The following is a 57,671-nucleotide window of genomic DNA, read 5'->3' on the forward strand; positions in this document are numbered from 1 at the left end:
TTTATCCGGTGATTATAGCAAAGAGGACACACCCGTTCCCATCCCGAACACGGAAGTTAAGCTCTTTAGCGCTGATGATACTTGGCGGGAAACTGCCTGGGAAAGTAGGACGTCGCCGGGTGATAAGTACAGTTAACAGCTGTACTTTTTATTTTGATAGATAACAGTTCTGCAGGACTGGAAGGCTCTGCCTTTAGTAGTTAAGAATGAAGAATTAAGAATTAAAAGAAGAAATTTGTTCAATGAACAAATTTCAACCAAAATTATTAATTATTCACTAATAATTCTTAATTGAAATTATCCGGTGATTACAGCAAAGAGGACACACCCGTTCCCATCCCGAACACGGAAGTTAAGCTCTTTAGCGCTGATGATACTTGGCGGGAAACTGCCTGGAAAAGCAGGTCGTCGCCGGGTAAAAAAACAGCTGAGTTATCAGCTGTTTTTTTATTGCGCAAAAACGAGGATTGCAAAGCCGGACGCCCCTTGTCATTAGCGGAAGTGTAAAGTAAAAAATAAGTAGCGTTTAACGCGGCCAAGGGACACAGATATCTATGGCGGGTAGAGGAGCAACTTTATTGACTGAGACTTGGTCAAAGTTGATATTTATTATTTTAAAGCAGAAAAGACGAGTATTTGTAACATTGCAAATGTATATACTTGTCATAAATGCATAAAAATAAATCAAATTCATAATTATAAGAAAATCTTGACAACATACATAAAAATTAATATAATGAATGTGCATACAATAATAATCGTTAAATTTGTCGGATAGCCAAAAAACATTTAATTTGTAAATTAATGTATTTGCTTAAGTGCGAAGGACAATCGGATTCTCTTTTTATGGGAAATCGATTGTGAGGCAAGGCATAAATGCGGTTGCAGCTGTAATGTGAACCTTTTCTTCGCAGACACAGTCTTGAAGAAAACAGGTATACTAAAATGGTGGTGATTATTTTGAATGATACAGCAATTAACGTTTATTCAGAAATCGGGAAGCTGAAGAAGGTTTTGCTTCACAGGCCCGGTAAGGAACTTGAAAACTTAATGCCGGAATATCTTGAAAGACTTCTATTTGACGATATTCCATATTTGGAAGTTGCACAGCAGGAGCATGATGCTTTTGCAGACATTTTCAAAGGTTTGGGGATTGAAGTGGTTTATTTGGAAGACCTGGTTGTAGATTCGCTAGTAAATGATGATATAAAACTTCAGTTTATCAATGAGTATATTGAAGAAGCAGGTATCAAGGAAAGCAGAGAGTCAGGGATTCTTAAGGATTATTTCCAGTCTTTTGAGAACACCAGGGAAATGGTTCTTAAAATGATGGAGGGCATAAGAAAGTCCGAGATAAATGATTACAGGGGACCCAGGCTGGCTGATTACCTGAGCAACCAGTATCCTTTTATAATCGATCCCATGCCTAACCTTTATTTTACGAGAGACCCTTTTGCCACAATAGGCGAAGGAGTATCCATTCACAAGATGCATACTGTAACAAGAAACAGAGAGACACTGTTTGCCAAGTATATTTTCAACTGCAACCCGAAGTACAAGGGAACAAATTTACTGTATGACAGGACAGAACGGTATTCTCTGGAGGGCGGGGATATACTTGTGCTGAATGAAGAAACGGTTGCCGTAGGAATTTCCCAAAGGACAAATCCAAACGCCATTGAAAAGTTTGCAGCTTCTCTTCTTACACAAGACAGCACATTCAAAAGAGTCCTGGCAATCGATATACCAAAGACAAGGGCTTTCATGCACCTTGATACCGTATTTACCATGGTGGATTTTGACAAGTTTACAATCCACCCGAACATCAAGTCAGACATGGCTGTGTATGTCCTTGAAAGGGGAAGTGACGGTAAAATCGGGATAACAGAAGGTAAGGGAACACTGGAGAACATCCTGAAGAAGGCTCTGAATCTTGACAGCATCAAGCTGATCAAGTGCGGAGGCAACAGCATAATAGATGCTGCCAGGGAACAATGGAATGACGGTTCCAATACGCTTTGCATAGCTCCCGGTGAAGTGATAGTTTATTCAAGAAACTATGTTACTAATCATATATTGCAGGAGGAGGGCATCAAGACATATATTATGCCGAGCTCCGAATTGTCAAGGGGAAGAGGCGGCCCAAGATGCATGAGCATGCCTCTCATAAGGGAAAGAATTTAAAAAAAACATTGCATTTGCAATAAATTTTTGGTAGTATATAAAAATACAATTAATATTATAATTAATCATGGAGGATTAAAAATGGCAGTAAACTTAAAAGGAAGAAGTTTTTTAACACTTATGGATTTTACGCCGGAAGAAATCAGATACATGCTGGACTTGTCACATGATCTGAAGTCTAAGAAGAGAGCAGGCGAAAGCAACTACCTGCTCAAGGGAAAGAATATAGTCCTGCTGTTTGAAAAAACATCAACAAGAACAAGGTGTGCATTTGAGGTTGCAGCTCTTGATGAAGGAGCACACGTGACATTCCTTGATTCAGGAAGTTCGCAGATGGGCAAAAAAGAATCACTGGAAGATACAGCGAAGGTTCTCGGAAGATTTTATGACGGAATCGAATACAGAGGATATAAACAGGAAGTGGTTGAAGAGCTTGCCAAGTATGCCGGAGTGCCTGTATGGAACGGTCTTACCGATGTTGACCATCCGACTCAGATATTGGCTGACCTGCTCACCATAGAAGAACATGTTGCAAAACCGCTTAACAAGGTAAAGGTAGTGTTTGCAGGAGACATAAGAAACAATATGTCCTATGCATGGATGTATGGATGCGCTAAGATGGGTATGCATTTTGTGGCTTTCGGACCTAAGGAGCTTCAGGACCAGCTGGATAAAGAAACGTTGAGAAGGGTTCAGGAAGTTGCCGATTATACAGGAGCTAAAATAGAAGTATCCGACAGCATCGAATCAGTAAAAGGAGCAGATGTTATCTACACAGACATCTGGGCTTCAATGGGCGAAGAAGCACAGATACCTGAAAGAGTAAAACTTCTGACACCGTACAAAGTTACCATGGACCTTATGAAGGCTACAGGAAACGATGATGCAATATTCATGCACTGCCTGCCTTCATTCCATGATTTTGAGACAAAAATGGCGAAGGAACAGAAGGAACTTGGTTACGACATAAGAGAAGTTACCGACGATGTTTTCAGAAGCAGACATTCAGTAGTGTTTGACGAAGCAGAAAACAGGCTTCACACCATAAAGGCAGTAATAGTGGCAACCATAGGCTAGAAAAGTCTGAATTTAGAGAGGTATTGCAATGGATAAAATAATAAAGGTTGTTATAGCGCTGGGAGGAAATGCCCTTGAAGATAAGAGCATGCCTTCAACAGCTGAAGCTCAGCTGGAAATAGTGAAAAGAACATGTGAGTATCTTGCTGAAATAAGCTGTGCAGGGTATGAAATAGCAATCGTGCACGGAAACGGACCGCAGGTGGGAAGGCTTCTGCTGGCTACAGAAACCGCAAAAAATGTTACACCGGCCATGCCGTTTGACGTATGTGGTGCAATGACACAGGGATATATAGGATATCACATTCAGCAGGGGCTTAAATATGCGCTTGCAAAAAGAAACAGGATTCTCCCGGTGGTGACCGTAGTTACTCAGGTCGTTGTGAACAAAAACGATCCTGCATTCATGAATCCTACAAAACCAATCGGAGTATTCTACACCGAAGAAGAAGCAAAGAAACTTGCTGCAGAAAAGGGCTACACAGTCAAGGAAGATGCAGGCAGGGGCTGGAGAAGGGTTGTACCATCACCGATGCCTGAGAGGATAATAGAAGTTGACACCATCAAAAGACTTTGGGATTCAACAATAGCAGTTGCCTGTGGCGGCGGAGGAGTTCCAGTCATAGAAAATGAGGATGGTTCAGTTGAAGGTATAGCAGCCGTTATAGACAAGGACCTGGCTGCTGAAAAGCTTGCAGAGGACATAGATGCTGATATACTGATGATACTTACCGAAGTGGAAAAGGTATCAATCAACTTCAAGAAACCGAACCAGGAAGACCTGGGACACATGACTGTTGCTGAAGCTGAAAAGTACATGGAAGAAGGACATTTCGCACCAGGCAGCATGCTTCCGAAAGTAATGGCATCAGTTAAGTTTGCAAAGTCAAAACCCGGAAAGAAATCCATAATAACTTCTTTGTACAAGTCCATGGATGCACTGAACGGACTGACTGGAACAGTAATAGAATAATAAATGAATTGTTTTAGAGAGCAACGGTTGTTGTATGTCTTCTCTCAATCCTCGGGATACAGATGAAGAATACGGATGAGTCTCCGGGAAACAGCGTAATATTTCCCGGACGCTCATTTAGTAAAGGCAGCAATCAAGGTTGCTCTTTTTTGTCTTTGATTGGATGTCAAATTGAGCGTTTTGATGTCGAAATGCAACTTTAATTGATAGAATTGCAATACAGAGAAAAATGATTGATTAATAATAATAAAGGTTTTGCAAAAATAAACATTTGAAAATATAAACAGTATGGTCTTTTAAAAGCTTAATTTTTTTTCGCGTTATTGAAAATTTAAATAAATGAAAGATGTTTTCAATAGTTTCGTATGTTTCATAAAATATATATATCTTGACTTTCATAGTAGAATGATGTATCCTTAAAGACATAAGTTTGAAAATCGAATACATTATAGTAGCTGCGCATAAAAAAGGAGGACTACTGATATGCAATCATCAAGAGAAATCATGCAAAAAACCGAAAAATATGGAGCCCACAATTACCACCCGAAGGAAGTTGTGTTTGAAAAGGCAGAAGGTGCAGTTGTTACAAATCCGGAAGGCGAGAAGTTTTATGATATGCTGAGCGCATATTCCGCACTGAATTTTGGGCATAGGCATCCCGAGCTGATACAGGCAGCAAAAGATCAGTTGGATAAGGTGACGCTGACGTCCAGAGCATTTCACAATAGCGTGCTTGGTGACTGGATGCAGAAGGTCTGCGAAGTTACAGGCAAGGATATGGTACTGCCTATGAATACCGGTGCGGAAGCTGTGGAGACTGCACTTAAGACTGCCAGAAGATGGGGCAGCTTTGTGAAGGGCGTTGAGGATGGAAAACAGGAAATACTAGTGTGTGCAAACAACTTCCATGGAAGAACCATAACCATAATAACAATGAGCACGGATCCGGATGCAAGAAGAGGGTACGGCCCGTTTACTCCGGGATTCAAGGTTATAGAATACGGCAGCATAGATCAGCTTAAAGCTGGCATTAATGAGAATACGGTTGCGTTTCTGGTTGAACCAATACAGGGAGAAGCCGGTATAATTGTTCCGCCGGCAGGTTTTCTAAAGGAAGCATACGAAGTGTGCAAAGCCAGCAACGTGCTTTTCATAGCTGATGAGGTGCAGACGGGATTTGCCCGTACCGGCAGAATGTTTGCCTGCGAGCACGAGGATGTCGTTCCGGACATATATGTTCTGGGGAAGGCCTTGGGCGGTGGAATCATAGCTGTTTCTGCCATAGCGGGAAACAAGGATATTCTTGGGGTGTTTGAGCCGGGGTCTCACGGTTCCACATTCGGAGGGAATCCTCTAGGAGCGGCTGTATCCTTAAAGGCGCTGGAGATAATCCAAAGAGATAATTATCCGGAAATGGCTGAGGAAAAAGGCAGGTATTTCATGGATAAGCTGAAGGAAATAAAAAACGACGACATAGTTGAAATAAGAGGAAGAGGCCTCCTCATAGGAGTGGAGTTTAGCGTAAATGCCGCCCCCTATGTCAAGAAGCTCATAGAGAACGGAGTTCTGGCAAAGGAAACTCATGAAAAGACCATAAGGTTTGCTCCTCCCATACCGATTACCTATGAACAGCTGGATGACGCCTGTGAAAAGATCAAAATGGCTCTTGCAAAATAATAATAAGTTAAAACCGGCTAAGCCGGTTTTTTATGAAAAAAAGCATCCCTTTCGGGATGCTTATATGTTTTGCTCCTGCAGATGTTTCAGTATCTGTCTTGTGGTGTGACCCTCAATGGACTTTACCGTAAGAGGAGCATTTCCGCTGTGTGACTTTAAATTCCTGAATGCGCTGGCGAGCATGAGCTTGATTCTGTTAATCTGATTTACTTCGCTGATGCCCGCGTCATAATCAATAGGCACGATGTTCGACATTGGATATGCACACTTAAGTTTTTTTATCATACCTTTGCCGGTGATGTGGTTGGGCAGGCACGCAAATGGCTGCAGGCAAAGTATGTTGTCAACTCCGCTGTCCAAAAGCTCAATCATTTCTCCCGTCAAGAACCATCCTTCTCCTGACTGATTAGCCAGGGACAGGAAATTCTGGGCTTTGTGTGCCAGTTCCCTTATGTTTGCCGGAGTTGAAAACCGCTTGGAGTTTCTGAAGGCTTCAACGCTGGGTTTTTTGTACAGGTCGATGGCCTTTACAGCTATTTTGTTCACTGCCCTTGATTTTTTGCTTCCTGCCAGCAGCTCGTCATACTTGACGATTCCGTTGAACGCACTGTATGAGAAGAAATCCAGCAAGTCCGGCACAACCACCTCAGCGCCTTCTTCCTCCAGCAGGGAGAACACGTCGTTGTTGGCATTGGGATGGAATTTCACAAGTATTTCTCCCACTATTCCGACTTTTGGCTTTTTAAGTTTCTCATCCAGTTCTATACGGTCAAAGTCGCTGACTATATCATTAATTGTCTTGATGTATTCTTTTATGCTGCCGCTCTCTATTACCTTGTGGCACTTTGAAACCCAGCTGTTGTAAAGCTCATTGACTGACCCCTTCACCTTTTCGTAAGGCCTTGTTCTGTAAGTTGCCCTCATCAGTGTGTCTCCAATTACCACAGCCATTACCAGCCTGTTTACGAATCCGGCCGTAAAATTGAAGCCGGGCTGTTTTTCAAGACCAACGACGTTGAAGGATATGACTGGTATGTTTCCGAAACCCGAGTCTTTAAGCGCCTTTTTGATGAAGCCGATGTAATTTGTTGCCCGGCATCCCCCTCCTGTCTGGGAAATCATGAGGGATGTGTTGTTAAGGTCGTACTTTCCTGATTCCAAAGCGTTTATGAGCTGGCCCACAACTATTATGGAAGGGTAGCAGGCATCGTTGTTTACAACCTTAAGCCCCACGTCCACCGCCTTCTTATCCACAGCAGGGAGAACAACACAGTTGTAGCCTGCCATTCTTGAAGCTGTTTCTATAAACTGGAAGTGAATGGGAGACATCTGCGGAATAAGGATGGTGTGTCTTTTCTTCATTTCCTTTGTAAACACAGGATGTGTGTCTTTTGCATCTGTATGCATGTGGTGAATTCCGGTATTGTCCCTCTCATCAATGGATGCCAGGAGTGAACGGATTCGGATTCTCACTGCTCCAAGGTTTGTTATTTCATCTATCTTAATAAGTGTGTATATCTTGTTGTTTTTCTGAAGTATTTCATTAACCTGATCCGTTGTTACCGCATCAAGGCCGCACCCAAAGGAGTTAAGCTGAATGAGCTCCATGTTATCCGTGTTTGAAACGTAGGTGGCGGCTCTGTAAAGTCTGGTGTGGTATGCCCACTGATCTATTACCCTCAAAGGCCTTTCAATGGGGTACTTTTCCTCCAGCGAATCCTCCGAAAGAACAATCAGACCATATCCTTCAATCATTTCAGGTATGCCGTGGTTAATTTCCGGGTCCGTATGGTAAGGTCTGCCTGCCAGGACTATGCCCTTTTTGCCTGTCTTGTTGATATAGTCGATGGCTTTTGCGCCTTCCGCCCTTACGTCTGCCTTGTATGCATAGAGCTCCTTGTATGCCTTATTCGCGGCTTCTTCTATCTCCTCCAATGTAAGCTCTTCCACCTGGCCTATTTCCCTGTAAAGTTTGCTTATAAGCCTATCCCTGTCATTGAAGTTTAGGAATGGCTTGTAGAACTTCACGTTTTTAAGATCAATGTTGGCTTCGATGGATTCCGGATAGGATACTACCACCGGACAGTTGAAATGGTTACCTGCATTTTCATCTTCCTTAATGTTGTATGAGATGCACGGATAGAATATTTTCGAAACCTTCTTATTAACCAGGTCTGTAATGTGTCCGTGGGTTATCTTGCCCGGATAGCACACCGATTCAGACGGTATTGTTCCCATGCCCAGCTCGTAAATTTTCTTGCTTGAAACTCCCGATAAAACAACCCTGTATCCCAGCTCCGTGAAGAATGTGAACCAGAATGGGTAGTCTTCGTACATGTTAAGAACCCGCGGTATTCCAATCATACCTCTTTTTGCTTCTGCAACCGGAAGAGGCTTGTAGTCGAACACGCGCTTATACTTGTACCTGTACAGATTGGGCAGCGGCTCTTTCTTTTCCGTATGAATGTATTTCTCAGCTCCGCGTTCGCAGCGGTTGCCGGAGACGAAGTATCTTCCGTCCGAAAATTTATTTATTGTCAAAAGGCAGTTGTTGGTGCACAGACCGCATCGTTCCATGGAAGTGTCAAAGGAGAATTTCTCCAGGTCTTCAGCCTTGACAAATTTGCTTTCCTTTGTTGGAACATACTTGTTTCTTGCTATAATTGCTGCTCCGAACGCTCCCATTATGCCGGCAATGTCCGGCCTTACAACTTCACGGCCTGTAATCTGCTCGAATGCCCTGAGTACAGAGTTGTTGTAGAATGTTCCTCCCTGAACAACAACCTTGTCGCCTATGGAGTCCAGGTTTTTAAGCCTTATGACCTTGAACAAGGCGTTCTTGATTACAGAGAAGGAAATTCCGGCTGAAATATCGCTTAAGGTAGCTCCTTCCCTCTGGGCCTGCTTAACTTTTGAATTCATAAAAACAGTGCATCTTGTCCCTAGATCCACCGGGTTTTTGGACTTTATGGCGGACTCTGCAAATTCATGGACCGTCATGTCCAGTGACTTTGCGAAGGTTTCAATGAATGAACCGCAGCCTGAGGAGCATGCCTCGTTCAGCATTATTGAATCGATGACTCCGTTTTTTATTACCATGCTCTTCATGTCCTGTCCGCCGATGTCAATGATAAAATCAACACCGTTCAGGAAGGAATCAGCTGCCTTGTAGTGGGCAACAGTTTCGATTTCACCTTCATCAACGTTAAGTGCTGCCTTGATGAGGTGCTCGCCGTAACCTGTAACGGCGGTGTTTTTAATCTGTATACCCGGATGCATTCCGGCGTACAGTTCCCGTACTGCCTTTACTGCAGAGTTAAGCGGGTTCCCTGCGTTGCTCGCGTAGTACGAATGCAGGATTTCACCGTCCTCTGTTATCAGAACCAGTTTGGTGGTGGTGCTTCCTGCGTCTATTCCCAAAAATGCAGACCCTGAATATTCCTCCATGTTTTTTCTTCTTGCTTTGTGCTTTTCATGGCGGGCAAGAAATTCCTCATATTCCTGTGGACTTTCAAAAAGTGGATTTAGGTCTTTTTTTCTGTATTCTATGGTGGAATGTTCCATCTTGTCTTTGATCTTGTCGTAAAGTTCGTTGAAACTCATGGCTTCATTGTCAACAGACATGAGAGCTGCTCCTATGGCCACATAAAAATTAGCATCATCAGGGCAGACAGAATTTTCATCCGTCAGCTCCAAGGTTTCCTTGAATCTGGTTCTAAGCTCTGAAAGAAAGAACAACGGGCCTCCCAAAAACGCAATATTGCCTTTAATGGGTCTTCCCTGGGCAAGTCCGCTTATGGTCTGATTGACAACAGCCTGAAAAATGGATGCTGCAATATCCTCCTGCCTTGCGCCCTCGTTTAAAAGAGGCTGCACGTCGGATTTGGCAAATACTCCGCATCTTGATGCTATTGGGTATATCGTTTTATGTTTTTTGGAAAGCTCGTTTAGTCCGGCAGCGTCCGTCTTCATGAGCACAGCCATCTGGTCTATGAATGCTCCAGTGCCGCCGGCGCATGAACCGTTCATACGCTGCTCCAAATTACCGGATAAATATGTTATCTTGGCATCTTCTCCGCCAAGTTCTATAACCACGTCTGTTGAAGGTATGAATTTTTCAATTGCCCTTGTGGATGCTGCAACTTCCTGCACAAATGGAATTTCCAGATATTTCGATACGTCAATGGCACCTGAACCTGTGATGCTTATTTTGACCATGCTGTCCTTCAGGCTTTCCGATGAATTTCTTATGACTTCGCTTACAGTGCTTCTTATGTCGGAATAATGCCTTTCGTATTCCTTGTAAACAATATTATCCTTGCTATCTATTACAGCTATTTTTACTGTAGTAGACCCAATGTCAAGCCCTACCAAGTAATTTTTCATTTATTTCCTCCAAAGCCAACGGCTTTATATTTATACTTCAATACATTATAATGTAAAATATATTATATCATGTTAAATATTAAAATCAACTTAAATAAATCTTACGATTGTCCTACTATAGCATGTATACAGCCGAAATGAAAATATTAAAATCGACAACGCTTCAAGAAAAAAATGTAGAATAAGAGGACAAATAAAAATACATACCTGTTGCATTTTTTTAAGTTAAAGTTTATAATATAATAGGCAAAACGTTTACACGCCAACTAACATTTCGTACTATCAGGAGGGTTTTATGAGAAGAAAAGTTTTATCTTTAGTAAGCTTATTATTGATTTTGACAATGCTTCTTTCTGCATGCGGCGGGACTGCGTCCGCTCCTGCCAAAGAAACCATTAAAATCGGATGGATCGGATCGTTGACAGGAGACCAGGCAGTTTGGGGAACATGTGAAAGCAACACAGTAAAAATGCTTATTGAAGAAGTAAACGCAAACGGAGGCATCCTCGGCAAACAGGTTGAAGGCATTTACTATGACACAAAGGGTGATGCTGCGGAAGCTGTAAACGCTACCAAGAGACTTATAACACAGGACGGAGTTGTGGCAATTATAGGACCTAACGCCAGCGGACAGGCAATATCCATTTCTGCTGTTCTGGAACAGTACAAGGTTCCCGATATAGCAACGGTTGCTACCAACCCGAAGGTTACAGTGGGCGAAGACGGAAAGGTAAAGGAATACAACTTCAGAGTTTGTTTCATAGATCCTTACCAGGGTGCGGTAGCCGCAGGATATGCTTATGACAGGCTGGGATTCAAGAACGCTGCAATATTGTACGATGTGGCAAGCGACTATTCACAGGGATTCACTGAATACTTTGAAAAGACATTTACTGAAAAAGGCGGAAAGATTGTTGCCAAGGAAGGATTCAAGGAAGGCGACGTGGATTTCAGACCACAGTTGAGCAAAATCAAGGATGCTAACCCAGATGTTATTCTGATGCCGTACTACTACAAGGAAGTTGCATTGAGTGCAAACCAGGCCAGAGATCTGGGAATCAAAGCCACGCTGATGGGCGGGGACGGATGGCCTTCAGATCAGCTTATGACAATGGCTAAGGACGCCATAGAGGGAAGCTACATAGTAAACCACCTGGATTTCAACGATCCTGAGGTTAAGCCGCTGCAGGATTCCTACAAGGCAAAATACAACCTGTCTATGGAACTGAACGGATACATGGCTCATGATGCATTTTTGCTTCTTAAGGCTGCAATCGAAGATGCAAACAGCACGGATCCTGCGAAGATAACCCAGTCAATGACTAAAGTTTCGGTTGAAGGAGTAACAGGAACCATAAAAATCAGCGAGGAAGATCACAACCCGGTAGGAAAACAGGCGGCTATCGTAAAAATTGAGAACGGCGGCTATGTGTTCCAGGAAAAATACGGAGTTCAATAATTATTAAGGCGGGCATGTCCCGCCTTCCTTTCAAAATCAGCAGGAGGTTTGTATGAGCAATACTTTATTCTTGCAGCAGGTAGTCAACGGGCTGTCCATAGGAAGCGTATACGCCCTTATGGCTGTAGGCTATTCACTGGTTTACAGCATAATGAACTTTTCAAACTTCGCCCACGGCGGCGTCATTATGATTGGTGCGTATATCGGTTATTTTAGTCTTACAAAGTTGAATGTTCCTTTTTTTATAGCATTTATTGTGTCTGCTTTAGGTGCCGGACTTTTGGCTGTTTCCATGGAAAGAGTTGTGTACAGGCCCCTCAGGAAAAGAAATGCGCCATTTTTGTACTTCATAATTTCAGCCATGGGTGCGTCCATATTTCTTGAAAACATAGTGATAGCATCTCCCATAGGTCCGACGTTTCGGACTTATCCGGCCATATTTTCTTCGACTCCCATAATGCTGGGAGACATAGCGCTGGGAAGGATAGACCTTCTTATGTTCGTTATTTCAGCAGTGAGTCTGGCTGCTTTGATATACATAATCGAAAAGACAAAGATTGGGCTTTCCATCAGGGCAACTTCATACAGCATCAAGGGAAGCACACTGATGGGAGTCAATGTGGACATGGTCATATTCATAATATTTGCAATGGGAGGGATTCTTGCAGGGCTTGCAGGGATGCTTTTCGGCATGAAGTACACCGTGTATCCGCAGATAGGCAACATAACAACAAAATCATTCATAGCAGCAGTGTTCGGAGGGCTGGGAAGCCTGCCGGGAGCGGTTGTGGGTTCGGTTTTGCTGGGGCTTATCGAAACAATGACTTCCGGATATTTGTCCTCCCAATACAGAGATCTGATTGCATTCGCTCTTTTGATTCTGGTGCTTGTTTTCAAGCCTACGGGACTCATGGGCAAATCAACGGAAGACAAGGCGTAGGAGGTGGCGTATGAGTTGGGGTTATATATCAGGTATACTGATTTTATCAGGAATTAACTTAATGACAGTATTGGGTCTGTCACTGCTGACAGGCTTTACGGGAATGTTCTCCTTCGGTCATGCAGGATTCATGGCCATAGGTGCGTACACTGCTGCAATAATGACCACAAAGTTTGCCTTTCCTTACATACTTGCACTTTTAATGGGAGGATGTGCTGCTCTGGTGGCCAGCCTTCTCATAGGAAAGCTCACACTTAACCTTAAGGGAGACTACTTCTGCATTGCAACGCTGGGATTCGGTGAGGCAACAAGGCTCATTCTGGACAACGTGCAGTATTTTGGCGGCGCAAGAGGATTGTCGGGAATAGAAACCAAGGGAACCACCACGCTGTTTGCTGTAGTTATAATAGATATAGTTGCAATCACCGTCCTTGCACTCATAATCAGATCGAGGCACGGAAGAAACATGGTTGCTATCAGGGAAGAGGAGATGGCTGCACAGGTAATAGGTGTCGATGTGTTCAGGTACAAGATGACAGCTCTTGCCATAAGCGCATTGTACGCAGGGATAGCTGGAGGAATGTTTGCCCACTACATGGGATACATTCAGCCTACCATGTTCAAACTGGTAAAATCCACAGAGATGACCATTATAGTAATATTCGGTGGTCTCGGAAGCATATCCGGAAGCGTAATAGGAACCGTGCTTCTCACATTCCTTCCTGAAATACTGAGGAGTTTCTACGACTGGAGGCTTGTAATTTACGGTGTGGCCGTAATCCTGATCATGATCACAAGGCCGCAGGGTCTTATGGGAGGAAAGGAAATCAGCTACAAAGGAATTGTTAAGCTTATAGAAAAGGTTAAAAACAAAAAAGGGGAGGTAAAATCATGAATGTGCTTTCTCTTAAGGATGTTACCAAAAGGTTCGGGGGACTTACGGCTGTGGACACCGTGAACTTCGACATAGACGAAGGCGAGATATTCGGTCTCATAGGTCCCAACGGAGCCGGAAAAACAACCATATTCAATTTAATAACAGCAATCTATTCAACAACCGAAGGTGAAATAATATTTTGCGGCAAAAATCTGAAGGGAATGAAACCCTTTGAAATAGCCAATATGGGTATAACAAGGACCTTTCAGAACATAAGGCTTTTTAAGAAACTCACTGTATATGACAACGTGCTTACGGCATGTCACAAGCTGGCAGACTACAGCCTGCTTGATTCAATTATAAGGATAGGAAAATACAAAAAACAGGAAAAGGAACTTAACATCAAGGCTGCAGAGCTTCTGAAGCTCATGGGACTTTGGGACTACAGGGATGTTGTAGCGTCAAACCTTCCATACGGTCTTCAGAGAAAGCTTGAAATAGCCAGGGCCCTGGCGCTGGAGCCAAAGCTTTTGCTGCTGGATGAACCTGCAGCAGGCATGAACCCGGAGGAAACTATGCAGCTCATGGAACTCATAAAGGAAATCCGCAAAAGATTCAGCCTTACGGTTCTCATCATAGAGCACCACATGGATCTTATAATGGGTGTATGCGACAGGATATTCGTCCTTAATTTTGGCATTCCTCTTGCCCTTGGAACACCAAAGGAGATACAGGAAAACAAAAATGTCATCGAAGCTTATCTGGGAAAAGAGGAGGGTAATTATGCTGAAGGTTGATAATTTGAACGTTTTTTACGGAGGAATTCATGCGCTCAAGGGAGTGTCCATAAACGTGGAGCAGGGTCAGATAGTGTCCATAATAGGGTCCAACGGCGCAGGAAAGTCAACGCTCATCAATTCCATAAGCGGCATAGTGAGGTACAAAGAAGGCGATATCACCTACAAGGGCAGCAAGCTTCCCAGGCAGGCACACAAGATAGTGAAGGCCGGTATATGCCAGGTGCCTGAAGGAAGAATCATTTTTGCAAACCTTACAGTAATGGAAAATCTGAACATGGGAGCCTTTTTACGAAGCGATAAAGAGGTCATAGAAAAGGACAAGAAAAGGATATTTGAACTGTTCCCAATATTGAAGCAAAGGGAAAACCAGCTGGCAGGAACGCTTTCGGGAGGAGAACAGCAGATGCTTGCCATGGGCAGAGGTCTCATGTCAAACCCGGAGCTGATACTCCTTGACGAACCGTCTTTGGGGCTTGCACCGCTTTTAATAAACACCATATTTGATATAATAACGGAAATAAGAAACATGGGTAAGACAATACTTCTGGTGGAACAAAACGCCTTTAAGGCGCTGTCCATTGCCGACAGGGCATATGTGCTTGAACAGGGCGTGGTGACATTGGAAGGTGACGCTAAGGCCCTTATAAAGGATGACAAGGTGCAGGAAGCGTACCTTGGAAAGAAAAAGGAAATTGCTCAGCCATAGTGCCAAAATCCCGATCAGTCGGGATTTTTTTGTGAGACATAGTTTCCTGGTTATGCTTCCAGGCAACTTTTTGTTGATTATATTTTTATATGAGTGTATTATGTAATTAATAAATTGTAAAGGACGGTGACTCATTTGAAAATCACATATTTGGGACATTCTGCTCTCGTGGTTGAGGAAGGTTCGTTCAAGGGAATCATAGACCCGTTTATTTCAGGAAACCCGTCAAGCATTGCCAGCGTTGAAGGCTTGAAAAATATTACCCATGTATTTGTAACTCACGGACACGGGGACCATTTGGGAGATGCCGTTGAAATTGCACGTAACAACAATTCCCTCATTATAGCCAACGCTGAAATCTGTGCATACCTGAACCGATTCAAGGTAAGAACTCACTCCATGCACATCGGAGGAAGGTACAGGTTTGACTTCGGTACTGTTAAGATGACTACCGCGCTTCACGGCTCAGGAATAACCGACGGCGGCAACATCATATGCGGAGGCAACCCCTGCGGTTTTGTAATCGAAGTGGCAGGCAGGAAAATATATCACGCAGGAGATACGGGCCTTACTCTTGACATGAATCTATTGGAAGATGAAAACATTGATGCGGCGTTTCTTCCCATAGGCGGAAACTATACCATGGACATTGACGACGCGGTGAAGGCTGCCCGGTTTGTAAAGGCAAAGGTAACCGTGCCCATCCACTACAACACCTTCGGAGTGATTGCTGCTGATCCAGCAGATTTTTTGAATAAAGCTAAGGGCCTGGACGTAGTAATTCTTGGCATTAACGAGAGCATGAACCTTTAGGAAATATTTGATATGCATGTATTGAATACTAAAAATGCATATGGTATAATACAAAAGCAGCATGAAAAACATGGGAGGTTCAGATGTTTGCTTTAATATTGATTTTAAACGACATTTACAAGCTTGATGACATACATGAGGTATTTTACGAAGAGGAAATTGGTGCAACAACAATCGACAGCCAGGGAATGGGCAAAGTGTTGCTGGACCATAACATAAATGTACCTATGCTTGCAAGCATGAGAAAGCTTATTGACGGAAGAAAGCCTTACAGCAAGATAGTTTTCAGCATCATAAAGGATAAGGAAAAGCTTGATAAGGTTGCTGAAAAAATACAAAAGGAACTGGATTATTTCAGGGAGCCGGGCGTAGGTTTCATGTTTGTAATGCCGGTGCTGGAAGTATACGGCTCCAATGCTGACGACTTAAAGTAAATATATTGATGATAAAGGTATGGTATTCATGCCTTTTTTTATTTGGCAGATTAGGCAGGAAAAGCGCAGTATTGTTAACCGGATTTAACATGTAAATAAAAAAGTATTGTGTCAAAAATTTATAAAATTTATTGAATAAAGCAGTTGACATTTTATTAGAGGAGGAATATAATTATTTTAGAGTAAATGATAATGATTATCAATATCGAAATCATGAAGGAGAAAACTATGACACTGGACAATATTAAGCCTGGTCAAGGCGGAATAATTGCATCAATAGGCGGACAGGGCGTGCTGAGAAGAAGACTTCTTGACATGGGACTCACACCAAACACGAAGGTGAAGGTTAGAAAAGTCGCTCCCATGGGAGACCCTATAGAATTGTCTTTAAGGAGCTACATACTGACAATAAGGAAAGAAGAAGCTTCTAAAATTGAATTGAAAGAGGTTTTCGGCGTATGAAGCATGTCTTTGCCCTGGCAGGAAATCAAAATTCGGGAAAAACCACGCTGTACAACGAGCTTACAGGAAGCAACCAGCATGTGGGGAACTTTCCCGGCGTCACCATAGAAAAAAAGGAAGGTCAGATAAAAAAGCACAAGGATGCTTACCTGGTGGATCTTCCCGGAATATATTCCCTGTCACCGTACACCATGGAAGAAGTGGTAACCAGGGACTTCTTGCTGAAAGAAAATCCAGATCTGATCTTGAACATAGTTGACGCCACCAATATAGAAAGAAACCTGTACCTGACTCTTCAGCTAATGGAGCTTTCCATTCCCATGGTCATCGCCCTGAACATGATGGATGAGGTGAGAGCCAGCGGAAACTCCATCGACGTAAAAAGGCTTTCCGAACAGCTGGGCGTTCCTGTAGTGCCCATATCAGCCAGCAAGAACGAAGGAATCTCGGAGCTGGTTGATGTGGCCATGAAGACGGCACAGGAAAAAAGGGCTCCCAAAAAGCTCGACTTCTGTACCGGAGAAGTTCACAAGGCAATACACGCCATAACCCATCTGGTGGCTGACCAGGCTGAAATAGCAGGCTATCCGCCCCGCTTTGCAGCTACAAAGCTTGTGGAAGGGGACGAGCCTACCATAAAGGTTTTGAACATAACAGAAAATCAGCTTCACATAATCGATCATGTGGTTGATGATATGGAAAAGGCTCTGAACACCGACAGAGAAGCCGCACTGGCTGACATGAGGTACACGTACATTGAACAGATATGCTCTGAATCAGTAATAAAAAAGCAGGAAACAAAGGAGCAGATCCGTTCGGAAAAAATTGACAGAATCCTAACCCACAAGTATTTAGGTATACCCATATTCTTCGGCATTATGTTTATGGTGTTCTGGCTGACCTTTGGAGCCATAGGAGCTCCGCTGCAGGGATTTCTTGAAGAAATCATAGCTGTTGCAACAGAATTGGCTTCAGCTACGCTTGTGTCTCTGGAAGTGAGCGGATGGGTACATTCTCTTGTAATAGACGGTATATTTGCAGGCGTCGGAAGCGTCCTATCGTTTCTTCCTTTGATAGTGATACTGTTTTTCTTCCTTTCATTGCTTGAAGACAGCGGATATATGGCAAGGGTGGCTTTCCTGATGGATAAGCTGCTCAGGAAAATAGGTCTTTCAGGAAGGTCTTTTGTGCCTATGCTCATTGGATTCGGCTGCAGCGTTCCTGCAATAATGTCCACAAGGACGCTGTCAAGCGAACGAGACCGCAAAATGACCATTGTGCTGACACCGTTCATGTCATGCAGTGCTAAGCTTCCCATATATGGAATGATAACCATGACATTTTTCCCTGACAATGCGGCTATTGTCATGATAGCTCTTTACTTCATGGGTATTCTGGCAGCCGTGCTTTCGGGCTTCTTGCTGAAGAGCACCGTGTTCAAGGGTGAACCCGTGCCGTTTGTAATGGAACTTCCGGCGTACAGGATTCCTTCAAGGAAAAGCGTAATTCTGCACATGTGGGAAAAAGGAAAAGACTTTATACAGAGAGCATTCACCGTAATTTTCCTGGGCACAATAATAATCTGGTTTTTGCAAAGCTTCGACTGGTCCTTCAACATGGTTGATGACAGTACAAAGAGCATACTGGCTGCCATGGGCTCATTGATTGCACCGTTGTTCATACCGTTGGGCTTCAATGACTGGAGAGCTTCAACCGCTCTTATTACAGGACTCACCGCAAAGGAAGCAGTTGTGAGTACACTGACGGTTCTAACGGGAGCTGTTACCGATGCTGATCTTTCTGCAGTTCTCAGCACAATATTCACTCCTGCCAGTGCATTTGCATTTTTAACGTTCAGCCTTTTGTACATGCCTTGCATAGCAGCCTTTGCAGCAACCAAGAGAGAGCTTGGATCCTTTAAGTATGCTGTAATGACAGCCGTCTACCAGACACTGACGGCGTTTGTGGCAGGAATGCTGGTTTATCAGATTGGAAGTCTGTTCATATAGGAGGTATTATGAATACGGCAGATATAGTAATAGTAGTCACTATTGCAGCAATTGCTGCATTGGTCGTGAGATACATGAGAAAAAGAAAGAAAGAAGGCGCAGGCTGTTCCGGGTGCTCCGGATGCAGCAGCAGTAGCTGTGCCTCCAGACAATAACCGCTGAGATATCAGCGGTTTTTTATATAATAAGAAAGTTCTCTTTCTTATTATATAAAAAACGAGGATTGCAAAGGACGGGACGTCCTTGCCGTCAAGGAGGGTTCTCAGCAAAAATGCGGAAGCAGTTTTGCGCCGAAGGGGGACATAGGTCCCCCAAGCGGAGTTGCGGAGCAGCATTTTTATATAATTGGATAACTCTTTCCGTTGACGGGAGGAGTCAGTATATTCAGAAATATTGCTGCTAAAACAACACACAAGTGTCCTGCTTGAATAAAATGGCTGTATATTGATTGAGAGGAGTATCATATGGATGATTTTTCTTTAAACAGCCGGCAATTTCGGCCTGTGCAGAACAATGTCATACGAGTGCAGAACGCCGTTATAGAAAATATAGACAGGAACAACAGGACAGGACTTGTAACCATCTCATATAGACCCATGGGAGATTTTTTCATGTGTCCTGAGGAGGTTGTGGCTTTGAATGTTAGTACGGATACGTTTATTTCCGATAATTCCGGAAACAGGCTTTGGCTGAGGGATTTGCAGGAAGGAATGGTTGTGGATGCTGAATTTTCAAGTGTCATGACCAGAAGCATGCCTCCCCAGGCCAGAGCTTACAGAATTACCGTTATGGAAGGCAGCTTAAGCAATCAGGTCACTGAAGGGATGGTCCTTGATGTGGACCTCAATAACAGGTTTCTTTACACGGGCAATCCAGATGACATATACAGCCAGATAAGGTTTGTCATCACTGATTCCACAGCAATAAGAAACAGGAGGGGAAGGCGCATAAGATTAGAGGACCTGAGAGTTGGAGATTTCGTAAGGGTTGTGCATGCTTCGTTTATGACCATGAGCATCCCGCCACAGACAACGGCCTACGAAGTGCAGGTTCTGTAATTGTGCCACGGTTTTTAACAAGCAAAGGCCGCAACTGCGGCCTTTGCTGTAATATTATATGAAAAGATTTACGTTTGATTCTTCAGCATCTCCAAGGTAAGTTCCAACCCCTGCGAATTCGATTCCGTCTATCAGTTCTTCCCTTGTGATACCCATTACGTCCATGGACATGGTGCAGGCAATCATCTTGACACCGTTGGACATTGCCTTTTTTACCAGGTCTTCAAGGGAGTCGATGTTTTTGTCCTTCATTACCTTGCGCATCATAGCTGTTCCAAGACCACCCATGTGCATTTTTGAAAGCTTCAGCTTGCTTATACCCTGAGGCATCATCATGCCGAACATGGAGTCAACAAGCGGTTTCTTTACATTAACTTTTTCTGTTTTTCTCAATACGTTCAGTCCCCAGAAGGTGTAGAACATCGTAACAGGTCTTCCCATGGCAGCTGCACCATTGGCGATTACAAATGATGCCAGAACCTTATCCATGTCTCCGCTGAAAACCACTATTGTCTTTCCGTCGTTGGAATCAACGGGAACCTGAGCTGCTCCCGATGCTACGGCAGATGCATACAAAGTGTTTCCCATACCCTTCTGAAGGGTTACGACGTTGAGTTTTCCTTTCTTCTCAACGCCCAGAAGGGTGTTGCCTGTTCTTCTGCACCATGTTTCCACATCTCTTGCGAATCCGGAATCAGTTGCTGAAACCTCTATGATGTCTCCGTCGTCAACCTTCTTAATTGTCTCGTAGACCTTCATGATAGGTCCCGGGCACTGAAGGCCGCTGCAGTCAACCTGTATAGTTGCCTTAGGAGCTGTATCGCTGTTGAAACTGATCTTTACCTCTTCCTGTGCTGCAGGCGGTGCTGACATTCTGTTGTTTATGTTGTTGAAGAAGCTGTAGTACACCTGCTTGTAGAAATTGGTTCCTGCAGGGTATACGGAAACATTTTTAAATCCGTTTTCCATGAGCGTTCTTGCTGCATTGTAGGAGCGCACTCCAACTGCACAAAACACGATTATCTTCTGTTCCTTGTTAAGCTCGTTCAGTCTTTTTCTAAGCTGTCCCAGAGGGATGTTTACGGAATTTGGAATTTCCAGTACCATGAGTTCAGCTTCCTCGCGGACGTCAAGGATTGTAACGTCATTTTTTATTTCAGGATTTATATCGTTCCATTTTGAAAACTTAACTTTGCTGGTTATGATATTTTCTGCAACGAAGCCAAGCATGTTAACGGGATCCTTTGCTGATGAATACGGCGGAGCATATGCAAGCTCAAGTTCCTTCAGGTCGTAGATGCTGCCTCCCATACGAATAACGGTTGCAATGGTATCTATTCTCTTGTCAACTCCGTCTTCTCCTACAATCTGAGCTCCGTAGATTTTTCTTCCGTCAGCTGAAAACACCAGCTTCAGTATCATTTCCGAAGCATCGGGATAGTAGCCTGCATGTGATTTTTGTGAAATAATTGCTGTCAGGTAGTCCTTGCCTTCTGCCATTCCCATTCTGATCAGCGTCTTTTCGTTTGCTCCGGTTGATGCAACCGTAACGTCAAACACCTTTGCAACTGAGGTTCCCTGAGTTCCCTTGTATTCTTCATTTGCACCGTATATGTTGTTGGCGCATATTCTTCCCTGCTTGTTTGCGGGTCCTGCCAGAGCGATCATAGCCTTGCCTTTGTTGATGTATTCGTCAACCTCTATTACGTCTCCCAGAGCGTAGATGTCCGGGTCTGAGGTTTTCAGGTACCTGTCAACTACAATTCCGCCTCTTTGGTTAGTTTCAAGACCTGCATCTTTGGCAAGCTGTCCGTTTGGCCGAACGCCTATGGACAGAATGACCATATCGGCAGACAATGTTTTTCCGCTTGCCAGAGTTATTGTTACGACTTTGCTTTCACTCTTGAATTTTGAAACTCCGTCTCCTAAAATCAGGTCGACGCCGTTTGTTGTCATGTTGTTTTGAACCAGCTGAGCCATTTCGTAGTCAACGGGAGCCATAACTTGGTCCATAGCTTCGGCTACGGTTACATGCAGTCCTGCAGCATGAAGATTTTCAGCTACTTCAAGTCCGATGAAGCCTCCTCCTATAACAACCGCATTTTTCGGATTTCTTTCCTTTATGAATTTCTTTATTTCGTCTGTGTCAGGAACAGTCCACAGAGTGAAGATTCCCGGAGAGTTTATTCCTTCGATCGGCGGCTTCAATGGAGACGAACCGGTTGAAATAACCAGTGTGTCGTAGCTTTCCTCATAAATCTCACCAGTCTTAACCTTCTTTACAGTAACTTTTTTGTTTTCCTTGTCTATGGCAGTCACTTCGGAATCAATGCGCACGTCCACATTGTACTTCTTTGACATGGCTTCCGGTGTAGTAACAAGCAATGAATCTCTTTCCTTTATCACATCACCTATATGGTAAGGGAGTCCGCAGTTTGCATATGAAATGTAAGAACCTCTTTCGAACATTATGATTTGTGAAGTTTCGTCAAGTCTTCTAAGTCTGGCTGCTGTTGAGGCACCGCCTGCAACACCGCCGATGATCAATATTTTTTTACTCATTTACTTCCTCCTATTAATTTGATTGCAGAATTTCTTCCACAATATGTTTCACTTCTTGATTTTTAATTTTGTAAATTATTTCTGTACCATTTCTTTCTGCAGAAACTATTCCTGCAGACTTGAGCTTAGCCAAGTGCTGTGACACTGTGGGCTGGGAAACGTCTATGCAGCAATGAATGTCTGTAACATTGCTTTGTTCTTCCTTAATGAGCATAGCCAGTATGCAGAGCCGTACAGGATGAGCTATGGTCTTGAACATTTCTGCCTTTTCAGCCAGAAGATGCTTTGTTTTTTCTTTGTCATTAAAGTCTATCATAATTTACCTCGTTATATTCTTATATTAATATATTAGCATATTTGAATATAATGTCAAGAGGAAATGTAAAAAAATAAACAATATTTGTGTGGTGGCAAGTAATCGAATTTTATGCTAAAATAAGTTAACAATAACCATATTATGAATGGAGCTGATATTATGAAGGAAATATATCTTGCCGGTGGATGCTTCTGGGGGTTGCAGGCATACATGGATTTAAGGAACGGAATCAAGGAAACAGTGGTTGGATATGCCAATGGAAACACTGAAAATCCAACCTATAAGCAGGTGTGCACCAACACAACCGGATATGCCGAAACCGTGCACATAAAATATGATGAAAATGAAATAAGTTTGGAAAAGATTCTAGCCGACTTCTGGAAAGTAATAGACCCCACGCTGTTGAACCGTCAGGGAGGGGATGTGGGAACACAGTACAGAACAGGAATATACTACACAAATGATGAAGATTTAACAGCCATAAGCGCTTCTTTGGCCAGAGAGGCTGAAAAATACAGTAAACCCATTGTTACCGAAGTGGAAAGGCTGAAAAACTTCTACCCTGGGGAAGAGTACCACCAGAAATATCTTCAAAAAAACCCCGATGGATACTGTCACATAGATTTGTCGCTGTAGAGGTAATGATATGTACACAATGGACGAATTGAAAAGGTTCTGTCAAAGATGCCGCAAATGCAGACTGGCTCAAACCCGCACAAACGTCGTCTTTGGCGAGGGTAACGAACAGGCGCAGCTGATGTTTGTGGGTGAAGGTCCCGGCTACAATGAGGACATGCAGGGAAGGCCTTTTGTCGGTAAGGCAGGGCAGCTTCTGGACAAGATGATCGGTGCCATAAACATGGACAGAAAAGATGTCTACATAGCAAATATAGTCAAGTGCAGGCCTCCGGAAAACCGTAACCCAACGGAAGACGAATCAGGTGCGTGCATAGACTACCTAAGATGGCAGGTGAGGCTCATACAGCCAAAGATAATTGTGTGCCTGGGTTCGGTTTCTGCAAAAAAACTCATAGACCCTGAACTGAGCATCAGCAGGCAAAGAGGCAGTTTTGTGAAGAAAGGCGACATCTACTTCATGCCCACGTTTCATCCCTCATATCTTTTGAGAAATGAATCCGCGAAAAAAGAAGCATGGGAAGACTTTAAAAATGTGGCGGCAAAATTAAAAGAGCTCAATAGCCTGGATAAAGAGGCCAATAAAGCGTGGTAGTTTAAAAAAGTACTTATTTTATCTGACGGCGCGGCTCAACAAACTTATTGCAGAAATCTCAAGCAGATTATCCATGCTTCTTCCGTTTAGGTAGTCTTTTGCACCGCTGCTGTCGAATATGAGCGGCATGCGGTTGTGTATGAAAGATACTGACGGGGAGGCATCCCTGGTTATGATGGTGTAGCATATGTCGGTGTCTCTCTGCTCAAAAATGCTCATTTGTCTGTGTTCGTGCTGAACAGCCGTGTACAGTCCCGCCATGTATAAGATTGAATTGTCCCGGTGGATTATGTACTTTGTTTTTGACGCCTCTTCCTTTTTCCATTCGAAGTAGGCAGAGGCGGGGACAATGCACCTGCCGGAGGAAACAAGATTTTTAAACATCTGCTTTTCTTCTGCGGACTCCAGCCTTGCATTGATTATAATGCCTTTGCCGTCCCACTTGGGAAATCCCCACTTGGCCAGTATGGGGCGTGGGCCCTGTTGGCCGCTGACCAGAATGGGAGCCACGTCTGACGGGAAAATCTCTCCTGTGCTGTAATCTTGGTATATGTTTTTTTCAGCTTCATCAGCAATTTTTTTGATTTCCTTGTCATCTATATCCATGTAATATCTTCCGCACATAAAATCACCTCAACAATATTATTGCATCTATTTGTCCCAATATCAATATCATTGAACAAACAAATAATTTTTTCGTCTAACAAAATAAAAGGAGGACATCATGAAAAAATTATTGTGTGTAGTATTGATATTGATTGTTTCTTTATCAGCCGGCTGCAGCAGGACAGAACCTCCGGATGCCATAGGTGCATATGAGGCGGCAATAGACAGGCTTTACATGGAAGATGAAGCCCTCAACACCGGCATAAAGTATCTGGCCATCGATACATCCGAAATGGTAAACCTTACGGAGGAAAACAAAAAAACACTTCTTAAGAATTTGGAGAAGTACGGACTTACGGTGCTTGATGCAACCATGGAGCAGCTTAAGGAACAGGGTTACATCAAAGACACAAACTTTGAGGAAGGAATACTGTTCAAAATCAGGGATGAAAAGATGAAAAACAGCTCTGTTGCAATGGATGTTTCAAAATTCCGCTCCGGACTTGGAGCCATTGGCTACGACGGTATGGTCATCAAGTACCGTGACGGCAGGTGGGAAATTACAAAAAGCGGCAGTCCGTGGATAAGCTGACAAAGTATTATTATCTGTGTCTCTTTAAGGTCGAAAAAGGGGGACAGAGTCCCCCTGTGGAAACAATCAACACTACGCTTCTTCCGCTGCAAGGTTATAAACCTTTTCAGCAATGTGCATCATGTCAAGCTCCTGATATTTTTCCAGCGTTGGCACAGCTTTTTCCATGTCGTAGGAGCATGCTTCGTAATACTTGTCAAGGGCTGATTCCATGTCCACAACCCTTCCCTGGGGAAGACCGCCTGTAGCAGGCATAGTCATGAATCGTTCCGGAAGCTTATCATCCTTTCTCCTGAAGCCTCTTAGGTAGTTGATTGCCCTTTCAAGGGCTATGGTTCTTTCAGCCGTCCTTAAAAGCTCTTTCTTGTCAATTGCGATCCCAGTAATGGCAGTGTACAGCTCTGCCATGGTGGATGGCTTCATTTCCGCATTTATTACGTTAAAGTCACAAATTCCTGCAAGATTTGTAACAACAAAGCATTCTTTAAGTGATTTAAGCCATGTTTTGTCTTCGGTGTCGCTGAAGGGATCCTTGGGATCATTTATGTCAAGGTCAGGATACAGGTATCCGAAAGCATCTATGGTTGCCCCATAAGGTCTCATGTGGCATGCTCCACGCTCACTGGTACCGAAGGAAATTGTCATGGAAGAGGACCCTCTGGGGTCTGTTGCTGATATTTCCATTCCCTTTACAGCCATTACATAATCCATGGCCTGACCGCCTATTTTTTTTGCTGCAGCGTAGGAACCGTCAGCGAACAAGTCGCCGCATCCTTCACGCAGTCCCATCTTTCTCAGCATCTCAGCCATTGCTGGGCCGTTTCCGAAATTCATTTCAAGGCCGTCTGTCTGTTCCATGGTTATGATGCCTTTCTCGTACCATTCCATAATGGCGCTAACGGTTGAACCGCCTGAGATGGAGTCTATGCCGTAAATGGTTGTGTAGTAGCCTGCCATGCATATGCTTTCGTAGTCATCAACGCCGCATCGGGGTCCGAAGGCTGCCAGGGACTCATATTCCATTTCGCCCACTTCCACATCGCCCATTACCACATACTTGTGGCAGCCCAGCTGGCACGCATAACAGGTGCGCCTGGTTATCTTGTACTTGTCGGTGTCGTTCCAAAGCCTGTATGGCAGCACATTTTCGATGCCGTCAAACCTGTTCTGCAGGAAGTTTCTTGTGGGGAGAATGCCGCAGTCGTCAGCACCGCCAACCCACGCCGGAGTACCGTAGCCGTGTACCGGTCCCCAGGTGTATGCTTCTTCTCTAACCTGTCTGTATGCATCCTTGAACGCTGTCATGAACGAATCCTTGTCTGCAATTTCAACCTTGCCTGTTCCGCGGACCGCAACTGCCTTAAGATTCTTGCTTCCCATTACAGCGCCGGCGCCTCCTCTACCTGCAAAACAGTCGTCGCTGAATATGTTGGCTAGGCTTGAAAGTTTTTCGCCTGCCTGGCCGATGCAGCATACCTTGAAGTCCTTGCCTTCGGCTTCCTTGATGGCTTCTGTCGTCTCACGGGTGTTCATTCCCCAGTACATGGAGGCATCCTTAACTTCAACCCTGTCATTGTCTACGACCAGGTATACGGGGTTTGGCGCTTTTCCGGCAAATGCCACTGTGTCGTATCCTGCAAATTTAAGCTCTGCACCAAAGTGGCTGCCCACGTTGGAGGCGCCTATGGTGTTGGTCAGGGGAGACATGAAGCACACGCTGGTCCTTGATGCGGAAGGAACCGGTGTTCCTGTCATGGGTCCTGTGTTGAAGCTTAAGATGTTTTCCGGAGACAGGGGATCTGCATCAGGAGGCATGTGATTCCACAGAAGAGCCATGCCATAACCTTCTCCTCCCAGGTACCGCCGGATGTAGTCTGTGTTAAGGTGTTCTTTTTTAATGTTGCCGGTTGTCAAATCAACCTTGATTATGCAGTTTTTATATCCCTTCATGTTGACCTCCTACCATGACAGCGCTTGTCTTGGGCAGGCCGGAACGCACTGAGGCAGGCCGCCGCACAAGTCGCACTTATATGGTTTTACATCCCCTTCTAAATCAGCCATCATAATTGCGCCGAAAGGACAGGCAGAAGCACATGCTCCGCATCCTGTGCAACCTTCACCGATTTCAACAGCACCGGAATATGCATTGCGGGCTATTATGCTTACGGGACAGGCTTCGGCACAGGGCATGTCGAAGCATTGCTGGCAGACAGTGATTTTAAATTTTCCAAGCTGATTTTGTTCAGCTATTCGTATGCCTACGGTCACAGGCGATACGGCATCCGTATGGACCAGAGAACACACAGCTTCGCATGACCGGCATCCCTGGCACACATCCTTGTTGGTCCTGATTTTAATTACTCCTGGTTTCATTGCAACACCTCCTGATTTTAACCCCCTCCGCCAATGGGGAAAAGAAATAGCTCGTCGCCGTCCTGAAGGACATAAGTCTTTTGCTTAAGGCTGCCGTTGACGCTGCTTCTTGTCCATGAGCCGCTGACCGGAACCTTTATGTATTCCATAGCATCGGCTATTGTGAAATCGTTTGGAAAGTCGAAGCGCTTTTCCCGGAAGCCGCAGGAGGCAGCCAGCAGTCCTGTAAGCTTAATATTAACCACCACATCCATCAGCTCCTTTTGCGGAATTCAGAATACAAAAATACCGCAGCAAATAAAGCTGCGGCTCCTTTTCAATTAGGGGGGCGAACAGATTGCTCCATTCACCTGGCGTTCTCAAAGGCCCGGGGGGTCTTTGAGAATCGGAGCTCAATATTCTGTTACATACAGTATAAAGGTTATAGCTGCTATAAGGTCAAGAAATTTTTAAAAAGTATTTAAATCCTGACAGGTATCTGAAGCTTAAAGAACATTCCTCTCTCGTTTTCTATGAAATCCGGCAAATCAATGATAACTTCGCATATGTAGTCTCCTGTTATGGTGTAATTCAGACGCTTTACCTCGTCCAGAAGATTGTTTGCATAGGGAATTTCCTGTTCGAACTTGTTGCAGTAGATGCAAAGATACAGGTTAGGAGGTATGGAGGTAATAAGGTTACCCGGCACGTGCTCGCAATCCACAAACACAAAAAGGTCATCGGAAATGTAGTTTCTGTTGATTATGTTTTTGTAGGAAACGGTGCTGCCTGCATTGCAGAAATATTGCTGACGGAGTCCTTTTATTCCCATGTCTTCCTTCAGCTTTCTCAGCTGTTCCTCGTAAACCTCTATGCCGAAGTCGTAGAAGTTTGTATCTGTGTTGTAGCTGTAAATCCATCTCCTGTCAATGAATTCCAGTGTGATAGTACCGTCTGGGGGAGAGGATTCATACCGTTCATAGTTCATGATTGCCCTTTGCAGGGCTACTTTCTGAAACTTCAGGGCTTCTATTTCGCTGTCGAGCTGTTCGCTTTTTTTCTCCAGGATGGTTCTAATCAATTTTATGTCGCAGTTTTTAAGCTGGGTTGAAATGTCCTTCAGTGACATGCCCAGCGACTTCATGTATTGAATCATGTCGAGGCGGGCGCTTTGTTTTATGGAATAAAGGCGGTACCCGTTTACTTCGTCAATCTCAACAGGCTTCAGCAGACCTATTTTGTCATAGTAGCGAAGCGTTTGCTCGGAAACATGATTCTTTTGTGCCATCTGACCGATTGTAAGCTTATCCATAACTCCTCCAATAAACATAATCCGGGAAATTCATGTCAATAATATGTACTGATAAAATCATACCAGAGTTTAAAAAACACAACAATAATTTTTTAGTAAATATTTACAAAATAATTGGAATGTGTTATAATGACTAAAAAATCAAAATCAGTCAAATAGTTTGGAGGAACCATGCCTAAAACATATTCGGAAAAGGAAAGGGAATATATACGAAAAGCGCTGAAGAAAGCTGCTGCGGAGTGCCTTTATATATACGGCGTCAAAAAGACAACGGTTGATGAGCTGGTGCAGAGGGCCAATATTCCCAAGGGAACATTTTATTTGTTTTATGAATCAAAGGAACTTCTTCTTTTTGATGTGGTAAATGACTTCCATGATGAAATTCAAAAAACATTGCTAAAGGAGCTTGAGTCTTTCGGAGGGAACATACAAACACAGCAGCTCTCTGACCTGTTGTTCAGGATATACAAAAAAGCTGAAGACAGCTTCCTTATAAGCCTCATGAAGAACAACGACATGGAGCTTTTAATGAGGAAGCTTCCCGATGAGGCTGTGGCAGAACACATGGTCAGTGACAACAAAGCCATGGAAATTCTGCAAAGACACATTCCGAAGGCTGAGGGAAGAGACATGGAAGTTTTCAGCGCTGCCATGAGGGGAATATTCCTACTGATGATGAACAGGCGTGAAATTGGAGAACATGTATTTGATGATGCGCTGAAGCTGCTCATAAACGGCTTGGCAGCGCAATTGATGGAGGGTTAGTATGATCAAGGTTTCTGATTTGTCATTCAGCTATACGGACAGGAAATTTATTGAAAAAATGAACTTTGAAGTAACAAAGGGAGAAATATTCGGGTTCCTGGGACCATCCGGAGCAGGAAAAAGCACGCTGCAAAAAATTCTTACAGGCCTCATAAAAAATTACGAAGGAAGTTCTGCGGTGAACGGCTGTGAGAGCAATAACTACTCAAACAGCTTCTATGAAGACATAGGTGTTGATTTTGAATTTCCCACATTGTATGAAAAGCTTACAGGCAGGGAAAACCTTCAGTACTTCGGTTCTTTATATTCAAAGGAATTGCGAAGCATAGACAGTCTTCTGGAAATGGTGGGCCTTTACAACGACGGGAACAAGAAGGTATCAGAGTATTCCAAGGGAATGAAGTCCAGACTGAACTTCATAAAGTCTCTTTTGCACAATCCCGGCATTCTGTTTCTTGATGAGCCAACCAGCGGACTGGATCCCAACAACAGCAGAAACATGAAAAACATTATCCTTGAAGAAAAGAAAAAAGGAACCACTATAATCATCACCACACACAACATGGCCGATGCAACGGAGCTGTGCGACAGGGTGGCTTTCATCGTGGACGGTAAAATACGGGCTCTGGATTCGCCTCACAATCTCATCATGTCCAAGGGAGCAGCAAAAATAAGATACACATACATGGAAGATAAAGAAATGTCAGGGGAGTGTCTTCTTGACAGAACCGCATCGGATGAAAAACTTCTTGGACTGATCAGGGAAAACAGGATATTGTCAATTCACAGCAGCGAACCAACCTTAAACGACATATTCATGGAGGTTACGGGGAGGGTGCTGCAATGAGAGTAAAAAGTCTGATTTCAGGCGACATCAGGTTTCAGTTCAAGTATGGGTTTTACCTGGTCTACGCCTTTTTCACTGCCGTATATGTTTCGCTTATTTATATTTTCCCGCAATCATGGAGAGGAAAGGCTGCCGCAATAATGATATTGTCGGATCCGGCTGCCATTGGTCTGTTTTTTATGGGAGCCATCGTTCTGTTTGAAAAAAGCGAAAGGGTCTTAAACGCCATAGCGGTTTCACCGGTAAAGACAGGAGAGTACATAGTTTCCAAGGTTGTTTCGCTGGGAATTATATCTGCAGCGGTGGGGCTTGTCATAGCCATGTCTGCAGGGGTTGAAAATCTGGGGGCAGTTTTGGCGGGAATACTGCTTGGTTCTGCGTTTTTCACTTTGGTGGGACTCACTGTTGCATCAAGAATCTCAAGTTTGAACCAGTTCCTGGCAGTGACGATTCCCTTGGAAATAATAGCGTTCGTCCCTCCATTGCTGTACATTTTCGGTTACGGAGGAAAACTCATGCTCCTGCACCCGGGCTGCGAAATAATCAGTCTCATAAGCGCAGAGCCGGGGTTTATGGTTTTGAAGGTCGTGCTGTTAAGCGCATGGATTGCTGCAGCATACTTTATGATGCTTAGGTCTGTGGGCAGGATGTTTGAAGAATAGGAGCAGCGATGAATATTAATTATAAGGTTATATACAATTCTTTCGGACAGTTTTTAAGCCAGGTTAAGAAGGATGCCATGCTTTTCGTTGCATGTGCGGCACCGATACTTCTGGGGTTATTTATAAAATTCGGAGTGCCGGCGGTGGATACCCTGCTAATCGGTTATTTCAACACTAGGGTTCTGGATAAATACTATCTTCTGTTTGATTTGCTTCTGGCTGTAATGACACCGGCCATGTTCGCATTTGTTTCGGCCATGGTAGTGCTGGGGGAAATAGATGACGGCATTACAAAATACATGGCAGTCACTCCTCTTGGAAAAGGAGGATACATTGCATCCAGGACGGTTGTGCCGTCAGCAGCATCATTTGTCATGACAGTGATTGTGCTGGAGCTGTTTTCCCTCACCCGCATTTCTGCTGTGATTTCGGCAGAACTTTCGGTTATGGCTTCAATAATGGGTTTTATAATGTCAATGCTTGTGGTCTCTCTGTCGCGCAACAAGGTGGAAGGAATGGCAATCATGAAAATGACGGGACTCATAATGGCTGGAATCCTGCTGCCGTTTTTTGTATCTCAAAGGGTGCAATACATGTTTTTTATGCTTCCTTCCCTGTGGATTGCAAAGTTTGCCGTGGAGGGGAAATACTTGTTTGTCTTGATTTTTCTTTTGGTTTCAACATGCTGGATTTCAGCCCTGGTTAACAGATTCATGAAAAAAATATTCTGATTGTCGTTGAAAGAATATATTCAGAAAAAGAAATATTATTCAGGAACTATTGACTTTTCTCTATGGCGGTTATATATTGAAAATGTTACCAACAATAAAATGTAATGGGGCTGTTAATATGAAAAAAGCAATTAAAGTAGTGCTAGTAGTTGCAGTTGTTATTATTATTGCCGGATTTGCTGCCGTATCGTATCTTGAAAAGAATCTTGAAGCATTGTCAGCCATGGAAATTACCGATGTGGATTTAACGAAAATAAAGGACGGAACCTATACGGGATACTACCAGTCCATGCCGGTGGATGCAAAGGTGAAAGTGACTGTTGAAAACCATGCAATCAAGGAAATAAAGCTGTTGGAACATGGCAACGGTCAGGGAAAGGCTGCTGAAGTAATACCTCAGAAGGTAGTTGAGGCCCAGAGTCTGAAGGTGGATTCTATATCAGGGGCCACATACAGCAGCAGGGTAATACTTAAGGCAATAGAAGTTGCGCTTATGAGCGGACTTAACTAGCAGGAGGAGAATATGGGTAAGGTAGCAGTAATTTATAAGTCAAAATATGGTCATACAAAAAAGTATGCCCAGTGGATTTCGGAGGAATTGAATTGTGATTTGTATGAAAACTCCGAGATAAAGGTTGATAAGATGCTTGAATACGACACGATTATTTACGGAGGCGGGCTGTATGCCAGCGGAATTTTAGGAATTGAGCTGATTACAAGAAATTTTGACAGCTTAAAAAACAAAAACATTGCTGTTTATACCGTGGGCCTGGCAGACCCTGAAATAAAGTCACAATTTGAACCCATAATCAAGAAAAATTTCACTGAAGAAATGCAAAATACCATAAAAGTATTCCATCTGAGGGGCGGAATAAACTACAAGGAGCTTGGCATCGTTCACAAGGCTATGATGGCAGCCCTAAAGTCCATGGTAAAAAAGAAAAGCCAAGAGGAAATGACAGACGAGGACAGAATGATGCTCGATACCTACGGCGAGGTTGTGGAATTTACGGACAAAACTACCATTGAGCCGGTGGTGTCATTTGTTAAGTCATTATAAGATAGAAAGTACAACTTCAAAATCTGCCGAAGGGCAGATTTTTACTTTTCGTGGAATGAGCAAATTGTTGGGAATACCGTCAATTAGAATGGATTAAAATTAGCATTTTGGTAACAATTATGGAAGGGAAAGGAGAATAATATGACCTGGAATGATTTTATAAACATTGACCTGCATTGGTTTTGGGACACAATAATAATTTTCATGGTAGGAAAATTTATCTTGAGACTGGGCGGCAGAAAGTCCATTTCGCAGATGACCATAACTCAGACCATAGTGATGGTTGGAATAGGTTCATTATTAATTCAGCCGGTCTCCGGAAATACCTTAATAAATACACTACTTATATCCCTGCTGTTTACGATTCTGATGATTGTAACTGAGTATGCAGAAGTAAAAGTAGACCTGTGGGAAACTTTTTTTACCGGTAAGTCTTTGCTGGTTATAGAAAATGGTGTGCCGGTAATAAAAAATCTTAAAAAAATCAGGATGTCCATGGACAGATTGGAAACAAGATTAAGGCAATCAGGTATTTCCTCAATTGAAGATGTTAAATACGGTACCATTGAAGTAAGCGGCCAATTGGGGTATGAGCTTAAGGACAGCAAGAAACCCATGACAAGGGAGGATTACAAAATTTTGATGCAAGAAATTTCCCAAATCAAGGATGCTTTGGGACTAAAGCCTTCGTCCATACCAACTGATAAACAACAAAACAACATATTTGAAGAGCTGATTAATAAAAAATTCGAGGGCAACAAGAAAGAACCATAGCAATAGACTGCTTATATTTTATTGAACAAATCCATAATTTACCGTGAAACTTATGAGCGTGATGTGCGTCTAAATAAGTGTATCAATTAAACCTTATGGCCATGAGGAATAAAATCTATTAAAAAGAGGTAAATTGTATGTTCAATAAAAATATATTTAAGTCAGTATCAGTAGGCGCATGCCTTGCCGTAGCATCAATGGGAACTGCTTTTGCACAAAGCCTTCCGCCGGATGCAGCAGTGGTGAAAATAGCTGTGGATGAGGCGATGTACGAAGTCCAGGCCGGTTTTGACAAGGTGCTGTTTGAGGAAAAGGCAAAGGAAATTGAAGAAAAGGGTATAACAGTAACACATACGTCCCCCATAGACGGATATGTGGAAGTGGGTATAACTCCTTTCAGCCAGGAAAACAAAGAGTTCATTGAAAATCTGCTGGGAGGGGAACAGGTAACAGTTGTTGAAGGAAACCAGGCTGTACTGTACACAGATCCGCTCATGTATACAACTTCCGTTGTGGATGCAGAACCCTCAGCAGCTCCGGAAGCAGCAACAAGCGGCCCTGCAGAAGAAGCACCTATAGAGGTTCAGATCGTCAGCACAACGTCAGCAGACGACATAAAGACAGTGAGCGCCCAGGAGGAATCAAAGGATGCAACAAAGACTGTTTCGCCATTGGTCATAGGAGCCGGAGCAGCATTGCTTCTGGGTATTGGAACATTGATTTTCAAAAAGAGGACAGCATAATAAGCAGCAGGGAAACCTGCTGTTTTTTATATGCAAAAATTATTCTGGACTGCAGAGAAGTGACAAACATTAAAAAACTACCCTAAATCAAAGATTTAAGGTAGTTTTCTGGTGAAGTCTGTATAGGTGCTTATTTATTTAAGTATCTTGCGGCATCTTGTGCTGCAAAACGTCCGAAATTTACTGCAAAAGCCTGCTGAGCTCCTGGTACAACACTAACTTCATATGTTTCGCCGTTTAGTCCGCCTGCATCACTGCCTCCCGCATAGAGTCCGGGAATAATATTTCCATCTTTATCAAGAACTTGAGCATTCGGTGTAACTTCTAGTCCATCAGTTGTTGCAAAAATACCTACTTCAAATTTAAAAGCATAATAAGGGCCTTCTTCAACGGGGTATAAGAATTCTGCATCCTTGCCATAATCCAAATCTACACCTGTTTCTCCATAACTATTGTATTTATCTATAGTAGAATGTAATTGTGTTTTATCAATATTAATTTTTTGAGCTAATTCATCAATTGAATCAGCAACAAACACATAATCTGGATGTTCTTTCAAAGCTTCATCAATTTCATCATACAGGTTTGGTATTTCCGGCCAATAACCAGGAAATCCATTTTCAATAAAATTATCAAAGTTCTTCTTGGTAATTATATGATATACAATTCCTTGTTGTCTTTGAGCGTTCCCATTAGTTCCCCAATCCTTTATAATCATGGATTCATCAACAAATCTATTCCCTTCTTGATTGACTTTTAAAACTGGCAGCCATCCCAGTATGTTTATGGGTTCATACACACCATAAACTCTCATAGATGCCCCAAAATTCATAAGCGAACCTTTTAATCTCTTATCTGATGCTCCCGCTGTCAAAGCCATTTTAATTCCATCACCCGTTCTGCCAGCTACACCTGTGTCATAAATAGCATCAGCATCAACTTTCGCATATTCTTCAATCATTTCCGGATTTCCGGCATATCCGCCTGTAGCCAATATAACAACTGGTGCATTGATTACTAATGTACTGCCATCTTTTTTTATTGCTTTAATACCGGCAACTTTGCCGTCTTTCATAACTAATTCTTTTCCTCTGGTTTCCAGTAATATTTCTACTCCCAGCTCCTTAGCTTTATCAGTCATGGTTTTTACAAATTGTGTTCCTGTACCTTTGTATAGATGCCAAGTGTCAAATTTGTTGTTTCCGTTTGGAACAATTCCTTCAAATTCAACGCCTAATGATTCTAACCAGTTTGCTCCTTCTCCTGAGTTTTCATATAACTTCATAATAATGTCCTGGTCTGTTGTCCAATGATGAAAGTTTTGTGCAGCAAAGAAAACTTCTCTGATGTCGTAGTTAATTCCTTGGCTTTCACCATAATTTGAATTTAATCCGCCGTATCCTTCAGCTGAATTAGTTGTTCCTCCTGTAAAACCATTTTTTTCAAGCAATATTACATTTAAACCCTGCTGCCTGGCTTCAATAGATGCTGATAGTCCTGCAGCACCGGAACCAACAACTACTACTTCTGTATCAATGGTTTCGCTTTTATCAGCTACAGATGGTTGTTCATTCTTTGTTATTGCATCCTTGCTGCCTGCAGTTGCTTCTTCTGCAGACTTAGTGCATCCCGGTAATAATAATGCTGCCGCTAATAACAGTGCTGACAGCATTGACATTGTTAAAAATTTCTTGAATCGTTTCATGTGATGTGCTCCTTTTAAAAAGATATGATCATATAAATATTATATAAATATAAAGAAAAATATTAAATACCACTAATTTATGCTATTTTAATAAAATACTACTAAAGTAGTATTTTGATTGGACACAAGAGATTTGCTTTGTTATAATGTTGTCATAAATTATGTTTATAGGAGTCATTATATGTCTATACTTACAGATGACGAGTGGTTTTTAATTTCAGACATTATGTTTGATTTATATAATTCAAATGCAAGTAATTATAGGATCTCTTTTTTTGAACAGATAAAAAAAATTATTCCGTTTGATGTTGGGACCTTTTTTTTAGGAAACAACATAGGAAATCAAAAACTGCTTACAGACCCCATAGCCTATAATCATCCTTGTGATAAGGTGAAGGATAGTGATGAACTTTTTAAAATTTATGAGAAGTTGAATAACTCTGATTACGGTTTATGGCTGCATTACCAGCAAGAATCAATAGTCGTAAGGGACACTGATATTTTATCTGATTCAATACGTGAGGAAAGTGAAATCTATAAAAAGATTTTTGTACCTGTTGGAATGCATTATTGTTGCAGCATGTACATTATATACAATGGCATTTTACTTGGAACTGTTAACCTGTTTAGAAAAAAAGAAAACCAAGACTTTACGGAAAAAGATATATTTATATTAAACTATATTAAACGTCATTTAACTCATCGAATGTATCAAATACACCCACAAGGTAAAAATCAAGAAAATATCAAAAATATAATGATAAAAGACTTTAATTTGACGGAAAGAGAATATCAAATTGTCATTGATATATGTAAAGGTTTTACAAACAGAGAAATTGGTGATGAACTGTTTGTTTCAGAAAATACAATAAAAAAGCACACTCTGCATATATTTGAGAAAACGGGCATTAATAACCGTGCAATGCTTATAAAAATGTTTTATGAAAGATATTACGGGAAGGTATTCCTATGAATTGTCTATATGAATTGCAACTATAAGAACAGTAAATAACAGAACATGCTTTGGATTGCACTAAGCTCAGAGAATTAAAGCAAGTACAGTAACATTTTCTTGTTGACATTTTTGTGTTTTTGAAATACTATATATTTAGTAAATTACTAAATTAGTAAGTTAGTAAACTGGAGAGATGAAAATGAAAATACCTACAACTTTAAAACATAAACCTGTAATAGTATCAGAAAACTATGAAAATGTAGACGGAAGATATGCATACGATTCTGATGCCAAGGGACTTTCCCTGGGTCTTGCCCAGTGGAACGACAGAGGGAAGGTTGATATATCGGCCAAGGTTTGGAGATACACCGGAGAAAAATGGTCCAGACAGTCTGAAGAACTTCCCTTGCACAGGGTGTTGGATCTTGCTATACTTGTATGCAGGACACAGCTCCATTTCAGGGAAGCTTACCGATATGAGAAGTTTTATGATCCTGAGAAAACGGTCATAGACAGGGTCGGTCTTCAGGGAGACGCCATGACTGTGGAGGTTTGCACGGACAACGAAAAGATAGACAAGGACATAAAGCTGTTCAGCCAGGCCTTGAGTGACGACGGAGAAATAATCGGCGAAAGGCTCAGGACGTTGTCTGCAATATTAAAGGAAATGGGATATTAAAATGGACAGGAAAAAAGAACTTAAGGAGCTGTACAAACAGACGAAAAGTGAAATGGGAATTTTTGCTGTCCAGGCGAAAGACGGCGGATACTGCTTCTTGGAAACAACCAAGAATCTGAAGGGGAAGATCAACAGCACCAGATTTCAGCTGCAGCTTGGATCACATCCCAACAAGGATCTTCAGCAAAAGTGGAATGAACTGGGAGAGGAAGCTTTTGAAATTGCTGTCCTTGAAAAACTTGAATACGATAAGGACGAATCCAAGACGGACTACAGCGAAGAGCTTTCCATTATGAAAATGCTTTGGGATGCAAGACTGAAAGCTTAAAGACTATAGTACAGGAGACAAAATGAGTTTGATACCAAATGATTTCCATCAATCATGGAGTAATTTCCTGACAGATGAGATAAGAAGCGAATTAAAAAACATCGATGAAAAAATAGGAAGAAACATCAATCCACAATATGAAAACGTGCTTCGTTTTATGCGCTGCAACCTGGCAGATGTGAAGGTTGTGATACTGGGTCAGGATCCATACCCGGAAAAAGGAAGAGCTACAGGCAGGGCTTTCGAGGTTGGTGATCTTCATTCGTGGAGCCAGAAGTTCAGGCAGGTTTCACTGAAGAACATCATCCGCCTCATCCACAAGAATTACAGCAACATAGAAGACTACTCTCAAATAAGAAAGTTTTCTGACATTCAGGAGGAAATGAGGACGGGAAAATTCAGGATGCTTCCTCCGGATGAAATATTCAAGTCCTGGGAAAAGCAGGGTGTGCTTCTCCTTAACACCTACTTCACCGTGGAAGCGGGGATCACTGGAAGCCACATAGCCATTTGGGAGCCTTTCAGCATAGAGCTTCTGAAATACATCTCTGAAGAAAACAAGAACATCAGCTGGTTTTTATGGGGAAAGCAGGCTGAGGAGAAAAGTCGCCACATAACCAGCGGCAGGTTCTACATCAGCAGGCATCCAATGATGTGTTCGGAAAAATATGACGATGACTTCCTGAAAAACAACTGCTTCAAGGACACCATGAACCAGATTGACTGGACAGGAAAATAGAAACATATAATTTAATTCTACAGATGCTGTTTTACACAAGCAAACAAAAGAACCTGGCAACAATTTCTGCCAGGTTCTTTATTTGCTTAAGACGTGCAAGAAAAAACACAAAAATTGCAAAATAAAGCAGCAAAATTGCAAAACAAAATATTACATAAAAGAAACATTTTTTGAACTTGACGTAATTTCAATGCTGTACTATAATGTGTAACATAAATCAAAAAAGTGAGTAAAAATAGAAATGCAACTTAAAAAATAATTCTTTCGTTTGCAAAAGAGATACAAATTTACAAAACAATGCCGGAGGTGCAACATGAAGTATAATCCTGTTGAAGCAATGAAGCCAATACTGTACAAGGACATTTTCCCGTACGATGAAATTCCGAAAATCAAATTCAACAACATTCAGCTGCCCATGGACATTCCGAATCAGATATGGATAACGGACACAACGTTCAGAGACGGACAGCAATCTATGACAAGCATGAACACGGAACAGATGATAAGAATATACGATTATCTTCATGAGCTCGATAACGGCTCCGGCATAATAAGACAGACGGAATTTTTTCTGTATTCGCAAAAGGACAGAAGGGCTGCCGAAAAGTGTATGGCCAGAGGCTATGATTTTCCGGAGGTAACATCCTGGATAAGAGCCAACAAGGAGGATTTTTCCATTGTCAAGTCAATGGGAATAAAGGAAACAGGAATACTGATGTCCTGCTCCGATTACCATATTTTCAACAAGCTGAACAAAAGCAGGAAGGAAGCAATGAAGATGTATCTTGACATCGCCTGTGCAGCCATTGAAAACGGCATCGTCCCCAGATGTCACTTTGAGGATATAACAAGGGCGGACTTTTACGGATTTGTGGTTCCGCTGGCGAAAAATCTCATGGAAATGATGAAGGAAAGCAAGATTAACGTGAAAATAAGAGCCTGCGACACACTGGGGCTGGGAGTGTCACAGGCGGGCGTTGAACTTCCCAGAAGCGTTCCTGCCATAATCCACGGTTTGAGATACTATGCCGGAGTTCCATCAGGCTCCATAGAATGGCATGGTCACAACGACTACTACGGTGCTGTTACCAACTCCACAACTTCCTGGCTTTACGGAGGAGCTTCCGTAAACACCACATTGTTCGGCATCGGTGAAAGAGTGGGAAACACCCCGCTGGAAGCTATGATAATAGAATACGGACAAATAAAGGGTAACGCAGGAAAAATGAATCTTGAGCTGATCAACCACATAGAAAGGTTTTTCGAGAAGGAACTTGATTATGAAATTCCTCCAAAGACTCCTTTCGTGGGAAAGGAATTCAACGTGACCAAGGCTGGAATACATGCGGACGGCCTTCTGAAGGATGAGGAGATCTACAACAGCTTTGACACAAGAAAGATTCTGGGAAAACCTCCTCTGGTGGCAATAAATTCCTACTCAGGAATCTCAAGCATTGCATACTGGATAAACAGCTACTTCGGACTAAACGGAGATGAAAAAATTCATAAGAGTGACAACAGGCTCATTCCTGTAAAAAACAAAATAGATTCAGAATATGACAGCGGAAGAACAACAAACATTTCCAGCGAAGAGATGGAGAAACTTGCAAAGTCTTATATTTTCAACAACTATCAAAATGAAAGGGTAATATAAGGAGGGACTATGGCTACACTTGCAGAGAAAATTATCAAAAATCATCTTGTTACCGGAGAAATGAAATCTGGAAATGAAATAGGAATAAGAATTGACCAGACACTCACACAGGATTCAACAGGAACAATGGCATATCTTCAATTCGAGGCTATGGGCATAGATAAGGTAAGAACAAAAAAATCGGTTGCTTACATAGACCACAACATGCTTCAGTCCGGACCTGAAAATGCTGATGACCACCTGTTCATTCAGACTGTTGCCAAGAAACATGGAATTTATTTTTCAAAACCGGGAAACGGAATTTGCCACCAGGTTCATCTTGAACGCTTTTCGGTACCGGGAGACACGCTTTTAGGCTCTGACAGCCACACTCCAACCTGCGGAGGAATGGGCATGATTGCGGTTGGAGCAGGAGGACTTGATGTCGCAGTTGCCATGGCAGGCGGAGAATACAGACTGACGATGCCTGAAATTGTAAATGTGGAGTTAACAGGAAAATTACCTAAATTCACATCAGCCAAGGACATTATTCTTGAAGTCTTGAAACATTTCACCGTTAAGGGCGGAGTGAACAAGATATTTGAATATACCGGCGAAGGAGTAAAATCTCTTTCCGTACCTGAAAGAGGGACAATAACAAACATGGGCGCAGAACTTGGAGCTACCACATCCTTATTCCCTTCAGATGAAAGGACGCTGGAGTTTCTTAAGGCTCAGGGAAGAGAAAAGGATTTTGTTGAACTGAAGGCCGATGACGAAGCGGTGTATTCAGAAAAAATCACAATAGACTTAAATTTGCTTAAACCTAATGTGGCGTTGCCTCATTCGCCTGATGCTGTGGTTTCCGTGAATCAGGTGAGAGGGACCAGGGTTACTCAGGTAGCCATAGGAAGCTGCACCAACTCTTCCTACACAGACATGATGAAGGTTGCAAACATTCTGGACGAACACACGGTTCATGAAAATGTGTCGCTGGTTGTTTCACCGGGATCTAAGCAGGTGCTTGAGATGATTGCTTCAAACGGAGCTCTGGCTAAAATGATTGCATCGGGAGCAAGAGTGCTTGAAAGCGGATGCGGACCTTGCATAGGAATGGGACAGGCACCGGCAAACAACGGAGTGTCTATTAGAACCTTCAACAGAAACTTCAAGGGAAGGTGCGGAACCGATACAGCAGGAGTATACCTGGTAAGCCCTGAAGTTGCAGCATTTTCTGCAATAAAAGGCTTCATTGCAGGAGAAGAGGATTTTGACAACAGTGTAAATCTTGACATAGATATTCCTGAGAAATTCATGGTGAATGACAACATGATAATAAGCCCTGCCGATGACGGAAGAAACGTCGAAATAGTGAGAGGCCCGAACATAAAGACATTCCCAAAGAACTGCCGTCTGGAAGACCATACGGGAGGCCTGATATCGGTACTCATAAAGGTTGAAGATGATATAACAACAGATGCAATAATGCCTTCAAATGCGCATCTTCTTCCGTTCAGATCAAACATTCCTTATCTGTCGGAATTCTGCTTTATGCAGATTGACAAGGATTTTCCGAGGAATGCAAAGAAAAACGGCGGAGGAATAATTGTTGCAGGCAAAAATTACGGGCAGGGATCAAGCCGCGAGCATGCAGCCCTGGCACCCCTGTACCTCGGTGTAAGAGCTGTATTTTCCAAGTCCTTTGCAAGAATACACAAAAGCAACCTTGTGAACAACGGAATCATACCTTTAACATTCAAGGATGAAGCGGATTATGATGACATAGACAAGATGGATGAAATAGAAATACCAAGACTGTTGACACAAATAGAAAAAACTACGGTTGTAGTGGAAAACAAAACAAAAAACAAACAATATGAAATGGAACTGAAACTGTCGGAAAGACAAATTGAAATCATAAAATCCGGAGGGCTTTTAAATTTTATGAGCCTGAAGAAAAACGCGTAGGAGGCTGCCATGAAGAAAAAGATCACGTTGATTCCGGGAGACGGAATAGGGTTGGAAATAATGCACGCAGCAGCAGAAATAATTGATACCGTAACTGACAGCATAGAATGGGAAGAGGTGAATGCAGGCTACACGGCGTATGAACAGTGCGGCGACCTTCTGCCGGAGGAAACAATACAAAGCATCGAAAGAAACAAGGTAGTGTTCAAGGGTCCCATTACAACGCCTGTGGGCAAGGGCTTTAAGAGCATCAATGTACAGCTGAGACAAATGTTCAACCTTTACAGCAACGTCCGTCCCATAAAATCCTATGAGGGAATAGACTCTCTTTACAAAGACCTGGACCTGGTCATAGTGAGGGAAAATTCGGAGGACCTGTACAAGGGAATAGAGCACATGTCAACGGACGACGTGGCGGAAGGCACAAAGGTAATAACAAGAGGAGCAAGCGAAAGGATATCGGATTTTGCATTTAGGCTTGCGGAAAAGGAAAAAAGGAACAAGGTTACCCTGACGCACAAGGCCAATATCATGAAGCTTACAGACGGCCTGTTTCTGGAGTCGGGAAGAAAGGTTTCAAAGAATTATCCGGATATTCAATTCGAGGATGTCATAGTGGATGCCATGTCCATGAAGCTTGTCATGAATCCCCACAACTACCAGGTGATAGTAGCACCGAACCTTTACGGCGACATACTGTCCGATATGGCTGCGGGACTTGTGGGAGGTCTGGGAATGGCGCCAAGCGCCAACATCGGTGAGGATATGGCTATATTCGAACCCGTGCATGGGTCAGCTCCGGACATTGCAGGAAAAAACATTGCAAATCCAACCTCCGCAATTCTCACGGGAATAATGATGCTTCGCCACACAGGTGAAGGTGCGGCAGCGGACAAAATAGAAAAAGCCCTTACAAAGGTTCTGAAAAACAAGGACCTCCACACAAGGGACATAGGAGGAAGCTTAAGCACAACCCAGTTCAGGGATGAGGTTATAAAGGCTCTTTAAGGCTCGCGGGCATTGCCCGCGGGTTTTTTATTTAATAGGAAATCACTCAATATCACAAATAGAAGAAAAAGCACAAGTAAGCCTTTAGTTAAAAAGACTTAAAGTACCAGTAATTAAGTAAAATATCAATCTAACTTGTAAATAAGCTCATAGACACTTTTGAAATAGACAGGTTGCATTAAACCACCACATTTTTAACAAATAAAACGGAGAGTGACAATGCTTTATATTGGGGGGCAATGAAATTAAAACTGAAACTATATTATATGACAGTACCGTAGAAAATATAGATTAGTATAAGCTTAAAACTGTAATTTCAAAATGAAATATTAAATTTACGTAATATTATAGCAATTGACAATTAAATTTAAAGTGATATAATACAAATATATTTCGGAACGTTGTTCCAATATAGGAGGGAATTATGTCTGAAACAATAGTTTCTGTTGAACGTGCAATAGATGTTATACTCGCATTATACAACAACGGAAAAGAAATGGGTATCACTGAGCTGAGTAGGGAATTAGGATTGCATAAAAGTTCTGTTCATAGAATTTTAGTTACTTTAGAAAATAAGAACTTTGTTTATAAAAACTATGAAAATGATAGATATTGGTTAGGTAACAAGCTTTTCGCAATAGGTTTATTAGTAGGCGAAAAGGTATCTATAGTGGATATGATAAGACCATATGCAAAGGAATTATTTAGTGAATATAAAGAAGTTGTTAATGTTTCAATCTTGGATAAAGATATTTCTAATGGATATAAGAGTATGATTATTTTGAAGGAATTTGATGAAAAAGCAATGCTTTCAGTACATCCTAATCTGGGTTCTTCCACAGTTGCATATGCATCTTCTGTTGGAAAGTGTTTACTTGCATATTCAAAAAATATTGATTATACAAAAATTAAAAATCAGTCTATGATAAAATTTACGGATCATACAATAACTAGTTATGATGAATTAATTGAAGAGTTAAAAAGAGTAAAGGAACAAGGTTATGCAGTTGATGATGAAGAACAAGAACTCGGATTAACATGTATAGGAGCACCAATTTTGGATAGAGATGGTTTTGCTATAGCCGCAATAAGTATTTCCGGCCCGAGCTCAAGAATGAGAATGGGTGACTTTAATGAAAAAATACTAAAGGTTAAAAATATAGCTAATAAAATAAGCTTATATATGAAATAATACATTTTGTTAGTGTTTTGGAACAATATTCCATAAAGATAATTAGGAAAGGAGTTCCAAAATATTTTATTAAAATTTCGGAACGATGTTCCGAAAAAGGAGGAGCAATGAGAATTTTAGTAATCAATCCCGGAGGAACTTCAACAAAGATATCAGTGTTTGAGGGTGAGCAAGAAGTGCTTAAAACTAATATCACTCACACACAAGAAGAACTCAAAGATTTTAAAAACGTATTTGAACAATTTGGCTACAGAAAAGATCTAATAGTCAAAACATTAAGTGAAAATCAGTTTCCAATCGAATCATTTAAATGTATTGTTGGAAGAGGCGGTTTAATGAAAGCTATAGAAGGCGGTACCTACGCTGTAAACGGTAAAATGATTGATGATTTAAAAAATGCTATAAATGGCGAGCATCCATCAAACTTAGGAGCTGTAATAGCAAAGGATATTGGAGATCAAATAGGAGTTCCTTCATATATTGTAGATCCAGTTTCAGTAGATGAATTTGAAGATATATCTAGAATTACTGGAATTTCTGATATAGAAAAAGCAAGCTGGATGCATGCTTTAAATCAAAAGGCTGTTTGTAGAAAAACGGCTGAAAAAATGGGTGGCAAATATAGTGATTTTAATTTCATAGTTGCTCATTTAGGTTCAGGAATTTCTATAGCTGCTCACAAAAAAGGTAGAATGATAGATGGAAGTGGAGGAAGAACAGATGGACCATTTTCACCAGAAAGAAGTGGAGGATTACCAACATATCAATTGATTCAATTATGCTATTCAGGTAAGTATACATACAAGGAAATGGTTAACAAGGTAAGCAATATTGGTGGTATGTATGATTATCTTGGAACTAAAGATATGGTAGAAATTGAAAATAGAATTGCTAACGGAGAAAAAAAATCAAAATTAATACTTGATGCATTTATATACAAAGTCGCAAAAGAAATTGCAATGTATGGAGCATCTCTTTATGGCGATTTAGATAAAATTATTTTAACAGGTGGTATTTCTCATTCAAAATTTATAACAGATGAAGTAATAAAAAGAATTTCATATCTTGCACCTGTTGAAATCGTTCCGGGTGAAATGGAAATGAAAGCGTTAGCTTTAGGAGCTTACAGAGTTCTTATAAATATAGAAAGGGCTAAAATTTATAATTAGGGAGGTATTAATGTTAAAGAGTTTTGATGATCTTTTAAGAAAAGCAAGAAATTGTGGAGTATCTACAGTTTCTGTAGCTCAAGCAGAAGATCAGGAAGTTTTAAAAGCTATCAAGATGGCTGAAGATATAGGTTTAATTTATCCCATATTGGTAGGTAATAAGAGTAAAATTGAAGAAAATGCAAAGGTTGTTGGATTGCAAAACTATGAAATAGTGCATGTTGAAAATTCTGACAATGTTGCTTTAGAGGCAGTAAAGGTTGTTAGCAGCGGGGAAGCAAAAATACTAATGAAGGGTTTGGTTAACACATCATTATATTTAAGAGCAGTATTAAATAAGGAGTATGGATTAAGAACTGGCAGACTTTTAAGCTTGTTAGCAGTATATGAACTTCCAGGTTACCATAAGTTATTGTACTGCACAGATAGCGGTGTTAATGTTAGTCCCTCCATTGAACAGAAAAAAGACATTCTAACTAATTCATTATTGGCTATGAAATCTATGGGATTTGAAATGCCAAAGGTTGCAGCTTTAACCTCCAATGAAATGGTAGATCCGAAAATACCAGCAACAGTAGAAGCTGCTTCATTGGTAGAAATGGTAAAAAATAATGATATATCAAACTGCATAATAGAAGGTCCAATAGCTTTTGATGTTGCGTTTGATTCTAATGCTGCAAAGCACAAAGGAATTGACAGTAAGATTTCAGGTGATGTTGATTTATTAATGTTTCCTAATATAGAAACTGGAAACGTTTTAGGAAAGTCGTGGCTTCATTTTAATAACGCTAAGTGGGCGGGAATAATTTTGGGAGCTTCAAGTCCGGTCATTCTTGGTTCAAGGTCAGATACTGCTGATGTGAAAATAAATTCTATTGCGTTAGCATGCTTGACATCAAATTAATAAACTTATAAAAAATATGGAGGATTATATGGATAACAAATCAAAAACTAAATTAATATTTTCAGTCTTAGTACTAGGTTCATGTTGGTCAATAGTTTATTTAATTCCGTTTATTCAATATGTATTTTACGATCCATTCAAGGAAATGATTGGCGCTACTAATGCACAGTTGGGGTTATTGATGTCTATTTATGGTTTTGGAAATATATACGGATGTCCTTTAGGCGGATGGATTGCTGATAGATTCAATTACAAAATAGTATATATGGGTTCTGTTTTCTTAAATGGTGTTTTCGGTCTTTTGTTTGTATCAAATCCAACATATTCATTTGCAGTAATAATGTGGGTGGGATTCGCTATAACAAGTTTAGTTATGAATTACCCGGCACATATTAAAATTATAAGAAATTTAGTTAGTGATGAGGATCAAGGTAAAATTTTCGGTTTAAATGAAACATCTGTTGGTATAGGTAATATTGTTTTTAACGCAGTTATGATGTTCTTATTTAATCGTTTTTTACAAGGAATTGCAGGCTTAAGCGCAGCTATAATTGGATTAAGTGTATTGTCAATACTCTTAACTATTCCTGCTTTCTTTGTTATTGAAAGTCCAAAGAAAAGTGATGTTAAAAAAGAAATCAAGGAACCTACAGTTAAACTTGGAATCAAAGAATATGTTGAAATACTTAAAGATCCATCAACTTGGTTAGTTGCTCTTTCAATATTCTGTATTTATTCATTCTTAGTAACTATGTCATACTTTACTCCATACTTTACTGATGTACTAGGAGCAACAGTTGCTTTCTCCGGCATTGTTGCAATTATAAGAACTTATGTTATGACATTGGTAGGTGCTCCTATTGGGGGGTACTTGACTGATAAAATTAAATCTGCTTCTAAAGTTTTAATTTTCGTACAGGTTGTTGGAATTATAAGTTTAATCGTTATGTTAAATTTAAGCCAGTCTACTCCTATGTACGCTTTAATAGTTCTTACTTTAGTCATGGCATTGGCTGTTTACATGGGGAGAGGTTCTTACTACGCAGTAATTTCTGAGCTTAATATCAACAAAAATAGAACTGCTTCAACTATCGGTATAGCAGCTGCAGTAGGATTTTCACCGGATTTATTCCAATTCTTATTGTTTGGCAATTGGCTAGATGCATATGGACAAACAGGATATACTTATATGTTTATTTTTCAAATAATTGTATTGACAATCGGCGTAGGAACTGCTTTTGCAGTATTAAAATTAAAGAAAAGAAATAGAATATCTAAAAATATTGCAGTAGAAACCGTTTAATGATACAAAATAAAAAGAGGGTGTTACAATGTATGAACAAAATCAACCAACAATTAAATTCGCTGTTGCAGTAACAGGTTTAATTGTTCTAACCCTCATGGGTGGTTTGATATTCTTAAAAGTTGATCCGCATGTATTGCTAATCACAGATATAATAATTGCATATTTCGCTGCAGTTAAATTGGGTTATAAATGGGATTATATTTCGGAGTGCATGGCAAGCGGTGTAAATAAAGCGATGCAAACATTGTTTTTCTTCTTTCTTATTGGTATGGCAATAGGTGCTTGGATTTTAAGCGGTACAGTTCCAGCATTGATAAGTTATGGTTTCAATATTCTTAACCCGACATTTTTTCTGCCTGCAGGCTTGATTATTTGCAGCATAACTGCTTTAGCCACCGGCAGTTCATGGAGCACTGCCGGTACTGTTGGTATAGCATTGATGGGAATAGGGGCTGGTTTAGACATACCAGCTCCAATAACAGCAGGTATGATTGTATCAGGAAGTTATTTTGGTGATAAAATGTCACCGTTATCAGATACAACTAACCTGGCACCGGCCATAGCCGGAACAAATCTTTATGATCATATAAAGGCTATGCTGTATACTACCGTTCCCACTTATATTATAGCTTTAATACTGTATACTGTATTAGGTTTAAAATATTCAGGAGCAACTTTTGACTATCAAAACATAGATTTTATACAAAGCACCATTGAAGGAATGTTTAATCTGAAAATAATAGTTATTATTCCTCTGATAGTTGTTTTAGCAACAAGTTTCTTAAAGTTTCCAGCTATACCGGGTTTAATGTTAGGTATTGTTGTAAGCATTCCTATATCAATCTACATACAAAAGGCAAGCCTTTCAGATGTTATTAATGCTTTGAATTATGGGTATGTGAGTAATAGCGGAGTAGAAATGGTCGACACTTTATTAACCAAGGGTGGAATTCAATCAATGATGTGGACATTTTCGTTGGCTATAATCGCATTGGCACTTGGTGGAGTATTAAGCGGCATAGGGGTTTTTAATGCTATTGTTACAAAAATAATGGAATACATAAAAGAATCAAAATATTTGCCGGCTGCAACAATTTTAACATGCATGGCAGTTAACATAACAATGGCTGAACAATATGTATCAATAGTTGTTACAGGAGAACTTTATAAAGGTGCTTATGAAAAATCAGGATTACAGCCAAGAATGCTTTCACGTTGTTTAGAAGAAGGAGGTACTCTTACATCAAGCTTAATACCTTGGAATACATGTGGAGCTGTTATGTTTGCAGCATTAGGAGTTTCCGCAATACAATATGCTCCTTATGCAATTGTAAACTGGCTTAATCCATTGCTAGGAATGCTCTTACCTATAATTGGCTACAGTTTATTAAGGGATACCGATAATGAGTTAATTGAAAATGATAGCGAGTCAAAAGGCAACACTTTTGATTAAGAATAAAAAATATGGAGGATAAAAAATGTTACTTGCACAACGTATGAGTGATTTAAAACCATCTGATATTCGTGAGGTTGGAAAATTGATTGCAAAAAACCCAGGAACGATTTCTTTCGCAGGTGGATTGCCTGACCCAGCTTTGTTTCCAAGTGAAGCAATGGCAGAGATTACAAACAAAATATTAACTGAAAAGGCAGGAGTTGCTTTACAATATGGTTTTACTTTAGGACGAACTGCATTAAGAGAAAAAGTAGCTGGATTGATGGCAAGAGAAGGAGTTAAGGCTACATCTGATAACATTATGATTACTACAGGCTCACAACAAGGCTTAACACTGTCAACAATGGTTTTTTTAAATCCTGGTGATGTAGTCATAACAGAAAATCCAAGTTACTTAGGTGCTTTAGCGGCGTTTGACCCATATGAAACAAAGTATTTAGGAGTTAATGGTGATAAAAATGGAATGGTCATGGAAGAACTTGAAGAAAAAATAAAAAATACTCCAAATGTAAAAATGATATATGTCATTCCAAATTTTCAAAACCCAACAGGAAGAACATGGTCATTAGAGAAGAGAAAACAACTTATCGATATTGCAAACAAATATGATTTAATAATCTTGGAAGATAATGCATACGGTGAAGTAAGATTTGAAGGTGAAAGAGTTCCTTCAATCAAGTCATTTGATACTGAAGGAAGAGTAATTCATTTAGGATCATTTTCTAAAGTTCTTTCTCCAGGTCTTAGAGTAGCATGGGTTTGCGTTGATGAAAAGCTTTTACCTAAATTTGAACTTGTTAAATACGGATGCGACTTGCAGTCAGCCGAACTTGCTCAAATGCAAGTTGAAGAGTTTTTAGAAAACTATGATCTTGATGAGCATCTTGCAAAAATAAATAAGGTTTATAAAGCAAGAAGAGACTTAATGATTGGTGTTATTAACGAAGAATTTCCAAAGGAGGCAAAATATTATTATCCTGAAGGAGGAATGTTTGTATGGGTTGAACTTCCTTCACATATGAATACTAGAGAGCTACTTAAAAAAGCTGTTGAAAAGAAGGTTGCTTTTGTTCCAGGCGGATCTTTCTATCCACAAAATGATTGCGAAAGTTCATTGCGTTTGAACTTCTCAACAATGGAGGATGACAAAATAATTTTAGGTATGAAAATATTAGCTGAAATTATTAAGGAAAGTCTTTAAGTAGTGGGGAGTCAATATGAGCATAAATATTGAACAGATAGTTGAAGCATACAGAGATAAAATTTTAGATTTATCTCTGTATATAAGAAATAATCCGGAAATAGGATTGAAGGAATTTTTAGCTTCAGAAAAGCTTGTTGAAATGTTAAAAAGGGAAGGCTTTAAAGTTAAATTTGACTTTAAAGAAATGCCTACTGCTTTTGTAGCCAGAAAAAAGAGCGGTGAAGGGCCAGTAATAGCATTGATGGCAGAGTACGATGCATTACCTGGAATAGGAAATGCTTGTGGTCATAATCTTATAGCCGCTATGAGCTTTGGAGCTTCGGTTGCTTTGTCAAGAGCATTGGACGAATATCCAGGAGAAATAGTTCTTATGGGAACTCCTGCTGAAGAGTTAGGAGAAGGCAAACCATTTTTAATTAAACAGGGGGAATTTGACGACGTGGATGTTGCAATGATGATACATCCAAACAGCAAAACTTATTTAGATGTTCCGGTACTGGCAATAGGTGGCATTGATTTTCACTTTTACGGAAAGGCTGCACATGCTGCTGCTAATCCTCATATGGGCGTTAATGCATTAGATGCGGTAATTTTGTTTTTCAACAATATTAATGCATTACGACAGCAATTAAGGGATGATGCAAGAGTGCATGGCATAATAATTGAAGCAGGAAGTGTAGCTAACAGTATTCCTGATAAAAGTAAAGTCAGATTGGAAATGAGAGCTAAAGACCAAAAATATTTCCTTGAATTAATTGAAAAGGTAAAAAAATGTGCTGAAGCAGCAGCATTAGCAACAGGTTGCAGACTTGAATGGAATCATTTTGAGCCAAATTGCGACAGCCTTAAGGCTAATCAAAATATGTTAGGTATATATAAACAACATTTAGATGCATTTAACATTAAATTAGACCCATGCAATGAAACCGGTTCAACAGATATGGGAAATGTAAGTCAGGTGGTTCCGTCTATCCATCCTTGGTTAAAGATGATTGAAGGAGATGCAGGATTGCATACACAAGAATTCTTAGATGAAACTGCATCAGAATTTGCAAAGGAAAAAACAATTATTGGAGCAAAGCTTTTGGCTTTAACAGGATTAGAAATACTTAAAAACCCTGATAGATTAATAGAAATAAAAAAAGAGTTTAATGAAAATTAAATAATTTTCGGAACATTGTTTCGAAAATAGGAGGTTAGAATGGAAAAAGTATTAACAAGACCAAACAGATGCAAACAGTGCGGATTGTGTATTGCAAGCTGCCCAACAAAATCAATATCCTATTCTGAGGATATAAATGCATCCGGTTGTAACTTCACAATCATAGATCATGATAAATGTGTAGGATGTGCAGCATGTTATGTAGTTTGTCCTGACGGTGTTTATGAAGTATTAGGCGATAAATAAATTAATGGAGGAAGATAAAATGGGTGATATGATAAAAGGAAATGAGGCTATTGCTGAAGCTGCTATAAGATCAGGTGCAAGGTTTTATGCAGGATATCCTATTACACCTTCAACTGAAATAATGGAATATCTTTCATATAGATTAGATGAAGTTGGAGGAGCCTTTGTTCAGGCAGAGTCTGAAATAGCAGGTATTAATATGGTAATTGGTGCAGCATCATGTGGAGTAAGAGCATTTACAGCTTCTTCAGGTCCTGGAATAAGCTTAAAACAAGAAGGTATGACCACATTGTCTGATGAAGAATTGCCTGCAGTTGTTATAAACATGGTTAGATATGGCAATGGTATTGGCACTTTATTAACAGCACAATGCGATTATTTAAGAGAAACAAGAGGTGGAGGAAACGGGGATTACAGATGTATCGTTCTTTGCCCAAGCAGTATACAAGAGGCAGTTGAATTAGTAGGATTAGCATTTGACTTAGCTGAAAAATACAGAATGGTATCTGTCTTAATGTCAGAAGGAGCACTTGGACAAATGATGGAACCATGTGAATTACCTGAAATGAAAGAACCAAAAAGATACAGCTGGGGATTTGATGGCAAATATACTAACAAACTTATTGGTATATTTGACAGAGACAGCATGAAGGAATCTATTTTATTAAATGATAAATACAACAAAGTAAAAGAAAATGAACAAAGATGGGAATCAGGATATGTTGAAGATGCGGAGTATGTGTTTGTATCATACGGCTTACCGGGAAGATCATCAATAGGAGCTGTAGAACAATTAAGAAATGAAGGACACAAAGTAGGATTTATAAGACCTATAACAGCATGGCCTTTCCCTGAAAAAGCTTTTAAAGAAGTTAATCCAAATGTCAAGGGATTCATAACTATTGAAGCTAATGCTACAGGTCAAATGGTGGATGATGTTGCTTTAACTGTTAAAAGAGTTATGAAATCAGATATATCCGTTTATTGCAATCCACATGTTTATGGAATTCCTTCGATGAAATCAATAAAAGAAGATTACCATAAAGTAGTTTCCGGTGAATTAAAGGAGGTATACTAAAATGGCTAAAGCAAGAAAATATCCAGAATCAATTGACAGAGCAATGGGTTTTTGCCCAGGTTGCGGACATGGTGTTGTAATAAGGCTTATAGCTGAATGTCTTGAAGAATTAGAACAAGATAAAAATGTTATATATGGAATAGGTGTTGGATGCTCAAGCTTATTGGGCGGTGGATTGCAAACAGACAGACGTCACTGCTCACATGGCAGAGCTGGTGCAGTATGTACTGGTATAAAAAGAGTAAATCCTGAAAATATAGTTATTGCATATCAAGGCGATGGTGATGCATACAGCATTGGTCTTGCTGAAACTACAGCAGCTGCATACAGAAATGAAAATATAACAGTATTTATAATAAATAACACAAATTATGGTATGACAGGCGGACAAATGAGCCATACAACTATGCCTGGACAGGTAACAACTACATCTCCTCATGGAAGAAATTGTGATATAACAGGATATCCAATGAAGTTTCCTGAAATAGTAGCTTCTCAATTTAATGCTGCTTATGTTGCAAGAGGAGCTATAAATACAGTTGCTCAAATAAACAAAACAAAGACATATATTAAAAGTGCCTTAGAAGCTCAAATGAATAAAGAAGGTTACTCAGTTGTTGAAATTCTTACAACATGCCCAACTAATTGGGGAATGACACCTGTGGAATCTAAAAAGAGATTGGTGAATGAATTACTACCTTATTATCCATTAGGCGAGTTAAAAGCTAGGGAGGTAAAATAATATGAAAGAAATAATATTTGCAGGAGCCGGAGGGCAAGGCGTTCTGACATCTGGTTTGTTAATATCACAAATTGCAGTCTTCAAAAAATATCATGCAACTTGGATTCCACAGTACGGATCAGCTATGAGAGGTGGAACTGCAAACTGTACAGTAAAGTTCGGAAAGGAATATATTTATAATCCGTCACAGGAAGAACCAGATATATTGTTGGCGATGAATACTCCTTCATACAATAAGTTCCTTCCATTTGTAAAACCAGGCGGAACAGTAATTATAAATAGCGACATGGTTGTAAAGGAAAAAGTACGAGATGATGTCAATTTTATTGAAGTTCCATGTCTTTCAATGGCAAAGGAATTAAATCATCCACAAGGAGCTAATATTATAATGGCAGGCATTATAGTAAAGATCTCAGGAGATTTTACTGAAGAAGAAGGATTCAGCGGAATGAATGACATGTTTAAGAAAAAGGGCAAGGAAAAATATGAAGAATTAAACACTAAGGCTTTTAAAAAGGGGTATAGCTTTATTTAATAAATCAGAAAAGAATAAATAAAGATTAGCCGCTTGATATAAATCAAGCGGCTATTTATTTTTGACGCGGGGAAGTCGTGGAGTTTTTATGAACTTGACATGATTTATTCATTATAATGTTAATAAAAAAGCAGGTGGATAATTATGGTACACAATATAAAACCAATGGTGAACAAGATGAGAACATTCAGGAAAATGCGGCTGGAGGAAGGCACGGAAGCTCTAAGTAGCCGAAGAGTTTTTTTCTGAGATAACGGATAGGTTCAATCCATATCTTAAAAAGACGTATGTGGAAATAAAGGAAATCAAAAAAGAGTTTTTAAGCGGCGGCTGTCTTTATGTACTGAGGAAATTTTCCGGGACACTAAAAAACTTAAACGGTAAAATTATATATACCTTGAACAATTTGGCGGACAATGAAAAAATTGATGTTCCACATCTCCATGAAAACCTGTATAATATAGTCCTGTGCGGCAACAGCACCATTGCAGCACCATTCTTGACGGTGATCTTCGAAAAAAATGCGGAAAAATAATCCAAAACACTACACATTATGAGTTGGCAGACGATAACTATTATGCTGGGGTTTATATGGAGAATATGAATTTTTAATGTGCCAAAACTTATTAAGATTTGTTAAGAATTAAGAATTCCTTGAAATTTCAGTAAAGGAATTTTTTTCTCTTTAATGACAAATTTTGATAAAATTCTTAAATTTGTGGATATTCCAAAGGGTTGTGGGCTTTCCGCAGTTGAATCTATATATTGTGTATATGTTGACATGTAATAGGGATAATGCTACAATATGTAGTATCACATATGTCTAATATAAAAAAGTATAAAAGAATAAGGGAAAAGAGGGATGGTATGATTAAGATATTAAAAAGAACCGGGATTTTTGTGGACTTCAATGCCGATAAAATCAAAAACGCAATCATCAAGGCAATGAAGGAAACAAAGGACGGTGTGGATGAGGAGCTTGCCAAAGCCATAAGCAGCAAAATAGAAAACGAGCTTTCGGTAAAAGCCTTTCCCGTACCTGTAGAAATGGTTCAGGACATGGTCGAAAACGAATTGATGGACAGCAAGAGAAAAGATGTTGCCAAGAAATATATTCTCTACAGATATGAAAGAGACAAGTCAAGAGATTCCCGAAAAAGAAAGGACTACAAGCTTTTAAGCGAAGAATTTTTAAGCCATTACAAGCACGTTGGCTCTCCCATGAATCAGCTGGGCAGCTTCGTTTATTACAGAACATATTCAAGGTGGCTTCCTGAAGAAAGAAGAAGAGAGTACTGGTGGGAAACCGTAAGAAGGGCGGTTGAATACAACTGCAGCCTGGTTCCTACAAAGAAGGAGGAAGCAGAACAGCTTTACGACAACATATTCAACTTAAAGCAGTTTTTATCCGGAAGAACTTTCTGGGTTGGAGGTACTCCCGTATCATACAATTATCCCATGGCAAACTTCAACTGTGCATTTGAAATAATAAATGATTTCCATGCATTCAGGGACCTGTTCTATTTGCTCATGATAGGCTCAGGAGTCGGGGTAAGGGTGCTTAAAAAGGACGTGGAAGAACTTCCGAAGGTCAGGTCAAACTACAAGATAATCCATGAAGACTACACACCCGTAGACAAGTCCAAGAGAGAAGACAACACAGGCGTCGAGTTCAGCCAGAACAACACGGTTAAAATAACGGTAGGCGACAGCAAGGAAGGCTGGGTTCAGGCTCTTGACCACTACTTCAGCTTCATATACAGCAGCGAGTACAGAAACATAAGCACAATCATCATAAACTACAACAACGTAAGACCGAAGGGAGAGGTTCTCAAGACTTTCGGAGGAACTGCAAGCGGACATTCAAGCATGAAGAATATGTTCACCAAAATCGACTCTGTAATCAAGAAACGCAGCACAGTGGAAGGCAAGGAGCGATTCAAGCTCAGGCCCATCGACTGTCTGGACATTGCGAACATAATCGGCGAAAACGTGGTTGTAGGAGGAGTGAGAAGAACTGCTGAAATAATGCTTATCGACTACGACGACAATGAGTGCATCGAAGCTAAAAACAAGCTCTACAAACAAATAGACGGACAATGGATCGTGGATAAGGACATAATCCATCGCTCCATGAGCAACAACTCGATTTATTACAGGAAAAAGCCTACACGCCAGCAGCTTAAGTGGCAGCTTGATCAAATGCGCTACTCTGGTGAACCAGGATGGGTGAATGAGGAAGCAGGAAGCAAGCGAAGAACCAACATGAACGGCGTAAACCCCTGCGGCGAGATCCTCCTTGACAATAAGGGGCTTTGCAACCTCACTACAATAAATGTGTATGCCTTTGTGGATCAGGATGGAAACCTTGACGAAAAGGGACTTTTAAGGGCTCAGAGACTTTCTGCGAGAGCCGCATACAGAATGACCTGTGTGGAGCTGGAGCTTTCACAATGGGACAGGGTTCAGCAAAGAGACAAGATTACAGGATGCTCCCTCACAGGATGGCAGGACATGGCCAATGCAGCAGGTCTGGACAGGGAACAGCAGGCAGCTCTTCTGAGAAAACTCAGAGATGCAGCCAAGGATGAGGCAGAGCGCTATGCCAATGAAATCGGCGAAAGTGTGCCGATACTTGTGACTGCAATAAAACCCGAAGGAACATTGTCACAGCTTCCCGGAGTTTCAAGCGGAGTTCACTATTCACACTCTCCATACTTTTTGAGAAGAGTGAGAATAAACAGCCACGACCCGCTGGTGAAGGTGTGCGAGGAGCTTGACTATCCGATTATGCCTGAAGTGGGCCAGGACATCAAGACATGCACAACAAAGGTAATAGAATTTCCTGTTATGGCTCCAAGAGGAAAGACGAAGTATGATGTTACGGCTATCGACCAGCTTGAAAATTACAAGCTGTTCATGGAAAACTACGTTGATCACAACTGCTCTATAACCGTCCATGTCAGGGACAATGAATGGGAACAGGTTGAACAGTGGGTTTGGGACAACTGGGACGACGTGGTGGCACTATCGTTCCTGTCGCTTGATGACAGCTTCTACCAGCTCATGCCATACGAATCTATCACCGAGGAAGAGTATGAAAAGAGGGTAAAGGAAATGAAGCCATTCATTCCGTCTCTTTTAAGCAAGTATGAGGTTCAGGAAGAAGAACTGGATGCTGGCAATGAAGGATGCGAAACAGGCATCTGCCCAATCAGATAAAAATGACAAACCGCAATAATTAGCATTTATTA

55 protein-coding genes and 2 rRNA genes are annotated in these 57,671 nt (G+C 41.1%); 48 read left to right on the forward strand and 9 right to left on the reverse strand.

What is annotated here, in order from left to right; genetic code table 11:
• Positions 1 to 4 precede the first annotated feature (4 nt).
• From rrf (AAGU76_RS17700) to rocD, 6 genes are all read left to right on the forward strand, one after another.
• Positions 5 to 121: ribosomal RNA gene (rrf, locus tag AAGU76_RS17700) — 5S ribosomal RNA — on the forward strand.
• Positions 122 to 300: 179 nt separating this feature from the next.
• Positions 301 to 417 (forward strand): 5S ribosomal RNA (gene rrf, locus AAGU76_RS17705).
• 540 nt (positions 418 to 957) lie between these two features.
• Complete coding sequence (gene arcA / locus AAGU76_RS17710; protein WP_342486984.1) at positions 958 to 2,184, forward strand: arginine deiminase; 1,227 nt, start codon at positions 958 to 960, stop codon at positions 2,182 to 2,184.
• A gap of 81 nt (positions 2,185 to 2,265) precedes the next feature.
• Positions 2,266 to 3,261 carry an ornithine carbamoyltransferase gene (argF, locus tag AAGU76_RS17715; protein WP_342486846.1) on the forward strand — a complete coding sequence of 332 codons (996 nt, stop codon included), beginning with the start codon at positions 2,266 to 2,268 and terminating at the stop codon, positions 3,259 to 3,261.
• A gap of 28 nt (positions 3,262 to 3,289) precedes the next feature.
• Positions 3,290 to 4,234 (forward strand): carbamate kinase, encoded by a 945-nt coding sequence (gene arcC / locus AAGU76_RS17720; RefSeq protein WP_342486847.1) that lies wholly within the window; start codon positions 3,290 to 3,292, stop codon positions 4,232 to 4,234.
• A 483-nt stretch (positions 4,235 to 4,717) separates the two neighbouring features.
• Positions 4,718 to 5,911, forward strand: coding sequence for an ornithine--oxo-acid transaminase (gene rocD / locus AAGU76_RS17725; protein WP_342486848.1), 1,194 nt, complete (start codon positions 4,718 to 4,720; stop codon positions 5,909 to 5,911).
• Between the two features lie 60 nt (positions 5,912 to 5,971).
• On the opposite strand, the gene AAGU76_RS17730 is transcribed toward rocD, so the two are convergent.
• Complete coding sequence (locus AAGU76_RS17730; protein ID WP_342486849.1) at positions 5,972 to 10,297, reverse strand: acyl-CoA dehydratase activase-related protein; 4,326 nt, start codon at positions 10,295 to 10,297, stop codon at positions 5,972 to 5,974.
• Positions 10,298 to 10,592: 295 nt separating this feature from the next.
• Here AAGU76_RS17730 and AAGU76_RS17735 point away from each other — a divergent pair, with 295 nt between their 5' ends.
• From AAGU76_RS17735 to AAGU76_RS17785, 11 genes are all read left to right on the forward strand, one after another.
• Positions 10,593 to 11,756, forward strand: coding sequence for an ABC transporter substrate-binding protein (locus AAGU76_RS17735; RefSeq protein WP_342486850.1), 1,164 nt, complete (start codon positions 10,593 to 10,595; stop codon positions 11,754 to 11,756).
• 52 nt (positions 11,757 to 11,808) lie between these two features.
• Positions 11,809 to 12,696, forward strand: coding sequence for a branched-chain amino acid ABC transporter permease (locus AAGU76_RS17740; protein ID WP_342486851.1), 888 nt, complete (start codon positions 11,809 to 11,811; stop codon positions 12,694 to 12,696).
• A gap of 10 nt (positions 12,697 to 12,706) precedes the next feature.
• Positions 12,707 to 13,591: a branched-chain amino acid ABC transporter permease gene (locus tag AAGU76_RS17745; protein WP_342486852.1), complete on the forward strand. Its 885-nt coding sequence runs from the start codon at positions 12,707 to 12,709 to the stop codon at positions 13,589 to 13,591.
• Positions 13,588 to 14,370, forward strand: a complete 783-nt coding sequence (locus tag AAGU76_RS17750; protein ID WP_342486853.1) for an ABC transporter ATP-binding protein — start codon at positions 13,588 to 13,590, stop codon at positions 14,368 to 14,370. The genes AAGU76_RS17745 and AAGU76_RS17750 overlap by 4 nt, the downstream gene beginning before the upstream one ends.
• Positions 14,357 to 15,079: an ABC transporter ATP-binding protein gene (locus tag AAGU76_RS17755; RefSeq protein WP_342486854.1), complete on the forward strand. Its 723-nt coding sequence runs from the start codon at positions 14,357 to 14,359 to the stop codon at positions 15,077 to 15,079. The genes AAGU76_RS17750 and AAGU76_RS17755 overlap by 14 nt, the downstream gene beginning before the upstream one ends.
• A gap of 135 nt (positions 15,080 to 15,214) precedes the next feature.
• Entirely contained in the window at positions 15,215 to 15,892 is a 678-nt protein-coding gene (locus tag AAGU76_RS17760; RefSeq protein WP_342486855.1) for a metal-dependent hydrolase, read from the forward strand.
• Between the two features lie 83 nt (positions 15,893 to 15,975).
• Positions 15,976 to 16,326: a hypothetical protein gene (locus AAGU76_RS17765; RefSeq protein WP_342486856.1), complete on the forward strand. Its 351-nt coding sequence runs from the start codon at positions 15,976 to 15,978 to the stop codon at positions 16,324 to 16,326.
• A gap of 228 nt (positions 16,327 to 16,554) precedes the next feature.
• A complete protein-coding gene (locus tag AAGU76_RS17770; protein WP_342486857.1) occupies positions 16,555 to 16,788 on the forward strand; it encodes a FeoA family protein in 234 nt (77 codons plus the stop codon).
• Complete coding sequence (feoB, locus tag AAGU76_RS17775; protein WP_342486858.1) at positions 16,785 to 18,797, forward strand: ferrous iron transport protein B; 2,013 nt, start codon at positions 16,785 to 16,787, stop codon at positions 18,795 to 18,797. The genes AAGU76_RS17770 and feoB overlap by 4 nt, the downstream gene beginning before the upstream one ends.
• A gap of 8 nt (positions 18,798 to 18,805) precedes the next feature.
• Positions 18,806 to 18,952 (forward strand): FeoB-associated Cys-rich membrane protein, encoded by a 147-nt coding sequence (locus AAGU76_RS17780; RefSeq protein ID WP_342486859.1) that lies wholly within the window; start codon positions 18,806 to 18,808, stop codon positions 18,950 to 18,952.
• A gap of 309 nt (positions 18,953 to 19,261) precedes the next feature.
• A complete protein-coding gene (locus tag AAGU76_RS17785) occupies positions 19,262 to 19,855 on the forward strand; it encodes a hypothetical protein (protein WP_342486860.1) in 594 nt (197 codons plus the stop codon).
• Positions 19,856 to 19,909: 54 nt separating this feature from the next.
• Here AAGU76_RS17785 and AAGU76_RS17790 read toward each other — a convergent pair whose 3' ends face one another.
• Positions 19,910 to 22,417, reverse strand: a complete 2,508-nt coding sequence (locus AAGU76_RS17790) for an FAD-dependent oxidoreductase (RefSeq protein ID WP_342486861.1) — start codon at positions 22,415 to 22,417, stop codon at positions 19,910 to 19,912.
• A gap of 13 nt (positions 22,418 to 22,430) precedes the next feature.
• A complete protein-coding gene (locus AAGU76_RS17795; protein WP_342486862.1) occupies positions 22,431 to 22,733 on the reverse strand; it encodes a metalloregulator ArsR/SmtB family transcription factor in 303 nt (100 codons plus the stop codon).
• Positions 22,734 to 22,892: 159 nt separating this feature from the next.
• On the opposite strand from AAGU76_RS17795, the gene msrA reads away from it, so the two are divergent.
• Together msrA and AAGU76_RS17805 are read left to right on the forward strand one after the other, a co-directional pair.
• Entirely contained in the window at positions 22,893 to 23,369 is a 477-nt protein-coding gene (gene msrA, locus AAGU76_RS17800) for a peptide-methionine (S)-S-oxide reductase MsrA (RefSeq protein ID WP_342486863.1), read from the forward strand.
• Positions 23,370 to 23,379: 10 nt separating this feature from the next.
• Positions 23,380 to 23,964, forward strand: a complete 585-nt coding sequence (locus AAGU76_RS17805) for a uracil-DNA glycosylase (protein WP_342486864.1) — start codon at positions 23,380 to 23,382, stop codon at positions 23,962 to 23,964.
• 18 nt (positions 23,965 to 23,982) lie between these two features.
• On the opposite strand, the gene AAGU76_RS17810 is transcribed toward AAGU76_RS17805, so the two are convergent.
• Entirely contained in the window at positions 23,983 to 24,588 is a 606-nt protein-coding gene (locus AAGU76_RS17810; RefSeq protein ID WP_342486865.1) for an SOS response-associated peptidase, read from the reverse strand.
• A 100-nt stretch (positions 24,589 to 24,688) separates the two neighbouring features.
• Between AAGU76_RS17810 and AAGU76_RS17815 the strand changes: the two genes are divergently transcribed.
• On the forward strand, positions 24,689 to 25,162 hold the full coding sequence (locus AAGU76_RS17815) for a hypothetical protein (protein ID WP_342486866.1): 474 nt from the start codon (positions 24,689 to 24,691) through the stop codon (positions 25,160 to 25,162).
• Positions 25,163 to 25,234: 72 nt separating this feature from the next.
• Here AAGU76_RS17815 and AAGU76_RS17820 read toward each other — a convergent pair whose 3' ends face one another.
• From AAGU76_RS17820 to AAGU76_RS17835, 4 genes are all read right to left on the reverse strand, one after another.
• Complete coding sequence (locus AAGU76_RS17820; RefSeq protein ID WP_342486867.1) at positions 25,235 to 27,112, reverse strand: aldehyde ferredoxin oxidoreductase family protein; 1,878 nt, start codon at positions 27,110 to 27,112, stop codon at positions 25,235 to 25,237.
• A gap of 9 nt (positions 27,113 to 27,121) precedes the next feature.
• Positions 27,122 to 27,535: a 4Fe-4S dicluster domain-containing protein gene (locus tag AAGU76_RS17825; protein WP_342486868.1), complete on the reverse strand. Its 414-nt coding sequence runs from the start codon at positions 27,533 to 27,535 to the stop codon at positions 27,122 to 27,124.
• A gap of 17 nt (positions 27,536 to 27,552) precedes the next feature.
• Positions 27,553 to 27,783 (reverse strand): hypothetical protein, encoded by a 231-nt coding sequence (locus tag AAGU76_RS17830; RefSeq protein WP_342486869.1) that lies wholly within the window; start codon positions 27,781 to 27,783, stop codon positions 27,553 to 27,555.
• A 212-nt stretch (positions 27,784 to 27,995) separates the two neighbouring features.
• Positions 27,996 to 28,826 (reverse strand): helix-turn-helix domain-containing protein, encoded by an 831-nt coding sequence (locus AAGU76_RS17835; RefSeq protein WP_342486870.1) that lies wholly within the window; start codon positions 28,824 to 28,826, stop codon positions 27,996 to 27,998.
• A gap of 171 nt (positions 28,827 to 28,997) precedes the next feature.
• On the opposite strand from AAGU76_RS17835, the gene AAGU76_RS17840 reads away from it, so the two are divergent.
• From AAGU76_RS17840 to AAGU76_RS17875, 8 genes are all read left to right on the forward strand, one after another.
• On the forward strand, positions 28,998 to 29,591 hold the full coding sequence (locus tag AAGU76_RS17840) for a TetR/AcrR family transcriptional regulator (protein ID WP_342486871.1): 594 nt from the start codon (positions 28,998 to 29,000) through the stop codon (positions 29,589 to 29,591).
• Position 29,592: 1 nt separating this feature from the next.
• Positions 29,593 to 30,438 carry an ABC transporter ATP-binding protein gene (locus AAGU76_RS17845; protein ID WP_342486872.1) on the forward strand — a complete coding sequence of 282 codons (846 nt, stop codon included), beginning with the start codon at positions 29,593 to 29,595 and terminating at the stop codon, positions 30,436 to 30,438.
• Complete coding sequence (locus tag AAGU76_RS17850; RefSeq protein WP_342486873.1) at positions 30,435 to 31,100, forward strand: ABC transporter permease; 666 nt, start codon at positions 30,435 to 30,437, stop codon at positions 31,098 to 31,100. Before AAGU76_RS17845 ends, AAGU76_RS17850 begins: the two co-directional genes overlap by 4 nt.
• A gap of 8 nt (positions 31,101 to 31,108) precedes the next feature.
• Positions 31,109 to 31,831: an ABC transporter permease gene (locus tag AAGU76_RS17855; RefSeq protein WP_342486874.1), complete on the forward strand. Its 723-nt coding sequence runs from the start codon at positions 31,109 to 31,111 to the stop codon at positions 31,829 to 31,831.
• A 118-nt stretch (positions 31,832 to 31,949) separates the two neighbouring features.
• Complete coding sequence (locus AAGU76_RS17860; RefSeq protein WP_342486875.1) at positions 31,950 to 32,342, forward strand: FMN-binding protein; 393 nt, start codon at positions 31,950 to 31,952, stop codon at positions 32,340 to 32,342.
• Between the two features lie 12 nt (positions 32,343 to 32,354).
• Complete coding sequence (locus AAGU76_RS17865) at positions 32,355 to 32,891, forward strand: flavodoxin domain-containing protein (protein WP_342486876.1); 537 nt, start codon at positions 32,355 to 32,357, stop codon at positions 32,889 to 32,891.
• Between the two features lie 141 nt (positions 32,892 to 33,032).
• Complete coding sequence (locus AAGU76_RS17870; protein WP_342486877.1) at positions 33,033 to 33,665, forward strand: YetF domain-containing protein; 633 nt, start codon at positions 33,033 to 33,035, stop codon at positions 33,663 to 33,665.
• Positions 33,666 to 33,802: 137 nt separating this feature from the next.
• Positions 33,803 to 34,408, forward strand: a complete 606-nt coding sequence (locus AAGU76_RS17875; RefSeq protein ID WP_342486878.1) for a hypothetical protein — start codon at positions 33,803 to 33,805, stop codon at positions 34,406 to 34,408.
• A gap of 130 nt (positions 34,409 to 34,538) precedes the next feature.
• Here the strand turns inward: AAGU76_RS17875 and AAGU76_RS17880 are convergent, their stop codons facing one another.
• Positions 34,539 to 36,113 carry an FAD-dependent oxidoreductase gene (locus tag AAGU76_RS17880; protein WP_342486879.1) on the reverse strand — a complete coding sequence of 525 codons (1,575 nt, stop codon included), beginning with the start codon at positions 36,111 to 36,113 and terminating at the stop codon, positions 34,539 to 34,541.
• A gap of 181 nt (positions 36,114 to 36,294) precedes the next feature.
• Between AAGU76_RS17880 and AAGU76_RS17885 the strand changes: the two genes are divergently transcribed.
• The 20 genes from AAGU76_RS17885 (at position 36,295) to nrdJ (ending at position 57,639) form a co-directional block, all read left to right on the forward strand.
• Positions 36,295 to 37,086, forward strand: a complete 792-nt coding sequence (locus AAGU76_RS17885) for a LuxR C-terminal-related transcriptional regulator (RefSeq protein WP_342486880.1) — start codon at positions 36,295 to 36,297, stop codon at positions 37,084 to 37,086.
• Between the two features lie 181 nt (positions 37,087 to 37,267).
• Positions 37,268 to 37,747, forward strand: a complete 480-nt coding sequence (locus AAGU76_RS17890) for a DUF6530 family protein (protein ID WP_342486881.1) — start codon at positions 37,268 to 37,270, stop codon at positions 37,745 to 37,747.
• A 1-nt stretch (position 37,748) separates the two neighbouring features.
• A complete protein-coding gene (locus AAGU76_RS17895) occupies positions 37,749 to 38,075 on the forward strand; it encodes a GIY-YIG nuclease family protein (protein WP_342486882.1) in 327 nt (108 codons plus the stop codon).
• A 22-nt stretch (positions 38,076 to 38,097) separates the two neighbouring features.
• Positions 38,098 to 38,814, forward strand: a complete 717-nt coding sequence (locus tag AAGU76_RS17900) for a uracil-DNA glycosylase (RefSeq protein WP_342486883.1) — start codon at positions 38,098 to 38,100, stop codon at positions 38,812 to 38,814.
• A 313-nt stretch (positions 38,815 to 39,127) separates the two neighbouring features.
• Positions 39,128 to 40,468, forward strand: coding sequence for a 2-isopropylmalate synthase (locus AAGU76_RS17905; protein WP_342486884.1), 1,341 nt, complete (start codon positions 39,128 to 39,130; stop codon positions 40,466 to 40,468).
• Between the two features lie 9 nt (positions 40,469 to 40,477).
• Positions 40,478 to 42,415, forward strand: coding sequence for an aconitate hydratase (locus AAGU76_RS17910; RefSeq protein WP_342486885.1), 1,938 nt, complete (start codon positions 40,478 to 40,480; stop codon positions 42,413 to 42,415).
• Between the two features lie 9 nt (positions 42,416 to 42,424).
• Positions 42,425 to 43,423, forward strand: a complete 999-nt coding sequence (locus tag AAGU76_RS17915) for an isocitrate/isopropylmalate dehydrogenase family protein (protein ID WP_342486886.1) — start codon at positions 42,425 to 42,427, stop codon at positions 43,421 to 43,423.
• 424 nt (positions 43,424 to 43,847) lie between these two features.
• Positions 43,848 to 44,615, forward strand: a complete 768-nt coding sequence (locus tag AAGU76_RS17920) for an IclR family transcriptional regulator (protein WP_342486887.1) — start codon at positions 43,848 to 43,850, stop codon at positions 44,613 to 44,615.
• A 107-nt stretch (positions 44,616 to 44,722) separates the two neighbouring features.
• Positions 44,723 to 45,784: a butyrate kinase gene (buk, locus tag AAGU76_RS17925; RefSeq protein ID WP_342486888.1), complete on the forward strand. Its 1,062-nt coding sequence runs from the start codon at positions 44,723 to 44,725 to the stop codon at positions 45,782 to 45,784.
• A 10-nt stretch (positions 45,785 to 45,794) separates the two neighbouring features.
• A complete protein-coding gene (locus AAGU76_RS17930; protein ID WP_342486889.1) occupies positions 45,795 to 46,688 on the forward strand; it encodes a phosphate acyltransferase in 894 nt (297 codons plus the stop codon).
• Positions 46,689 to 46,716: 28 nt separating this feature from the next.
• Positions 46,717 to 47,991: an MFS transporter gene (locus AAGU76_RS17935; protein WP_342486890.1), complete on the forward strand. Its 1,275-nt coding sequence runs from the start codon at positions 46,717 to 46,719 to the stop codon at positions 47,989 to 47,991.
• Between the two features lie 28 nt (positions 47,992 to 48,019).
• Positions 48,020 to 49,447 (forward strand): Na+/H+ antiporter NhaC, encoded by a 1,428-nt coding sequence (gene nhaC, locus AAGU76_RS17940; protein ID WP_342486891.1) that lies wholly within the window; start codon positions 48,020 to 48,022, stop codon positions 49,445 to 49,447.
• A 25-nt stretch (positions 49,448 to 49,472) separates the two neighbouring features.
• The gene (locus tag AAGU76_RS17945) at positions 49,473 to 50,651 is read left to right on the forward strand and encodes a PLP-dependent aminotransferase family protein (RefSeq protein WP_342486892.1); all 1,179 of its coding nucleotides are present in this window, start codon (positions 49,473 to 49,475) and stop codon (positions 50,649 to 50,651) included.
• Positions 50,652 to 50,667: 16 nt separating this feature from the next.
• Positions 50,668 to 51,816 (forward strand): M20 family metallopeptidase, encoded by a 1,149-nt coding sequence (locus AAGU76_RS17950; protein WP_342486893.1) that lies wholly within the window; start codon positions 50,668 to 50,670, stop codon positions 51,814 to 51,816.
• Between the two features lie 39 nt (positions 51,817 to 51,855).
• On the forward strand, positions 51,856 to 52,062 hold the full coding sequence (locus AAGU76_RS17955; protein WP_342486894.1) for a 4Fe-4S binding protein: 207 nt from the start codon (positions 51,856 to 51,858) through the stop codon (positions 52,060 to 52,062).
• A gap of 19 nt (positions 52,063 to 52,081) precedes the next feature.
• On the forward strand, positions 52,082 to 53,140 hold the full coding sequence (locus AAGU76_RS17960) for a 3-methyl-2-oxobutanoate dehydrogenase subunit beta (protein WP_342486895.1): 1,059 nt from the start codon (positions 52,082 to 52,084) through the stop codon (positions 53,138 to 53,140).
• A gap of 1 nt (position 53,141) precedes the next feature.
• Positions 53,142 to 53,882 carry a thiamine pyrophosphate-dependent enzyme gene (locus AAGU76_RS17965; protein WP_342486896.1) on the forward strand — a complete coding sequence of 247 codons (741 nt, stop codon included), beginning with the start codon at positions 53,142 to 53,144 and terminating at the stop codon, positions 53,880 to 53,882.
• Between the two features lies 1 nt (position 53,883).
• Positions 53,884 to 54,417: a 2-oxoacid:acceptor oxidoreductase family protein gene (locus AAGU76_RS17970; RefSeq protein ID WP_342486897.1), complete on the forward strand. Its 534-nt coding sequence runs from the start codon at positions 53,884 to 53,886 to the stop codon at positions 54,415 to 54,417.
• Positions 54,418 to 54,706: 289 nt separating this feature from the next.
• Positions 54,707 to 54,952, forward strand: a complete 246-nt coding sequence (locus AAGU76_RS17975) for a hypothetical protein (protein ID WP_342486898.1) — start codon at positions 54,707 to 54,709, stop codon at positions 54,950 to 54,952.
• Positions 54,953 to 55,284: 332 nt separating this feature from the next.
• Positions 55,285 to 57,639 (forward strand): ribonucleoside-triphosphate reductase, adenosylcobalamin-dependent, encoded by a 2,355-nt coding sequence (gene nrdJ, locus AAGU76_RS17980; protein ID WP_342486899.1) that lies wholly within the window; start codon positions 55,285 to 55,287, stop codon positions 57,637 to 57,639.
• Positions 57,640 to 57,671 lie beyond the last annotated feature (32 nt).

The organism is Sedimentibacter sp. (genome assembly GCF_038562225.1).
Taxonomy (GTDB): Bacteria; Bacillota; Clostridia; order Tissierellales; family Sedimentibacteraceae; genus Sedimentibacter.

Excerpts from the sequence above, each read along its gene's own strand:
- AAGU76_RS17790 (WP_342486861.1), bottom strand. The coding sequence starts at position 22,417 with ATGAGTAAAAAAATATTGATCATCGGCGGTGTTGCAGGCGGTGCCTCA.
- nrdJ (WP_342486899.1), top strand. The coding sequence starts at position 55,285 with ATGATTAAGATATTAAAAAGAACCGGGATTTTTGTGGACTTCAATGCC.
- feoB (WP_342486858.1), top strand. The coding sequence starts at position 16,785 with ATGAAGCATGTCTTTGCCCTGGCAGGAAATCAAAATTCGGGAAAAACC.
- AAGU76_RS17955 (WP_342486894.1), top strand. The coding sequence starts at position 51,856 with ATGGAAAAAGTATTAACAAGACCAAACAGATGCAAACAGTGCGGATTG.
- AAGU76_RS17885 (WP_342486880.1), top strand. The coding sequence starts at position 36,295 with ATGTCTATACTTACAGATGACGAGTGGTTTTTAATTTCAGACATTATG.
- AAGU76_RS17865 (WP_342486876.1), top strand. The coding sequence starts at position 32,355 with ATGGGTAAGGTAGCAGTAATTTATAAGTCAAAATATGGTCATACAAAA.
- AAGU76_RS17835 (WP_342486870.1), bottom strand. The coding sequence starts at position 28,826 with ATGGATAAGCTTACAATCGGTCAGATGGCACAAAAGAATCATGTTTCC.
- AAGU76_RS17820 (WP_342486867.1), bottom strand. The coding sequence starts at position 27,112 with ATGAAGGGATATAAAAACTGCATAATCAAGGTTGATTTGACAACCGGC.
- AAGU76_RS17735 (WP_342486850.1), top strand. The coding sequence starts at position 10,593 with ATGAGAAGAAAAGTTTTATCTTTAGTAAGCTTATTATTGATTTTGACA.
- AAGU76_RS17745 (WP_342486852.1), top strand. The coding sequence starts at position 12,707 with ATGAGTTGGGGTTATATATCAGGTATACTGATTTTATCAGGAATTAAC.
- AAGU76_RS17805 (WP_342486864.1), top strand. The coding sequence starts at position 23,380 with ATGTACACAATGGACGAATTGAAAAGGTTCTGTCAAAGATGCCGCAAA.
- AAGU76_RS17785 (WP_342486860.1), top strand. The coding sequence starts at position 19,262 with ATGGATGATTTTTCTTTAAACAGCCGGCAATTTCGGCCTGTGCAGAAC.
- AAGU76_RS17895 (WP_342486882.1), top strand. The coding sequence starts at position 37,749 with ATGGACAGGAAAAAAGAACTTAAGGAGCTGTACAAACAGACGAAAAGT.
- msrA (WP_342486863.1), top strand. The coding sequence starts at position 22,893 with ATGAAGGAAATATATCTTGCCGGTGGATGCTTCTGGGGGTTGCAGGCA.
- AAGU76_RS17915 (WP_342486886.1), top strand. The coding sequence starts at position 42,425 with ATGAAGAAAAAGATCACGTTGATTCCGGGAGACGGAATAGGGTTGGAA.
- AAGU76_RS17935 (WP_342486890.1), top strand. The coding sequence starts at position 46,717 with ATGGATAACAAATCAAAAACTAAATTAATATTTTCAGTCTTAGTACTA.
- buk (WP_342486888.1), top strand. The coding sequence starts at position 44,723 with ATGAGAATTTTAGTAATCAATCCCGGAGGAACTTCAACAAAGATATCA.
- arcC (WP_342486847.1), top strand. The coding sequence starts at position 3,290 with ATGGATAAAATAATAAAGGTTGTTATAGCGCTGGGAGGAAATGCCCTT.
- AAGU76_RS17875 (WP_342486878.1), top strand. The coding sequence starts at position 33,803 with ATGTTCAATAAAAATATATTTAAGTCAGTATCAGTAGGCGCATGCCTT.
- AAGU76_RS17945 (WP_342486892.1), top strand. The coding sequence starts at position 49,473 with ATGTTACTTGCACAACGTATGAGTGATTTAAAACCATCTGATATTCGT.
- AAGU76_RS17950 (WP_342486893.1), top strand. The coding sequence starts at position 50,668 with ATGAGCATAAATATTGAACAGATAGTTGAAGCATACAGAGATAAAATT.
- AAGU76_RS17810 (WP_342486865.1), bottom strand. The coding sequence starts at position 24,588 with ATGTGCGGAAGATATTACATGGATATAGATGACAAGGAAATCAAAAAA.
- AAGU76_RS17750 (WP_342486853.1), top strand. The coding sequence starts at position 13,588 with ATGAATGTGCTTTCTCTTAAGGATGTTACCAAAAGGTTCGGGGGACTT.
- AAGU76_RS17765 (WP_342486856.1), top strand. The coding sequence starts at position 15,976 with ATGTTTGCTTTAATATTGATTTTAAACGACATTTACAAGCTTGATGAC.
- AAGU76_RS17780 (WP_342486859.1), top strand. The coding sequence starts at position 18,806 with ATGAATACGGCAGATATAGTAATAGTAGTCACTATTGCAGCAATTGCT.
- AAGU76_RS17965 (WP_342486896.1), top strand. The coding sequence starts at position 53,142 with ATGGCTAAAGCAAGAAAATATCCAGAATCAATTGACAGAGCAATGGGT.
- AAGU76_RS17910 (WP_342486885.1), top strand. The coding sequence starts at position 40,478 with ATGGCTACACTTGCAGAGAAAATTATCAAAAATCATCTTGTTACCGGA.
- AAGU76_RS17855 (WP_342486874.1), top strand. The coding sequence starts at position 31,109 with ATGAATATTAATTATAAGGTTATATACAATTCTTTCGGACAGTTTTTA.
- AAGU76_RS17755 (WP_342486854.1), top strand. The coding sequence starts at position 14,357 with ATGCTGAAGGTTGATAATTTGAACGTTTTTTACGGAGGAATTCATGCG.
- AAGU76_RS17860 (WP_342486875.1), top strand. The coding sequence starts at position 31,950 with ATGAAAAAAGCAATTAAAGTAGTGCTAGTAGTTGCAGTTGTTATTATT.
- AAGU76_RS17795 (WP_342486862.1), bottom strand. The coding sequence starts at position 22,733 with ATGATAGACTTTAATGACAAAGAAAAAACAAAGCATCTTCTGGCTGAA.
- nhaC (WP_342486891.1), top strand. The coding sequence starts at position 48,020 with ATGTATGAACAAAATCAACCAACAATTAAATTCGCTGTTGCAGTAACA.
- AAGU76_RS17880 (WP_342486879.1), bottom strand. The coding sequence starts at position 36,113 with ATGAAACGATTCAAGAAATTTTTAACAATGTCAATGCTGTCAGCACTG.
- AAGU76_RS17870 (WP_342486877.1), top strand. The coding sequence starts at position 33,033 with ATGACCTGGAATGATTTTATAAACATTGACCTGCATTGGTTTTGGGAC.
- AAGU76_RS17890 (WP_342486881.1), top strand. The coding sequence starts at position 37,268 with ATGAAAATACCTACAACTTTAAAACATAAACCTGTAATAGTATCAGAA.
- AAGU76_RS17770 (WP_342486857.1), top strand. The coding sequence starts at position 16,555 with ATGACACTGGACAATATTAAGCCTGGTCAAGGCGGAATAATTGCATCA.
- AAGU76_RS17740 (WP_342486851.1), top strand. The coding sequence starts at position 11,809 with ATGAGCAATACTTTATTCTTGCAGCAGGTAGTCAACGGGCTGTCCATA.
- argF (WP_342486846.1), top strand. The coding sequence starts at position 2,266 with ATGGCAGTAAACTTAAAAGGAAGAAGTTTTTTAACACTTATGGATTTT.
- AAGU76_RS17825 (WP_342486868.1), bottom strand. The coding sequence starts at position 27,535 with ATGAAACCAGGAGTAATTAAAATCAGGACCAACAAGGATGTGTGCCAG.
- AAGU76_RS17920 (WP_342486887.1), top strand. The coding sequence starts at position 43,848 with ATGTCTGAAACAATAGTTTCTGTTGAACGTGCAATAGATGTTATACTC.
- AAGU76_RS17970 (WP_342486897.1), top strand. The coding sequence starts at position 53,884 with ATGAAAGAAATAATATTTGCAGGAGCCGGAGGGCAAGGCGTTCTGACA.
- rocD (WP_342486848.1), top strand. The coding sequence starts at position 4,718 with ATGCAATCATCAAGAGAAATCATGCAAAAAACCGAAAAATATGGAGCC.
- AAGU76_RS17730 (WP_342486849.1), bottom strand. The coding sequence starts at position 10,297 with ATGAAAAATTACTTGGTAGGGCTTGACATTGGGTCTACTACAGTAAAA.
- AAGU76_RS17905 (WP_342486884.1), top strand. The coding sequence starts at position 39,128 with ATGAAGTATAATCCTGTTGAAGCAATGAAGCCAATACTGTACAAGGAC.
- AAGU76_RS17900 (WP_342486883.1), top strand. The coding sequence starts at position 38,098 with ATGAGTTTGATACCAAATGATTTCCATCAATCATGGAGTAATTTCCTG.
- AAGU76_RS17845 (WP_342486872.1), top strand. The coding sequence starts at position 29,593 with ATGATCAAGGTTTCTGATTTGTCATTCAGCTATACGGACAGGAAATTT.
- AAGU76_RS17815 (WP_342486866.1), top strand. The coding sequence starts at position 24,689 with ATGAAAAAATTATTGTGTGTAGTATTGATATTGATTGTTTCTTTATCA.
- AAGU76_RS17840 (WP_342486871.1), top strand. The coding sequence starts at position 28,998 with ATGCCTAAAACATATTCGGAAAAGGAAAGGGAATATATACGAAAAGCG.
- AAGU76_RS17930 (WP_342486889.1), top strand. The coding sequence starts at position 45,795 with ATGTTAAAGAGTTTTGATGATCTTTTAAGAAAAGCAAGAAATTGTGGA.
- AAGU76_RS17850 (WP_342486873.1), top strand. The coding sequence starts at position 30,435 with ATGAGAGTAAAAAGTCTGATTTCAGGCGACATCAGGTTTCAGTTCAAG.
- AAGU76_RS17960 (WP_342486895.1), top strand. The coding sequence starts at position 52,082 with ATGGGTGATATGATAAAAGGAAATGAGGCTATTGCTGAAGCTGCTATA.